This window comes from Cognatazoarcus halotolerans, assembly GCF_009800965.1.
Lineage (GTDB): Bacteria > Pseudomonadota > Gammaproteobacteria > Burkholderiales > Rhodocyclaceae > Cognatazoarcus > Cognatazoarcus halotolerans.
On sequence record NZ_WUAF01000003.1, the window covers coordinates 112,828 to 168,018 of the forward strand.

Genomic DNA, 55,191 nt, shown 5'->3' on the forward strand with positions numbered 1-55,191 from the left:
CCGGCGACTGCGTCCTGACTTCGACGGGGATCATCATCCACGTCGGCACCATGGGTGCGGCGATCAAGTACATGATCGAGAACAACTGGGAGGCGAACCCGACCATCAACCCCGGTGACATGTTCACCACCAATGACTGCGCCATCGGCAACGTGCACCCCTGCGACATCGCCACCATCGTGCCGATCTTCTGGGAAGGCAAGCTGATCGGCTGGGTCGGCGGCGTCACCCACGTGATCGACACCGGCGCGGTCACCCCGGGCTCGATGTCCACCGGCCAGACCCAGCGCTTCGGCGACGGCTACATGGTGACCTGCCGCAAGACCGGCGTGAACGACGAGCCGCTGCGCGACTGGCTGCACGAGTCGCAGCGTTCGGTGCGTACGCCCAAGTACTGGATCCTCGACGAGAAGACCCGTATCGCCGGCTGCCACATGATCCGCGAGCTGGTCGAGGACGTGATCCGTGCCGATGGCCTCGAAGCCTACGAGAAGTTCTCGCACGAAGTGATCGAGGAGGGCCGCCGTGGCCTGATGAGCCGCATCAAGGCGATGACTCTGCCGGGCAAGTACCGCAAGGTGTCCTTCGTCGATGTGCCCTACAAGCATGAGGACGTGCAGGTTTCCAACGCCTTCGCCAAGCTCGACTCGATCATGCACTCGCCCTGCGAGATGACCATCAAGCCGGACGGCAAGTGGCGCCTCGACTTCGAAGGTGCGAGCCGCTGGGGCTGGCACACCTTCAATGCCCACCAGGTGGCCTTCACCTCGGGTATCTGGGTGATGATGTGCCAGACTCTGGTGCCGACCCAGCGCATCAACGATGGCGCCTACTACGCCACCGAGTTCCATCTGCCCAAGGGCACCTGGTGCAACCCGGACGACCGCCGCACCGGCCATGCCTATGCCTGGCACTTCCTGGTCTCGGGCTGGGCCGCACTGTGGCGCGGCCTCGGCCAGTCCTACTTCAGCCGCGGCTACCTCGAGGAGGTCAATGCCGGCAACGCCAATACTTCCAACTGGCTGCAGGGTGGCGGTATCAACCAGGATGGCGAGATTCACGCGGTGAACAGTTTCGAAGCTTCCAGCTGTGGCACCGGTGCCTGTGCGGTCAAGGACGGCCTCAACCATGCCGCTGCGATCTGGAACCCCGAAGGCGACATGGGCGATATCGAGATCTGGGAAATGGCCGAGCCGCTCCTCTATCTGGGTCGCAACGTCAAGGCCAACTCTGGTGGCTACGGCAAGTACCGCGGGGGTTGCGGTTTCGAGACGCTGCGCATGGTGTGGAATGCCCAGGACTGGACGATGTTCTTCATGGGCAACGGCTTCATGAACAGCGACTGGGGCATGATGGGCGGCTATCCTTCGGCCACCGGCTATCGCTTCGAGGCGCACAAGACCGGTCTCGAGCATCGCATCGCCATCGGTGACTCCCTGCCCCTGGGCGGTGACATCGACCCGTCGGAGCCGGACTACGAGCGTCACCTCGATGCTACCGCCGTGGTCAAGCGCGACAAGCAGTGCGTCACCACCGAGGACTGCTATGACAACCACGACCTGTACCTGAACTACCTGCGTGGCGGCCCGGGCTTCGGCGATCCGATCGATCGCGAGCCCAAGGCCATCGAGAAGGACCTCAACCAGAAATTCCTGCTGCCGGAGTATGCGCAGAAGGTCTACGGCGCGGTGTTCAGCCAGGATGCCAAGGGCGTGTTCACTGTCGATGAGGCCAAGACCAAGGCTCGCCGCGCCGAAATGCGCAAGGAGCGCCTGGCCCGTGCCCTTCCGACCCGCGAGTGGATGAAGGAAGAGCGCGAACGCATCATCAACAAGCACGCATCGGTGCAGGTCCAGCACATGTTCGCCACCAGCTTCGCGCTGTCGGAGAAATTCACCAAGGAGTTCAAGGCCTTCTGGAACCTGCCCGCTGACTGGCAGTTGCTGGAAGAAGACCTTGGCGTGCCGACCTACGGTTCCAAGCACCGCATGGATCTCTCGCTGATGCCCGACGTCACGACCGTTGTCCAGGTCGAAGAGTGACCTCCATCCAAACGACTACCTGAATCAAGGAGCAAGAAATGTCTTCTACATACACGAACGAGCAGGTCGCTCACCTGGTGGATGGCTCGCTGGACTGGGAAACGACTTTTCGCATGCTGTCGATGCCCAAGGACAACAGCCGTTTCCAGCAGTACATCGACGCCCTGCAGAAAAAGGTGAGCTTCAAGGACCGCATCGTTCTGCCGCTCGGACCGCACATGCACATCGTGCAATCGGCGAAGACCAAGCAGTGGGTCATCAAGTGCGATTGTGGCCACGAGTTCTGCGATTACCGCGAGAACTGGAAGCTGCACGCGGCAATTTATGTGCGCGACACCGAAGAGGCGATGACCGAGGTCTATCCGAAGTTGATGGCGCCCGATACCCAGTGGCAGGTCTACCGCGAGTACTACTGCCCGACCTGCGGTGCGATGCACGACGTCGAGGCACCCACCCCGTGGTATCCGGTGATCCACGACTTCGAGCCCGACATCGAAGCCTTCTACAAGGAATGGGTGAATCTGCCGGTCCCCGAACGGGCTGACTGAGCACTGACGTGAGCGGGGCGCGGAATTCTCCGCGCCCCTTTTTTTATACCTCATCAAATCGATTCGGGGACTGCGAGACATGAACAAGAAATATGCCAATAGCAAAGCCGCGCTCGACGGCCTGCTCTTCGACGGCATGACTGTCGCCGCCGGAGGCTTCGGCCTTTGCGGCATTCCGGAAAACCTGATCGGCGCGTTGCTGGACGCCGGCACGCGCGAACTGACCATCGTCGGCAACAATGCGGGGGTCGACGACTTCGGCATGGGACCGCTGCTCAAGACGCGCCAGGTGAAGAAGGTGGTCGCCTCCTACGTTGGCGAAAACAAGGAGTTCGAGCGTCAGGTGCTGGCCGGCGAACTGGAGCTTGAGCTGGTACCGCAGGGTACGCTGGCAGAACGCCTGCGTGCCGGAGGCGCCGGCATTCCGGGGTTCTATACGCGAACCGCTTATGGGACCCTGCTGGCCAAGGACAAGGAGACGCGCGAATTCGAGGGCCTGAATTACGTTCTCGAGCCTGCCATCCGCGCTGACCTGTCGATCGTCAAGGCCTGGCGGGGGGATCGCGCCGGCAACCTGGTGTTTCGCAAGACTGCACGCAATTTCAATCCGATGATCGCCACCTGCGGACGCGTCACGGTTGCGGAAGTCGAAGAACTGGTGGACGTCGGCGAGCTGGATCCCGACCAGATCCATGTGCCGGGCATCTACGTCGACCGCATCATCCAGGGGGCGGATTACCAGAAGCGCATCGAGTTCCGGACCACCGCTGGCGCCGCGGCGCCCGGCAAGCATGACCCCGTCCGCGAACGCATGGCGCGCAGGGCGGCGCAGGAGTTGCGCAACGGTTACTACGTGAATCTCGGCATCGGCATCCCGACCCTTGTCGCCAACCACATACCGGACACCATCCAGGTCATCCTGCAGTCGGAAAACGGCCTGCTCGGCATCGGCCCCTTTCCGCCGGACGATCAGGTCGATGCCGACCTGATCAACGCCGGCAAGCAGACTATTACCAGCATTCCAGGCAGCAGCTTCTTCTCGAGCGCGGATTCGTTCGCGATGATCCGGGGTGGCCACGTGGATCTGTCCATCCTTGGCGGGCTGGAGGTCTCGGAACGGGGCGACCTGGCCAACTGGATGGTGCCGGGCAAGATGGTCAAGGGGCCCGGTGGCGCCATGGACCTGGTATCGGGCGTCGGGCGCGTCATCGTTCTGATGGAACACACTGCCAGGGACGGTTCGCCAAAGATCCTTCGCCACTGCAATCTTCCGCTCACCGGAAAGGGTGTGGTGGACATGATCATCACCGACCTCTGCGTTTTCGATGTCCAGGACGGGGGTGGTCTGTCTCTGATCGAACTGCACCCGGGGGTCACGCTCGACGAAGTGAGGGCGAAGACGGGCTGCCCGTTTACGGTGCCTGGCACGATGGCCTGGCGGCTTTCGCCGGACTGGCTTGCCGACGAGGATCGGGAGACCTGTTAGGGGTTTCGGCGGCGGGGGAGCGTGGAGGGAACCGGCCGCGATCACCGGCCCGAATGAAAAACGGGGCACCCGAAGGTGCCCCGTTTGCTTTCCGACTTTCCCGGAGGGTTCAGCGTACGTAAGCCGCTTCGCCGTGGGAGGTGATGTCGAGACCCTCGCGTTCCTCTTCTTCCGGCACGCGCAGCCCGATGATCATATCGGTGATCTTGTAGGCGATGAAGGCCACCACCGCAGACCACACGATGGTGATCACCACGCCTTCGGCCTGGATGACGATCTGGCTGGCGATCGAGAAGTCCTCACCGCCGGTGCCGCCCAGGGAGGGGGAGGTGAACACACCGGTGAGGATCGCACCGAGGATACCGCCAAGGCCATGCACGCCGAACACGTCGAGCGAGTCATCCACGCCGAGCATGTGCTTGAGGCCGGTCACACCCCACAGACACACCACGCCGGAGATCAGTCCGAGCACGATGGCGCCCATCGGGCCGACGCTGCCGCAGGCCGGGGTGATCGCCACCAGGCCGGCAACTGCACCGGAAGCGGCGCCGAGCATCGAGGCCTTGCCCTTGATCACCGATTCAGCCGCACACCACGACAGCACCGCGGCAGCCGTTGCGAACAGGGTGTTGATGAAGGCCAGGGTTGCGCCAGCGGTCGATTCGAGGTTGGAACCGGCGTTGAAGCCGAACCAGCCCACCCACAGCATCGAGGCTCCGACCATGGTCAGCGTCAGCGAGTGCGGTGCCATCGATTCCTTGCCGTAGCCGATACGCTTGCCGAGCACGATCGCACCCACCAGGCCCGCCACACCGGCGTTGATATGCACCACGGTACCGCCAGCGAAGTCGAGTGCACCCTTGTCGAGCAGGTAGCCGCCTGCGCCCCACACCATGTGGGCAATCGGGATGTAGCAGAAGGTGAACCAGATGACCGAGAACAGCAGCACCGCGCTGAACTTGATGCGTTCCGCGAAGGAACCGACGATCAGCGCGCAGGTGATGCCAGCGAAGGTGCACTGGAAGGCGATGAAGATGTACTCGGGCAGCTTGACCGTATCGGTGAACGTGTCTGCCAGCGAGTCGATCGTCACGCCCTTGAGGAAGAGCTTGTCGAGCCCGCCGATGATCGTGCCTTCGCCGCCGAATGCGAGGCTGTAGCCATAGACCGCCCACAGCACCGAGATCAGCGAGAACACCACCATCACCTGCATCAGCACCGACAGCATGTTCTTCGAGCGCACCAGGCCACCGTAGAACAGTGCCAGGCCGGGCAGGGCCATGAACAGCACGAGCAGGGTCGAGACCATCATCCAGGAGACGTCGCCCTTGTTCACCTCGACAGCCGGTGCAGCGGCAGGCGCTTCGGCGGCAGGCGCCGCGGCAGCGGGCGTCGCCACTTCCACGGCGACCGCTTCGGTTACGACGGCGGGTTCGCTCGCAGGCGGAGTTTCGTCCGCCCAACTGCCTCCCGACAGGCTGACCGCACAGGCAGTCAGCAAGATTGCAAACAGTTTCTTCATTTCCTTATCCCCTTTCGTCCTTTGCTCACAGCGCGTCTTCGTCGTTTTCGCCAGTGCGGATACGCACGACTTGCTGGAGGTCGAATACAAAGATCTTGCCGTCACCGATCTTCCCGGTGCGGGCCGATTTCTCGATCGCTTCCACCGCCTGCTCGAGCTGATCCTCGCGAACGGCGGCCTCGATCTTCACCTTGGGCAGGAAATCGACGACATATTCGGCGCCGCGGTAGAGTTCGGTGTGGCCCTTCTGGCGACCGAAGCCTTTCACTTCGGTCACGGTGATGCCCTGTACGCCGATCTCCGAGAGCGCTTCGCGCACTTCGTCAAGCTTGAAGGGCTTGATGACTGCAACTACGAATTTCATGGTGGTATTCCTCTCCGGGACACGGAGCCCCGGAGGGGCTCCACTGCACTGTGCTGATTAGAAGGACTTCGTGACCGAGAAGACGACGCGCTGGTCGGCGTTGTCATCGCTACCGTTGAGGTCGGTATCGATGTAGGCGAGTCCGAAGCCGAACCCTGCATACTCGGTCGATACGCCAAGCTTCCAGTCGTTGTAGGAGGTGCCGTTCTCAACCTTCTGGCGGCCCACGTGGGCGCCCAGGGTGAATGCGCCGACCGGGTAGGAGGCCGACAGGTCGTAGTACTGGCTGCCGTCGGAATCGGGAATGCCGAACAGGTCGGTGAAGGCGTGCGAGAACTTGAAGCTCAGGAATTTCCAGCTGGCACCCAGGTAGAGTTCGGTGGTGTCGGGGGTCTTGCCGCCGATCTTGCCGCCCGGATACACGTATTGCAGCACGCCGACGTCGTAGCCGAAGTCGCCCATCGCGGCCTTGTAGCCACCGTAGACGTCGACTTCGGTGCCGCCCTTGTCGAGCCAGTCGATGCTCGAGCCCCAGACGCCGGCGTACAGGCCGCTGGCGTGCGAGTAGTCGAAGCCGCCCTGGACGGCCATGTTCTCGTTGGTCTGGCTGTAGCCGCGATAAACGTAGTCGGAAACGAAGCCGACGTTGGCGCTGACGCTGTGGGGGCTGTCTTCGGCCATTGCGGGCGCGGCACCGACAAACGGCAGGGCTGCCAGTACAGAGAGGGTGATCAGGGATTTCCGCATGTTTTTCTCCTGGATGAGTGAGTTGCTGTGGCTCCTCCTAAGCGGAAATCGTGCCAGTTGGGAAAGTTTCAAAAAAACAGTGTGTTGCATAAAGGATGGCAAATGGTGCATTGCACCATGCACCGACAGATTGCGATTTCGGAGGCTTGTGCACCAAAGTGGTGCATGCACCGATCGAGTGCAGGCTGCGCTTTCCCTGACGGTGTCGCGTCATGGCCGCGTGCTAGAATCCGGCCCATCAAAAGTTCTTCCGGAGTGCATCCATGGTCGGCCCGCGTCTGTTCGATGAAATCGGCAACAAACTGTCCGAACTCGTGGCGAACAGCCCGGCCAAGGATCTCGAGCGCAACGTGAAGGCCGTGCTGTCGAGCGGTTTCAACAAGCTCGATCTGGTGACGACCGAGGATTTCGAGATACAGCGGGATCTGTTGCTGCGTACGCGTGAAAAGCTCGAGGCGCTGGAGCAGCGGGTTGCCGGTCTTGAGGCGGAACTGGCCAAACTGCGTAGTGCGGGTGCCGACGGGCTCGAAGTCGACTGATCGGTAGCGCTACGCCGCTCCCGGATGCGAGGGGCAGACGACTTCTTCCTTCCTCCGGAACGGCGCGCGGCGAATGCCTTGCCAGGGTATTTCCGATCTCCGGCTGAATCCATGCCTCATCCAGGATCCTGATTCGCGATGCACAAGCGCAGACTTTCGGTCGCTCCGATGCTGGACTGGACCGACCGTTTCTATCGGCATTTCGCCCGCCTGATCAGTCGTCATACTTGGCTCTATACCGAGATGGTGACCACGGGCGCGCTGATCCACGGCGATCGTCAGCGCTTTCTGCGTTTCGATCCGATCGAAAACCCACTTGCCTTGCAACTCGGCGGTAGTGAGCCGGTCGATCTCGCCCGTTGTGCGAGGATGGCCGAGCAATGGGGTTACGACGAGGTCAACCTGAACGTCGGTTGTCCATCCGAGCGCGTCCAGTCGGGGGCCTTCGGCGCCTGCCTGATGGCGGAGCCGGATCTCGTCGCGGATTGCCTGAAGGCGATGCAGGATGCGGTGTCCATTCCGGTCACCGTGAAGCACCGTATCGGGATCGACCAGATCGAGGGTTACGATTACCTGCGCGACTTCGTGGCAACCGTGGCAAGGCGGGCGGAATGCAGGGTCTTCATCGTCCACGCCCGAAATGCGATTCTCAAGGGGCTTTCGCCCAAGGAGAATCGCGAGATACCGCCCCTCAAGTATCCCTACGTACACCGCCTGAAGCAGGAGTTCGCCGAACTCGAGATCGTCATCAATGGCGGTTTCAGCAGATGGGTCGACATCGAGGGCCAGCTCGGACAGGTCGACGGGGTCATGATCGGCCGCGAGGCGTACCACAACCCGTGGATCCTGGCCGAGGCGGACCGGCGGGTCTTTGGCGACGATCATCCGTTACCGGAACGGGCCGACGTGATTGAGCAGCTGATGCCCTTTGTCGAGGCCGAGGTCGCCGCAGGCGTGCCGCTCAAGCACATCGCGCGCCATTTGCTCGGCCTCTACCAGGGGCTGCCGGGTGCGCGAAGCTGGCGCCGGATGTTGTCCGATCATGCTCTGCTCAAAAGCAACGATCCGGCCCTGCTGCTGCGCGCGGTGGACGAAGTCGAAAAGGCGATACGCTCTGCCGCCTGATCCATTCATGCCTTTGGGATATGCATGACAGGTTCATGAAAGATAGAATCGGCCTTTTGCCGATCGCCTACCGACCCGATGTCCCTTGCTCAAGTCCGCAGCCGTGCGCTGGATGGCATGAATGCCCCGGTGGTGATCGTGGAAGCGCATCTGGCCAATGGCCTGCCGGCATTCAGCCTGGTGGGGCTGGCCGATACCGAAGTGCGCGAAGCACGCGATCGGGTCCGCGCCGCCCTGCAGACCGCCTGCTTCGAATTTCCACAACGGCGCATCACGGTCAATCTCGCACCGGCCGATCTGCCCAAGGAAGGCGGTCGATTCGACCTGCCGATTGCGGTCGGCATTCTGGTCGCGTCGGGACAGCTTGAAGGCAAGCGCCTGGACGAATACGAGTTTGTCGGCGAACTGTCTCTGTCCGGGCAGTTGCGCCCGGTGCGCGGTGTGCTGGCGATGGCATGCCAGGCGGTGCGTGAGGCGCGCACGCTCATCGTTCCGGCGGAGAATGCCGCGGAGGCCGCACTCGTGCCGGGGCTGCGCATCCTTTGCGCATCGACCTTGCTGGAGGTGTGTGCTCACCTCAACGGGGTGACCGAAATCACCCCCTATGCGGGCGAAGCGGTGCAGCGAGCCAGGCCCTATCCCGATCTCGCCGACGTAAAGGGGCAGGCGCAGGCGCGCCGTGCGCTCGAGATCGCCGCTGCGGGCCTGCATTCGATCCTGATGTTCGGCCCGCCGGGCAGTGGCAAGTCGATGCTGGCGGCGAGGCTTCCCGGTCTCTTGCCCGCCATGGACGAGACCGGTGCGTTACAGAGCGCCGCGATTCTCTCCCTGGATGGCCAGTTCGATCCGGCGATGCTTGGCGTGCGACCTTTCTTGAGTCCGCATCACTCCTCTTCGTCCGCCGCACTGATTGGTGGCGGCACGATTCCCCGGCCTGGAGAGATATCCCGTTCGCATGAAGGCGTGCTCTTCCTCGACGAACTCCCCGAATTCGACCGGCGTGTTCTCGAAGCGCTGCGCGAGCCGCTCGAGACCGGCGAGGTCACGATTTCGCGGGCGGCTCGACGGGCGACCTTCCCGGCGCGCTTCCAGCTCGTGGCGGCAATGAATCCTTGCCCGTGCGGATTTCTCGGCGACCCGCGCGGACGCTGCCGCTGCACGCCGGAACAGGTCAGCCGCTACCGTGGCAAGCTCTCCGGCCCCCTGCTCGATCGTATCGATCTGGTCATCGAGGTGCCGGCCCTGGCAGACGGCGAGCTGTTCAGCGCCGCGCCGGGTGAGTCTTCGGAGCAGGTCAGGGCGCGGGTGGAGGAGGCCTGGCAACGCCAGCTCGCGCGCCAGGGTTCGGCCAACAGTCGCCTCGCGGCCGGAAGTCTCGAACGGCATTGCCCCGCCAGCGTGGCCGCAAGCCGCCTCATGCAATCGGCGGTCACCCGGCTTGGACTGTCGGCCCGTGCCTGCCATCGCATCCTTCGTGTGGCGCGTACGATCGCCGATCTCGCCGGTGAGGCTCGGCTCGAAGCCGAGCATGTGGCCGAGGCGATCCAGTACCGGCGCGGAATCTGAGCTGCAGGGCTGCGCGCTTCTGCGCGATCATTACGCCCGGGCGCGGCAATATGCGGTCGGCAAGCGAGGTGGCCGCGGGTTACCATGGAGAACTACTCTTCCGCGAGCCCCGTCTTGCCTCTGCCCCATTCGCTTCTGGCACTGATCCTTGCTGCGCTGGCAACCATAGGTCCGTTTTCGATTGACACCTACCTGCCGGCCTTCCACGCGATTGCTGACGATCTCGGTGCGACCCAGGTCCAGGTCCAGCAGACCCTCGCCGCCTACATGCTGCCATTTGCCTTCATGGCGTTGTGGCATGGTGCCCTGTCGGATGCGCTCGGCCGCCGGCGCGTGCTGGTGGTGGCGATGCTGCTCTACAGCGTGGCTTCGGTGACGTGCATGCTCGCGCCATCGATCGAATGGCTGTGGATCGCGCGTGCATTGCAGGGCATGACTGCCGGTGCCGGGATGGTGGTGGGCCGGGCGGTGATTCGAGATCTGCTCGACGGTGCCGAGGCTCAGCGGCTGATGTCGCAGGTGACGATGATGTTCGCGCTCGCGCCTGCAGTGGCGCCACTGGTCGGCGGGGCGATACTCGCCTTTGGTGGCTGGCGGTCCATCTTCGCGTTTCTGGCGCTGTTCGGACTGTTGCTCGGATGGGTGTCGTGGAAGATGCTTCCCGAGACCTTGCCACAGGAGCGTCGCCAGAGCCTTCACCCGGTCAAGCTCGGCAAGGCTTACATGACGGTCTTCCTGCGCCTGCCCTTCTTCCTGCTGGTGATCGCGGTCGCCTGCAATTTCAACGGCTTCTTCATCTACGTTCTGTCGGCGCCGGCTTTCCTCATCGAGCACCTCGGTCGCTCCCCACAGGCGTTCGGCTGGTTGTTCGTGCCCGGCGTGATCGGCATGATGGCGGGTTCGATGCTTTCCGGGCGGGTTGCCGGCCGCTGGAGCCAGCCCCGTGCGATCGCCACTGGTTTCGTGGTGATGGGGGCCGCGGCAACGTTCAATGTGGCGCTGAACATGGCCTTGCCGCCGGCGCTGCCCTGGTCGGTGCTGCCGATCATGATCTACAACTTCGGTATGGCGCTGGCGATGCCGAGTCTGACCATCCTTGCGCTGGATCTCTTTCCGGCACGCAGGGGGCTAGCCTCGAGTTGCCAGAGCTTCACGCAGATGGCGTTCAACGCCTTTACCGCCGCAATCACGGCACCACTGCTGTGGGCCAGCACGCTCGGCCTCGCGCTCGGCATGAGCGCCTATCTGCTGCTGGGCTTCGGGGCGTTCGTGGCGTGGCGGCGGACCGGCGGGGTGCAGGCGTCCGGCGGCTGAGGGGCGCTGCGCTCAGCATTGCTCCCAAGGCAGGCCCTCGTGACGCCAGCCGTTGATCGAATTGCGATGGTGGCTGTCGTCGAGTTCGCCCTCGAAGCCGTGGCGAATGTTGTAAACCCGGCTGAAACCTGCGGCCTCGAGCGTTTTCGCAGCCTCTTCGGAACGGTTCCCACTGCGGCAGATCAGGACCACCGGGCGGTCACCCGAATGGCCGGCAAGCTTGCGCACCTCGCCGACGAAGTGCGGATTGATTTCCCAGTCCGGGCCATCGTGCCACGAGACATGGATGGCCCCTACCGGGTGGCCGACAAAGAGAAATTCCATCTCGCTGCGACAGTCGATGAAGAGCGCGCTCGGATTGTCATGCAGGAACTGGCTGGCTTCGACGGGATTCAGGTGTTGCATGCGTGTTCTTCTCCTTTCGGTCGGGCTCTGCCGTTCGAGACAGTAATGGCAGTGGTGCGAATTTTTGCCCGGAAGCGTGGTTTGGGGAAATACTATTGCGATCCTCTTCGACCAGGATTCCCATGAAGCTCGATCGAATCCAGCGGCAGATACTCGCTGAACTCCAGAAAAACTCGCGCATCAGCAACCAGGATCTCGCCGATCGCGTCGGCCTGTCCGTTTCTCCGTGCTGGCGCAGGGTCCGCGAACTCGAAGAGGCCGGCCTGATCCAGCGCTACGTCGCGGTGCTGGACCGACGCAAGCTCGGGCTCGACGCCTGCCTGTGGTGCCAGGTGCGGCTCAAGAAGCACAGCGCGCAGATCATCGGGCAGTTCGAGACGCTGGTGCACGAGCGATCAGAGGTGGTCGAGTGCTACGAGCTGACTGGCGAACATGATTTCCTGATGAAGGTGTACCTGCCGGACATGGAGTCCTACGCCGCCTTCATGCATGGCTTCCTGCTCAAGCTCCCCGAGATCGATGTGGTGAGGACTGGCGTGACCCTGCGGGAAATCAAGAACGATACCGCGCTGCCGATCTGAAATCGGCGGAGACCGCACACCGCCGGTCGCCGCCCCGCGCCGGCTTCAGGCCGCCTCGCCGAGATAGGCGGCGCGCACTGCCGGATTGGCGAGCAGTTCCTCGCCACTGCCGGTGATGCTGATCTTGCCGGAGTCCATGACGTAGCCGCGCTGCGCGAATTCGAGCGCCAGATTGGCGTTCTGCTCGACCAGCAGGATGGTGACGCCTTCGTCCTTGACGGTCTGTACGACCTCGAAGATCTTCTCCACGACCAGTGGTGCGAGTCCCATCGACGGTTCGTCGAGCAGCAGCAGCCGGGGTCGGGACAGCAACGCCCGACCGATCGCGACCATCTGCTGCTCGCCGCCGGAAAGGGTGCCGGCGACCTGCTGCAGTCGCTCCTTGACGCGTGGCAGCATGGTATAGACCTTCTCGAGGTCCTCCTCGATCGCGGCTGAGTCGTTGCGGATGTAGGCCCCCATCCGCAGGTTCTCCTCGACGGTCAGGCGGGTGAAGATGCCGCGACCTTCGGGGACCAGTGCGATGCCTCTGCGCAGCCGTTTATGGGCCGGCATCGTCGATATGGCCTCGCCATCGTAGATCAGCTCGCCGCCGGCGAGACCGAGCGTGCCGGCCAGTGCATTGAGGGTGGTGGTCTTGCCGGCGCCGTTGGCACCGATCAGGCAGACCAGTTCGCCCCTGTAGAGCTCGAGGTCGATGCCCTTGACCGCCTGGATGCCGCCGTAGGCGATCTTTACATCCTTTAGCTGCAGGATGGGTGTCACCGGATTGGAGTTACTCATGCTTGCCACCCCCCAGGTAGGCGTTGATCACCGCCTCGTTCTTCTGCACCACGGCCGGTACGTCCTCGGCGATCTTCTTGCCGAAATCGAGCACCGACAGGCGGTCGCACAGGCCCATCACCAGCTTCACGTCATGCTCGATCAGCAATACGGTGACGCCGTCGCGGCGGATCTGCTCGATCAGCACCTTGAGTTGCGAGGTTTCGGTGGCGTTCATGCCGGCCGCCGGCTCGTCCAGTGCCAGCAACTGGGGTTCGGTCGCAAGCGCACGGGCGATCTCGAGGCGGCGCTGGTCGCCGTACGAGAGGTTTTTGCAGATGGTGTCGGCAAAGCGTTCGATGCCGACATACTTGAGCAGCTCGTAGGCACGCTCGGTAGTCAGCCGTTCTTCCTCGCGGGTGTGCTTGTTCTGGGTGAGGATGCCCCAGATGTTCGCCTTGGTGCGGATGTGATGGCCGGCCATGACGTTCTCGAGCGCGCTCATCTGCGAAAACAGGCGGATGTTCTGGAAGGTGCGCGCGATGCCCGCTTCGACGACCAGGTGAGGCTTGCCCACCGGCAGCTCGATGCCGTTGAAGACGAATTCGCCATCGTCGGGGATATAAGCGCCGGTGAGCACGTTGAAGAAGGTGGTCTTGCCGGCGCCGTTCGGGCCGATCAGGCCGTATACCTCGCCCTTGTTGATGGTCAGCGACACCTCCGACAGGGCGGTCAGGCCACCGAAGCGCTTGCCGACGTTGCGTGCCTCGAGGAGCTTGATCATGTGCGCACTCCCTTGCCCAGCAGTTCGGGCCGCGAGTAGCGCGCATGGGCCGGTATGAGGCCGCCCGGACGCAGCAGCATCATCAGGATCATCGCCAGCGACAGCAGCAGCATGCGCAGTACCTCGGGATCGAGGAGGACGTGGCCGAACAGGGTTTCCTGCAGGGGGACCGCGATATTGCGCAGGATTTCCGGAAGTGCGGTCAGCGCGAGCGCACCGACCACCGCGCCGGCAATGTTGCCCATGCCGCCGAACACCACCATGGTAAGCACCGCAATCGACTCCATCAGCGAGAAGGACTCGGGGGATACGAAGCCCTGGAAAGAGCCGAACAGTCCGCCCGCCACGCCGCCGAAGGTGGCGCCCAGCGAAAAGGCCAGCAACTTGAGGTTGCGGGTGTTGATGCCGATTGCCTTGGCCGCCAGTTCGTCGTCACGCATTGCCGCCCAGGCTCGGCCGATGCGGGAGATCTGCATACGCTGGATGAACATGATCGAGCCGGCTACGCAGAGCAGGAAAAAGTAGTAGTAGAGGTAGAGCGAGTGGATCTGGACGTCGCCGATGGTGAGGTTGCGCGCGAGGTCCCAGCCGAAGAGATTCATCGAGTCGAGAGCGTTGATCCCCTGGGGGCCGTTGGTGATGTTGACCGGATAGTTCAGGTTGTTCATGAAGATGCGCACGATTTCGCCGAAGCCCAGCGTGACGATGGCGAGGTAGTCTCCGCGCAGTCGCAGGACCGGGAAGCCGAGAATGATCCCCGCCATGGCAGCGAAACCGGCGCCGAGCGGCAGGATCGCCCAGAAGGGCCAGTGCACGCCGAAATGGGGTGATGCGAGGAAGGCCCAGGTGTACGCGCCCACCGCGTAGAAGGCGATGTAGCCGAGATCGAGAAGCCCGGCAAAGCCGACCACGAGGTTGAGGCCCAGCGCGAGCATCATGTAGAGCAGCGCGAAGTCGAGAATGCGCACCCAGGTGCGGCCGAACATCATGGCAATGATCGGCGCCACCAGGGCGATGATGATCACCACCCAGCGCGCGGCCTTGAGGTTGCGCTTGCCCAGGTAGGGAACGGCTTCTGCAAGTTGATCCATGGTCTGTCTCTCCCTCAGGCCCGATCCGAGACCCGCTCACCGAGCAGCCCGGTAGGCCGGAAGATGAGCACGATGCCGAGGATGACGAAGGCGAAGATGTCCTGGTAGGACGAATTCAGGAAGCCGAAGGTCAGGTGTTCGATATAGCCCGCACCGACTGCTTCGACGAGGCCGAGTACGATGCCGCCAAGCATCGCTCCGCCGAGGTTGCCGATGCCGCCCAGCACTGCCGCGGTAAAGGCCTTGAGGCCAGGCATGAAACCCATCGCGTAGTGGGCGATGCCGTAGTTGCTCGCGAACAGTACGCCCGCCACGGCCGCCAGTGCGGCGCCGAGCACGAAGGTCAGGGAAATGATCTTGTTCACATCCACCCCCATGAGGCTGGCCACACGGTGGTTCTCGGCGGTCGCGCGCATTGCGCGGCCGAGTTTGGTGCGCGTCACCAGCAACACCAGGCCGACCATGATGATGGCCGAAGCGACGATCGTGGTGATCTGGATCGGGTTGATATAGACCCCCTCGATGGGTTGCATCGGGGTGGTGGAGATCAGCTGGGGGAAGGTGTGGTAGTTCCGTCCCCAGACGATCATCGCCAGCGTCTGCAGCAGGAAGGAGACGCCGATCGCGGTGATCAGCGGCGCGAGGCGCGGCGCATTCCTGAGTTTCCGGTAGGCGAGGCGTTCCATGAGGAAGGCCACGATCATGCAGACCACCATGGCTGCCAGCAGACCGATGCCGAGCAGCAGGAGGGGGGGCATGTCAGGCGAGACGCCCATCAGGGTGGTGATCACCGTCAGCGCGGTCAGGGCGCCGACCATCAGCACCTCGCCATGGGCGAAGTTGATCAGCCCGAGGATGCCGTACACCATCGTGTACCCGAGCGCCACCAGCGCATAGACGCTGCCGACGACCAGACCGTTCAGAAGCTGTTGGAGCAAGGTATCCATCAGAAGTCTTCTTTTGAAAGTTGTGAGGAACCGGCCAGTCCAGCACCGATGGACCCGCTTCGCCCTCGTGGGTTGTCGCGGGAATTGCCGTGAAATGCGAATGCCATGAGTGCGTGACCATCAAGCGAGAAGGGCCGCGACCCTGTGAGTCGCGGCCCTTCCCAAGGCCGGGGTCCTGTCGGTATGTGCAAGACCGGAACCGGTTTACAGTGCCACCCAGCTTCCGTCCTTGTACTGATAGACGGTAACCGCACCTTCCTTGATGTCGCCCTTGGCATCGAATGCGATCGTGCCGGTCACGCCCGGGAAGCTTTCCGACTTGAGTGCGGGGAGATACTTGGACGGTTCGGGCGAGCCGGCCTTTTCCATGGCGTGGATGATCGCCATCGCTGCGTCATAGGCGTAGGGCGAGTAGATCTGCACGTCGGCCCCGAAGCGCTTCTTGAAGCGGTCGCGGAAGTCTTTGCCGCCTGGCATCTTGTCGAGCGGGATGCCGGCCATGGTGCAATACACCGAGCCCGAGATCGAATCGCCGGCAAGCTTGATCATCTCCGGGCTGCAGCCGCCATCGCCGGTGATGTACTTGGCGCTGATGCCGAGCTGCTTGATCTGCTTGACCATCGGGCCGGCCTGCGCGTCCATTCCGCCGAACATGATCACGTCGGGGTTGGCGGCCTTGATCTTGGTCAGAATGGCCATGAAGTCGGTGGCCTTGTCGGTGGTGAACTCGCGGGCCACGATCTGAGCGCCGGCTGCCTTGGCGGCTTTCTCGGTTTCGTCGGCGAGGCCCTGACCATAGGCGGTGCGATCATCGATGATCGCGATCTTCTTGCCGCCAAGGGTCTTCGCGGCAAAGTTGCCGACCACCGAGCCTTGCTGCACGTCGTTTGCGATGGTCCGGAAGACCGCCTTGTAACCCTGCTGGGTCAGCTTGGGGTTGGTCGCCGACGGCGAAATCATCGGGATGCCGGCCTGGTCGTAGATGCGCGATGCCGGAATCGTGGTGCCGGAGTTGAGGTGGCCGACGATACCCTTCACGTCAGCGTCAACAAGGCGTTGAGCAACCGTGGTGCCGGTACGCGGATCGGCCTGGTCATCCTCTCCCATGAGCTCGAACTTGACCTTCTTGCCGCCGAGCATGATGCCCTTTGCGTTCGCATCTTCCACTGCCAGGCGGGCACCGTTCTCGTTGTCCTTGCCGAGGTGGGAGATCGACCCGGTCAGCGGTGCGACGCTGCCCAGCTTCACGACCATATCGGCAGCGCTTGCAGCGCCGATGCCCATGCCCATGATGGCGATGGCGACGAGGGTTTTTTTCATGAATGATCCTCCAGCGTACTCGTGAGAAAGACTGCATTAACCCGGCCGGTCGGACGGGTTTTCCGTGTTGTCATCGACCCGGACCGAAGCGATCCGGCGACGGGTGCTGCGTATCGACCATCCCGCGGTCGGGCGCGGCCGAGGCTGGCTCGCTTTGTCCCTTCGTCATGCGTATCGCCGACAGAGTGGGCGAATGTTACGAAGGACTGCAAGAACAAAGTGTGCTCATTCTGCAAAAAATATGTGCCAAGGCGGTGGATTTGTCCACGGAATCGCGGATTTAGCGCGATGCGTCGAATTGTGCGACGCGGCATCTTTGGCGGGCTGTCGGCTGCTTTCGGGCTCTGATCGTTGGGTTTGAAGTCGACATGGCCAAGCATTTCAGAAGGGTGGAAGGCGGTTCCGGTATTCGGGTTGGCTGGTGCAATGCACAATCCGTGCCGATTGTGGATAACCCCTATTCCTCGTCCGAAGAACTCCGCCTGTGGCCGGATTCAACCCCCGCCACGAAAAACGGGGCCCTTGCGGGGCCCCGTGACAGTGCATTCGCGCAGTGGACGCACTGCCGTCGTGCGCGACACAGGCGACCTCCTCAGTTGAGTGGCTTCCAGGCACCGTTCTGGAACTGGTAGAGGGTGACGCCGGCTTCCTTGACGTCGCCGTTCTTGTCGAACACGATGTGTCCGGTCACGCCCTTGTAATCGAGTTTCTGGAGCGCGGGCAGGTATTTGGCGGGGTCTGCCGAATTCGCGTTCTTCATCGCCTCGATCAGCGCCATCGCGGCGTCGTAGCTGTACGGCGCGTAGAGCTGCACGTCAGTCTTGAAGCGTTCCTTGAAACGTGCCTTGAACTGGGCGCCGCCCGGCATCTTCTCCATCGGAATGCCCGCCTGGGTGCAATACACATCGCTCGACAGCGCCGCGCTCGAAAGACTCAGCATGCCGCTGGTGCATACGCCATCGCCGCCGAGGAACTTGCCTGTGTAGCCCAGTTGCTTGAGCTGGCGCAGCATCGGTGCAGCCTGGGCGTCCATGCCGCCGTAGAACACCGCGTCGGGGGTCTTGGACTTGATCTTGGTGAGAATCGCCATGAAGTCGGTGGCCTTGTCGCTGGTGAACTCGCGGCCGACGACCTGCACGCCGAGCCGCTTGAGATTGTCGACGAAGGCATCGGCCAGACCTTGACCGTAGGCGGTGCGGTCGTCGATCACCGCGACCTTGGTCGCCTTCAGGTTCTCGGTGACGTACTTGGCCATCGCCGCCCCCTGTTGCAGGTCGTTGGCGATCACCCGGAAAGTGACCTTGTAGCCCTGCTGGGTCAGTTTGGGGTTGGTCGAGGACGGCGTGATCACCGGGATGCCGGCCCGGTCGTAGATGCGCGAGGCCGGAATCGATGCACCGGAGGTGACATGCCCGACGACACCCGCGACGCCTTCGTCGGCCAGCCGCTGGGCGGCCGTGGTGGCTTGGCGCGGATCGGCCTGATCATCCTCGCCGACGAGTTCGAACTTCGCCTTCTGTCCGCCGATCATGATGCCTTTCGCGTTGGCATCCTCGATTGCCAGGCGGGCCCCGTTCTCGCCATCCTTTCCGATGTGGGCGATTGGCCCGGTGAGCGGACCTGCGTGGCCGATCTTGATCGTCACGTCTGCATTGGCCGTGCTTGCGCAGAGCGCGAGGGCGGCAAGGGTCAGAACGGTTTTTTTCATGATTTTTCCTCAGCTAGTGCGAACGGCATGCAACAATCGGCCGGCTGCCCTGCGCCGTCGCAAAGTGGCGCCAGCCCTGCGGGCGGGCGGCCGGATCAGCATTCTAGCTGAATGCGGCCGACCCGGACCTGCCGCCCTGACAAGCCTCGGAGCGTATTTATGAGTCGATTGATGCGTCTGTTGTGTGCCCTCGCGTCGCTGCTTGGCATTGCCGGCTGCGATGTGATGAACATGCAGGAAATCAAGCCCGGTGTGACCACCGGTTACGAGGTGCGCGACCGCATGGGCGCGCCCAATACCGAATGGCAGAATGCCGACGGCACCGTCACCTGGGAATACAGTCGCCAGCCCGAAGGGGTGGAATGCTTCATGATCACCATCGGCAGCGACAATGTCGTGAAGGCGATGGAGCAGGTCATCACGCCTGCCAACATGGCCCGCATCCAGCCTGGCTGGACCAAGGAGCAGGTCCGCCGGCTGCTCGGCAAACAGCGCTCGGTCGAAACCTTCCGTCTCAAGAACGAGGAGGTGTGGGACTGGCGGATTCCCACCGAGCAGGATCTGGCGACCTATTTCAACGTTCACTTCGACATGAACGGTGTCGTCGTGCGTACCAGCAAGAGCACCAGGGCGGGTCCCTGAGCGAGCGCGCAGCGGTGAGCCTGGATCTGCCCGAGTTGCCCGGGGAGCGTGTCGAATACCGGTATGTCAGCGGCCTGCCGGGGGTCGAGCTCTTTTCCGCGGATCTCTCCCGGCATGCCTTCGGGCCGCATACCCATGACGCGTTCGCGATCGGCACCGTGGTGAGCGGCGCCCAGCGCTTCCATTACCGCGGCAGCAATCACGTGGCCGACCGTTCGGCGCTGATGTTCATGAATCCGGACGAACTGCATACCGGCAGCGCCGCGAGCGCGGAGCGCTGGTGTTACCGCTTTCTCCATATCGAACCCGCGACCCTGCGCGAGCTGCTCGGCGAGCGGCCGGCCAGCCCATGGTTCGCGGAGGCGATGGTTCACGCGCCGCAGGACGCGGAAGCCATGCGTCGGGTGATCGATCGTCTGTGGCAGCAGCCCGACGCGCTCGCCGCGGCCGGCGAGCTGTCGGCGTTGCTGGACGCGGTCTGTCGCCGCCACGCCCGCGAACTGCCGGCGATCGAAGCCGGCTTCGATCGCCGCCGCTTCCAGCCGGTGCTCGATCATCTCGAAGCCCACCTCGACCAGCCGCAGTCGCTCGATGTGCTCGCCGCGCTGGTCGGCTTGTCGCGCTTTCATTTCGTGAGAGCGTTCAGCCGGACCTTTCATGTGCCGCCGCATCGCTATCTGCAGGCGCGGCGCCTGGCGCGTGCCCGCCAGATGCTGCGGGCGGGCCGGCAGGCCGCCGACGTGGCGGCTGCGGTCGGACTGTGCGATCAGAGTCATCTCAACCGCTGGTTCCTTCGTCTCTACGGCACCACGCCGGGTCGTTATCAACAGCAAGTTCGTCCAAGCCGGGTTGCCGTTAAGGCGCTAGTCTGATCGCGCACGCTCCCGCCTGATGGGGGCCACGGAGGAAATGATGGACGAGCGCGACGCGCAAATGCGGCATTACGCCGACAAACTCGCCTGGGAGATCGACGCCTGGGACCTCAAGCTTGCGCTGGACGGCGCCGAGCCGGTGACCGTGATCGACGCGCGTTCGCCGGCAGCGTATGCCGCCGGCCATATCCCGGGTGCGCTGAATCTGCCGCACCGCCTGATGGACGCCGCGAGCACTGCCGGTCTCGATCGCGCGCGGCTCTACGTCAGCTATTGCGACGGCATCGGCTGCAACGCCTCGACCAAGGGGGCGCTGAACCTGCTGCGTCTCGGGTTTCGCGTCAAGGAGCTGATCGGTGGCCTGGATTGGTGGCGGCGGGACGGCTATCCGGTCACCGTCGATTCACCGGCGGGCGCCGACGATTGCGGCTGTGGATAGGCCTGCGCTGCTGGTCGGCGTGGCCAGCGCACTCGGCGCCGGGCTCGCCTGGGGGCTGGTCTTCGTTGCACCGCTGATCCTGCCCGACTATCCGCCGGCTCTGCTGGCCTGCGGGCGCTACATCGCCTTCGGCATGATCGCGCTGATCCCCGCCTGGCTCGATCGTCGGCGCATGGCTCGGCTGACGCGTGCCGACTGGCTGGAAGCGATGAAGCTCGGTCTGGTCGGCAACCTGCTCTATTACACTTGCCTGGCAAGTGCGATCCAGCTTGCCGGCGCACCAGTGCCGACGATGATCATCGGCACGCTGCCGCTGGTGATCGCGGTGTTCGCCAACCTTGGCGCCGAACGGGTTTCGTGGCGGCGCCTGGCCGTGCCGATGGGCGTGCTGGCGGGCGGACTGTTGCTGGTCAATCATCACGAGATGCGCCAGCTCGAAGGTGCGCATCCGCCGGCGGGCTACGGTCTGGGAATCCTCGCGGCAGTTGCGGCGCTCGCCTGCTGGACATGGTATCCGCTGCGCAACGCGGCCTGGCTGAAAGCGCACGCCGCGATCGCGCCGGGCAGTTGGGCAACGGCCCAGGGTCTCGCCAGCCTGCCGCCTGCAATCGGCGGCTATCTGGCGTGGGGGATGATCTCGGGTCGGGATGGTGGATTCGAGTGGCCGCTGGGGCCGCGACCGCTCATCTTCGTCATGGTCATGCTGCTCATCGGGCTGCTCGCATCGTGGCTCGGGACCTTGTTGTGGAATCGGGCCAGCCGCCTGTTGCCCGCTGCACTGGTCGGTCAGTTGATCGTCTTCGAAACCCTCGCGGCGCTCGTCTATGCCTTTGCGCTGCGTGGCGCCCTGCCGGATCCGGCGACTGCGCTCGGAATCGCGCTATTGATTGCGGGCGTGCTGCTCGGCGTGAATCTTTTTCGTCGTCGACCGCTCTCAGCCGGGTCGATCATCGTCGCGGAGCCGCCATCTTGAAACGAGTACATCTTCTGTTGCTTTCCATCGTGCTGGCGGGCTGCGCGAGCCTGCGCAGCCCGGTCGCGCTGGAGCCAGGCGTATCGGGGCTCGCCGAGGTACGCGCCGCGTTCGGTCAGCCCTACCGCAGCTATGCCGAACCCGATGGCGGCAAGACGCTCGAATTCTCGAGCCAGCCGAACGGCATTACCTGCCACATGGTGCGGCTCGATGCCGCGGGACGTTTTGTCAGCGTCCGCGATGCCCTGTCCGAGGCGGGACTGGCACGCGTCAAGCCGGGCATGAGCCGAGAGCAGGTCTCGCGCCTGCTCGGCAATCACCGTTCGGTCGAATTCTTCCGGCTCAGTGGCGAAGAGGTGTGGGACTGGAACGTGGACAATCGCAACGGTCCCGGTGTGGCGACGCGATTCAACGTGCACTTCAAGGACGGGAGGGTGGTGCGCACCAGCACCACCTACGTGTTCCCGGCCGACGGCGTGTTCGGAGGTTACGGGCTGTAGTGGCGCTGGAGCGGAGCGGCATTTACCTGCGTCGTCGCGGCAGACCCTGAAGGGCGCGCAACTCGTCGAGCTCCTCGAGCAGGTCGGCCATCAGCGCGGCGAGCTCCGGCACCGCGTCGAAGCTGCGTTCGAGCTGACGCATGCGCCGGGCGCGGAGCAGGCCCGTGCCGGTGATGCGCCACACCCCGGCGACGCTCTCGGCGTGCGGGAAAAGGCCCTCCTCGATATGGCCGATCAGCCATTCGGGTTCGACCGCGCAGGCCGCGGCAACCTGTTCCAGGGTCAGCCAGCTCTCCTCGATCAGGCTGCCGGTCAGAATGTCTTTGTCGTGCATCGTTCAGGCCCCCAGCGCTTCGCGCGGATCGAATGCAAGTTCGCGTGCCATGGTCTCGTACAGTTCCCGTGCCTTCGGCGTGTCGGCCGGCGGCATCACCACCTGGATGTCGATCAGCAGATCGCCCGGCGCGCTGCCGGGAATGCCCTTGCCGCGCACCCGCAGCTGGCGGCCGCTCTGGCTGCCCTCGGGGATACGCACCTTGAGGCTGCTGTCCGGCAGGCGCACCGGCACCACCGCGCCGAGTGCCGCCTCCCAGGGCGTGACCGGCAGGGTGAGGTGAAGGTCGCGGCCGTCCACGCGGAAACGTCCATGCGGCTTGAAATGGATCTCCAGCAGCAGGTCGCCGGCCGGCCCGCCGCCGATGCCCGGGCTGCCCTGGCCGGCCAGCCGGATGAACTGGCCTTCGCGCACACCCTTCGGAATCTTGACGTTCAGCGTGCGTGATTCGAGCTCGATGCGGCCGTCGGCGCCCAGTTTCGGTACCCGCAGGCCGACCTGTCGGGTGGCGCCGTGGAAGGCGTCCTCGAGGTCGAGCATGACCTTGGCGTGGTGGTCCTCGCCGTGCGAGCGGAAACCGCCGCCGGCCTGGTGGAAATGATGTCCGCCACCACCGTTCATGCGACCGAACAGCTCGGCGAAGAAGTCGCTGAAATCGGCCGCCTCGCCGGCTGACGGGCCGGCGCCCGAAAACTCGAAGCCGCTGTCCCAGCCCGGTGGCGGACGGAAGTCCTGGCCGGGTTGGTAGCCGCTGCCGAGCTGGTCGTAGGCGGCGCGCTTCTCGGTGTCGGAGAGCACCGCGTAGGCCTCGTTGATCTCCTTCATGCGCTCGTCCGCGTCGGGCTCCTTGGAGACGTCCGGATGGTATTTGCGTGCGAGCTTGCGGTAGGCCTTGCGGATCTCGTCGGCCGTCGCATCGCGGGCGACACCGATGACCTTGTAGTAATCCCGGAATTCCATGAGCAGTCCTTCGGATGGGCTTCGACTTCGTTATAGATGAGGACGCGGGCCCTGCAGATCAAGGTCTTGAAATGTGCGGGGCAGTGCCTACATCTGTACCTGTCGGCGCCGCTGCGGTGCCATTTCACAAGCGCATGGAGGAAGACATGCTTTATCGATCAGTGTTTCCCGGTGACCTGCTGGCGCAGCTCGAGCGGCTGCAACGTGGCATGCGTGCGGCGCCCGAACTCTCGCCCAGCATTCGCGGTCTGGCGCGCGGCGGCTTCCCGGCCATCAACGTGTCCGCCGGCCCGCAGTCGACCGAAATCCACGTCTTTGCACCCGGCATGAATCCCGCCGACATCGAGCTCCATCTCGAGAAGGGCGTGCTGACCATCCAGGGCGAGCGCAAGGCCGAGGCCCCGGCCGGCGACGAGAAGGCCGCGGTACATATCGACGAGCGTTTCTCGGGGCGTTTCCGCCGGGTGCTGACCCTGCCCGAGGACGCCGATCCGGATGGCGTGGTGGCACGCTATCGTGACGGCGTGCTGCACATCAGCGTCAGTCGCAAGCAGGCGTCGCAGCCGCGTCGCATCGACATCCAGTAAGCGGAGGACATGAGCATGAGCACGAACAATGGCAATGCCGCGCGGCCGGACGAGGCCGTCCGTCAGGATGAAGTCCTGATGCCGGCGGTGGATGTTTTCGAGGACGAAGGCGGGATCACCCTCTACGCCGATCTGCCGGGTGTCCCGCGGGATCGGCTGAGCCTGCACGTGGAAAGCGACACGCTCACCATCGAAGGGCAGATGAGCCCGGAACTGGCCGGTGGCGGCGAGGCCACGCATGTCGAGGTGGCGGTGCCGCGCTACCGGCGGGCCTTCACCTTGTCGCGCGAGTTGGACGTGGACAAGGTGGCCGCGGCTTTCGAGCACGGCGTGTTGAGACTGCGCATTCCCAAGGCTTCGCATGCGCGGCCGCGCAGGATCGAGGTCCAGGTGGGGTGACGACGGCGGGGGCAGGCCGGCGGCGCTCCGGCCCGCCTCGGCAAGAGGAGCAAGGCAATGAAACTCGATGAAATCAAGGATCGCGTCGGCGCGCTGTGGGAGTCGGTCTCGGAAGGCTGGAATCACCTGATCCAGTCGGCGGCCGGTGCCCTGACGCGCTTCCGCCCGGAGCAGGACAGCGGCGTGCCGGCCGCAAGCGAGGTGGACGACGGTTTCTACCTGCCGTCGCGCGGCTGGGCAGTGCTCGGCGGCGATGTGTTCGAGGATGACAGCCGGCTGGTGGTGCGGCTCGAGCTGCCGGGCATGGACAAGCAGGACCTCCAGGTCGAGGTGCTCGACGACGCACTCGTGGTGAGCGGCGAGAAACGCTTTGCGCGAGAGTCGACCGAGGGGCGCTGGCGGGTCATGCAGTGTGCCTACGGCAGCTTCCGGCGTGTCGTGCCGCTGGTGGTGGCGGTCAGGCCTGACGAGGCGCGGGCAAGTTATCGCAACGGTGTGCTGCGGGTCGAGATGCCCAAGGCCGAGCAGGGTGCGCCGCGCTCGCTGAAGATTCCGGTGGATTGAGCCCGGGAAGGGCGGGTTGGCAGGCCGCCCCGCTATAATGGCGGCCTCGCCCATCCGCCCCTGCCGCCATGCAACATTTTCTCGCCGACGATGGCGAAGCCATCCATTACAAGGCTTCGGGCGAGGGGCCGCCGCTGGTGCTGCTGCACGGCTGGACCTCCACACATCGCGACTGGAATCCGTTTCTCGCAAATTTCGAGGCCCGCCACCGGGTGTTCCGCTGGGATGCCCGCGGGCACGGTGGACATCGACTGCGCACCAACACCCTGCCGAGCGTGGCGCGCATGGCGGGCGACCTGCAGCAACTGCTGGAGCAGCACGGGCTCTCCGACGCGGTGGTGGTCGGTCATTCGATGGGGGCGCTGACGCTGTGGCAATACATCCGCGATTTCGGCTGTGAACGCCTCGCGCGCGTGGTGTTCATCGACCAGTCACCCAAGCTGGTGACCGATGCTCAGTGGCCCAATGGTATCTATGGCGACTTCAATCAGGCGCGCAACGAGCGCTTCATCGCCAGCCTCCGGCAGGACTTTGCGGAGACCGTGCTGAGGCTGGTGGCCGACGGCATGAATGCGCCGGCCCGCGAGCGCTACCTTGCCAACGACTCCGGCACGCAGACCATCCGCAGGCGACTCCAGGCGCTCGAGTCAGGGCCACTGATCGACTGCTGGGCCAGCCTTGCCGAGGCCGATTACCGCGACGTTCTGTCGCGCATCGACATTCCCGCGCTGCTCGTCTACGGCGGCGCGAGCAATTTCTATCACACCCGTACCGCACGCTATGTGCGCGACAGCATCCCCAACGCCTTGCTGCATATCTACGATGGCGTCGATCATGCGCCGCACCTGTGGGAGCGCGAGCGCTTCGTCAAGGACGTGCTGGCCTTCGTCGATGCCGTCTGAGCGTGCGCGGCGCCGCCGCTACCGCCCGGTTTCCACCACGCAGCGCCAGGCCGCCAGTTTTTCCTCGAAGCGCATGCCCGCGTGAGCGGGGCTGGTGGAGGGCAGGCGCAGCCTCCGGATGGACTGCTGCGCCGGCGGAAGCGTCGGCAGGATGTGGCGCAGAAAGGTCTTTTCGGCGAGCGCGCCGTTGAAGTGGATCGCGGTGATCGTCGGGCGTGACTGCAGGAAACCGGCAATGTCGTTGGCGACGATCGAATCCTGTTCGATGCTGGCGTCGAGGCTGCCGGGGCGCCGGCAACTCGCCAGCACATCCCACAAGGCGATGCCGCTGCCAGTCAGTGCGGCGCAGCGCTCGACATAGGGCGCGCGCGCGTCGAATCCGAGCAGGGCCGCGAAGATTCGCCAGAAGGCGTTTTGCGGATGCGCGTAGTACTGCTGCTCGGTCAGCGAGCGGACGCCCGGGATGCTGCCGAGCACCAGGCACTTCGCGTCTGCACCGGCGAGCGGTGGAAAGCTCTGGATCAGGGACACGGGACGATTGATGGAAGGGAAGCGGGCCGCGCGGGTCGGCCCGATTATCGTCCGATCGAACGCCCCGTGCAGCAGGCGAAGCGGGCGATCACTCGATCAGGTTGCCCGGCGTCGCCGGCAGACGGGGCATCGTCTGGGTCGGGAACTCACCCGTCAGGGCTTCCAGGAAGGCTGCGATGTCGGTGGCCGTGGCATCGTCGAGCTGCTTGTTCAGCTGCGTGCTGGCCATGACCTTCACCGCTTCGGGAATGGTCTTCACCGAGCCGTTGTGGAAATAGGGCGCGGTATAGATCAGGTTGCGCAGGGTCGGCACCCGCCACATGTGTCGGTCCGACTCGATCGCAGTGCTGGCGTAGCGACCCTGGTCGACATCGAGCTTGTATTGCGCGACATACGGGGTATCGGTAAAGGTCGGGAACCTGGCGAGGAAGGGCTGGCCGGCCGGCATGGCAGGGCCGTCGAAGGCCGCGCCGCTGTGACAGGCGGTGCAACCCGTGGCGGCGAATGCGTTCATGCCGCGCACCTGGCGGGCCGACAAGGCCTTGTGGTCGCCTTTCACGTAACGGTCGTAGGGGCTGTTCGGCGTGACCAGGGTCCGCTCGTAGGCCGCGATGGCCCTGGCCATGTTGTCGACCGTGATGGTGTCGCCCTGTCCGAAGGCCTTCGCGAACAGGGGCGCGTAGCCCGGAATCGCCTTGAGCCGGCCGACTGCCGAGGCGAGATCGGGCATGCCCATTTCCACCGGGTTGGTCACCGGGCCCTTGGCCTGGTCCTCGAGCGTGGCCGCACGGCCATCCCAGAACTGCGCCGAATGGTAGGCGGCGTTCCACACCGTGGGGGCGTTGCGTCCACCTGCCTGGCCATGCACCCCCATCGACACCGGGCGGTGATCGTCGCCGCCTTCCATCACGCTGTGGCACGAGGCGCAGGACACGGTGCCGGTGGATGAGAGGCGCGGATCGTTGAAGAGGATCTTCCCGAGCTCGATCTTGGCTGGCGTTTGTGGATTGTCGGCAGGGATCGGCGGCTGCCCGGGCAGCGCCTGCCAATCGGCCGCACGGGCCATGCCGACGATGGCCGAAAAGGCCATCACGAAAAGGGTGGGGGCGTGTTTCATCTGATGCATCTCCAGCGCGATATCGAATGGAACATGCCCGGTTTTGCCGGGCACGGAGCGTTGGGACGGTCTGTCGTGAGTGACCCGCTCGGGATAATGCTGAGAGGATTTCATTAAGGCCTGCTTAAGAGGTCGTCGTACCCCTCGCGGCGCGGTGCCGGGCGCATCTCGTGAATCCCGCTAAAGCTTCTTCGCGCGTTGCCGTAGTCCGCAAAATGAAGAAAAGGAAACTGCTCCCGCTCGGTATCAAGAAGCGCACGACCACCGAGTTGCCCGCGTTGATTGCGCTCGAGGCAATCGGCAAGCCGTGGTTCTGCGAAACGCATCTGACTGACCTGATGGCCGTCTCGATGGTCTGTCAGGTGGCGGCGGAGCCCGGCTCCGAGATCCACGCGGCCGGTTGCGAACTGTTCGAGCTGCTGGGTCACGAACAACTCGACATCGCGCGGATCGAGCCATTGGTGGTGCTCACCAACGACTGGGTCCAGCGCCAGCCCAACGGCCGTATCCAGGACGCGATCGAGCGCCTGATGAGCCAGAAACCGGCAGCGGCGCCTACGTCCTGAGCCGATTGCGGTGCGTGGTAGGCCCGCCATGCCGATGCGTTCCGGTTAAGCGGCGGTTAAGCATGTCGCTGCAAAGTGCACGCCATGCCATCCGGCTTCAACCACAAGGAACGCAGAAATGAAGATCCGTACCGTAGTCGCTTCGCTCGCCCTCGCCACCATCAGCATGGCGGCCGTCGCCGGCCCCGAATGCACCAAGGCGCCGTCCGACCAGTGGATGAGCGAGGCCGCGATGAAGGAAAAGATCGCCGCCGACGGCTACACCATCGCCAAGTTCAAGAAGACCTCGGGCAACTGCTACGAGATCTACGGTCACGACAAGCTCGGCAAGAAGGTCGAGATCTACTTCAACCCGGTCGACGGCAGCATCGTCAAGCAGAAGCGCGAAGGCTGAGCGCCTTGCCGCCCCCTCCGCCCGGCGGCGGGGGCTGGCGCGACAGGAGGAACACGCGATGCGGACGCAAGCCAAGCCGGTCAAGGTCTGGGACCTTCCGGTACGTCTCTTCCACTGGAGCCTGGTGGCCTGCTTTGCGGGCGCATGGCTCAGTTCCGACGATGCCGAAGCGCTGCATCAATGGCTCGGTTACGGCGCGCTCGGGCTGATCGCCTTTCGCCTGGTGTGGGGCTTCGTCGGCTCCCACCACGCCCGTTTTGCCAACTTCGTGCCCCGTCCGGGAACGCTGGCGGCCTATGTGCTGTTGATGCTGCGCCGGCGCGAGCCCCGTTACCTTGGCCACAATCCGGCCGCTGCAGTGATGATCCTGTTCCTGATCGCGATGGTCGCGGTGATCGGCACCACCGGCTGGCTCATGACCACCGATTGGGGCTGGGGCAGCGATCCGCTCGAAACGATTCACGAGGGCGCCGCCGAACTGGCGCTTGCCGCCGTTGGTGTGCACATATGCGCGGCCATCTACGAGAGCCTGCGTCATCGCGAGAACCTGGTCGTGGCGATGATCACCGGAATCAAGTGGCGATAGCGGCCCCGCGCCTGCGGCGGGTCTGGCCCGCCGGCTGCTGCAGGCCTTGCCCGATCGGGACGCTCCCGCCGCTGCGTCTCGACACCCTGCCGAAAACCCCTTAAAATCCGCCGCTTGCTGAGGAGCGCTGCGACCCGTTCGGGCTGTGACCCCGGGCCAGGCTCAGCAACGAACAACGGCGCTCGCAAACCTTCAGCCGGGTTTGCCGCGCCGTTTTGCATGTGTGGCCAGTCCGGTGAGTGTCCAGAAATACCGAGGATCGATCCATGCAAGCCGACCGCAGTGCCGAAATCAGCGACCTTCTCGCCCGCCGCATCCTGATCCTGGATGGTGCGATGGGCACCATGATCCAGCAGGAGAAGCTCGGCGAGGCCGATTACCGCGGCACCCGCTTCACCGATCATCCGCGCGACCTCAAGGGCAACAACGATCTGCTAGTGCTGACCCGGCCCGAAGTGATCGGCGGCATCCACCGCGCCTACCTCGAGGCTGGTGCCGACATCATCGAGACCAACACCTTCAACGCCACGCGCGTCTCCCAGGCCGAATACGGCCTCGAGTCGCTGGCCTACGAGCTGAACGTGGCCGGCGCGGCGCTGGTGCGCGGCCTGTGCGACGAATTCACCGCGCGCAATCCCGACAAACCGCGCTATTGCGCCGGTGTGCTCGGCCCCACGTCGCGCACCCTGTCGATCTCGCCCGATGTGAACGACCCGGGCTTTCGCAACACCAGCTTCGATGCACTGGTCGATGATTACTACGACTCCGCGCGTGGCCTCATGGAGGGTGGGGCCGATCTGCTGCTGATCGAGACCATCTTCGACACGCTCAACGCCAAGGCCGCGGTGTTCGCGGTCGAGAAGCTCTTCGCCGACCTCGGTCGCCGGCTGCCGATCATGATCTCCGGCACCATCACCGACGCCTCCGGCCGCACCCTGTCGGGCCAGACCGCCGAGGCCTTCTGGAATTCGCTGGCGCATGCGAAGCCGCTCAGCTTCGGCCTCAACTGTGCGCTCGGTGCCAAAGAGCTGCGCCAGTACGTGGAAGAGCTTTCGCGGGTGTGCGACTGCTTCGTCTCCGCCCACCCCAACGCCGGCTTGCCCAACCCGCTCTCGCCCACCGGCTATGACGAGACCCCGGAAGCGCTGGCCGGCGAGATCACCGACTGGGCCGCGAGCGGCATGCTCAACATCGTCGGTGGCTGCTGCGGCACCACCCCGGCCCATATCGCCGCGATCGCCGCGGCGGTGGGGGGTGTGGCGCCGCGGGTGCGCCCGGAGATCGAAAAGAAGCTGCGCCTGTCCGGCCTCGAGCCCTTCAACGTGGGCGCGGATTCGCTCTTCGTGAACGTCGGCGAGCGCACCAACGTGACCGGCTCGAAGGCCTTCGCGCGGATGATCCTCGAAGGGCGCTTCGACGACGCGCTCTCGGTGGCTCGCCAGCAGGTCGAGAACGGCGCGCAGGTGATCGACATCAACATGGACGAGGCGATGCTCGACTCCATGGCGGCGATGGAGAAATTCCTCAAGCTGATCGCCTCCGAGCCGGACATCTCGAAAGTGCCGATCATGCTCGACTCCTCCAAGTGGAGCGTCATCGAGGCTGGCCTGAAATGCATCCAGGGCAAGGGCGTGGTGAACTCCATCTCGATGAAGGAGGGCGAGGCGGAGTTCCTGCGTCAGGCGCGGCTGTGCCGCCAGTACGGCGCGGCGGTGATCGTCATGGCCTTCGACGAGAAGGGCCAGGCCGACACCTATGCGCGCAAGACCGAGATCTGCCAGCGCGCCTACGTGCTGCTCACCGGGATCGGTTTCCCGCCCGAAGACATCATCTTCGACCCCAACATCTTCGCCATCGCTACCGGCATCGAGGAGCACGACAACTACGCGGTCGATTTCATCGAGGCGGTGAAGTGGATCCATGCGAACCTGCCGTACGCCAAGACCTCCGGCGGGGTTTCCAACGTGAGCTTCAGCTTCCGCGGCAACGACCCGGTGCGCGAGGCCATCCACACGGTATTCCTCTACCACGCGATCAAGGCCGGTATGAGCATGGGCATCGTCAACGCCGGCATGCTCGGCGTGTATGACGATCTCGATCCGGTGCTGCGCGAGAAGGCCGAGGACGTGGTGCTCAACCGCCATCCGGGTGCCGGCGAGGCGCTGGTCGAGTTTGCGGTGACGGTCAAGGAAGGCAAGGCGAAGAACAGCGGCCCGGACCTGTCATGGCGCGAGCGCTCGGTGGAAGAGCGGCTCAAGCATGCGCTGGTCAAGGGCATCACCGACTTCGTGGTGGCCGACACCGAGGAAGTGCGTGCGAAACTCGCCGCCGAAGGCAAGCCGCCGCTGTCCGTGATCGAAGGTCCGCTGATGGCCGGCATGGACGTGGTCGGCGACCTCTTCGGCGCCGGCAAGATGTTCCTGCCGCAGGTGGTCAAGTCCGCACGTGTGATGAAGCAGGCGGTGGCCCACCTGATTCCCTTCATCGAGGCCGAGAAGCTGCGCACCGGCGCCACCAGCAAGGGCCGCATCGTGATGGCCACGGTGAAGGGCGACGTGCACGACATCGGCAAAAACATCGTCGGCGTGGTGCTCGGCTGCAACGGCTACGAGGTGATCGATCTTGGCGTGATGGTGCCGGCCGAGAAGATCCTGCATGCCGCAAAGGAACACGGTGCCCAGGCGATCGGCCTGTCCGGCCTGATCACCCCCTCGCTCGAGGAGATGAGTCACGTCGCCGCCGAGATGAAGCGCCAGGGCTTCGACCTGCCGCTCCTGATCGGCGGCGCCACCACCAGCCGTGCCCACACCGCGATCAAGATCGCGCCGCATTACGACCAGCCGGTGGTCTATGTGCCGGACGCCTCGCGGGCGGTCGGCGTGGTCACCGCGCTGCTCTCGGAAGGCGGTGCCGAGGAGTTCAGGCTGCAACTGGCGGCCGACTACGAGAAGCTGCGCAGCCAGCACGCCAACAAGAAGGGCGTGCAGCTGGTCGGTCTCGAGGCCGCGCGCGCCAACGCCTTCCGTACCGACTGGACCGCCGAAGCGGTGGCCGCGTGCAGCAATTCGCACCAGGCCGGCTTCCAGCCCTACAATCCGCCGGAGCCGAACACACTGGGGGTGATGGCGCTGGATGTCGATCTCAACGATCTGCGTGACTACATCGACTGGGGCCCGTTCTTCCAGACCTGGGACCTGGCCGGCAGCTTCCCGAAGATTCTCGAAGACGAGGTGGTGGGCGAGACCGCGCGCAGCGTCTTCGCCGACGCCAAGGAGATGCTCGAGGACCTCATCGCCCAGGAATGGCTGCAGGCCAAGGCGGTGTTCGGGCTCTTCCCGGCCAACAGCGTCGGCGACGACATCGAGTTCTACGACGACGAAGCGCGCGATGAGCCGATCATGACCTGGTTCGGGTTGCGTCAGCAGCACGAGCGTCCCGCCGGCAAGCCGCACTGGTGCCTGGCGGATTTCGTGGCGCCGAAGGATGCTGGCGTGCGCGACTGGTGCGGCGCCTTCGCGGTGACCGCCGGGCTCGGCATCGAGATCAAGCTGGCGGAGTTCGAGGCTGCCCATGACGATTACCACGCGATCATGCTCAAGTCGCTCGCCGACCGCCTCGCCGAAGCGACCGCCGAATGGTTGCACGAGCGGGTCCGCAAGGAGTTCTGGGGCTACGCGGCGGACGAGGCGCTCGACAACGAGGCGCTGATCAAGGAGCGCTACCGCGGTATCCGTCCCGCGCCAGGCTACCCGTCCTGCCCGGATCACACCGTCAAGGCCGCCCTGTTCCAGCTGCTGGATGCCCCGACCAATGCCGGCATGGGCATCACCGAGTCCTTCGCCATGACGCCGGCGGCATCGGTATCGGGCTTCTACTTCGCCCATCCCGAAAGCCACTACTTCGCGATACCGAAGATCGGTCGTGATCAGCTCGAAGACTGGGCGCGGCGCACCGGGCTGCCGATCGCATCCGCCGAGCGCTGGCTGGCGCCGCTGCTGTAGGCGTGCGGCGGACCGACATCATGGATCAACCGTCGCACGCCGCTGACGACGAGCCCATGAAGCCGGTTGCGCCGGACGATGCGATCGAGCGAGCCTGCCGTCATCAGCTGGTGCAGCTGCTGTACCGGGGTGCCCCGCGTGCCCATCGGCTGATCGTCGGTATTGCGCTGCTGATCGCCGGGGGCAATCTCTATTCCGGCGTGGTTCCCATGCCGGTCGGAATGACCTGGCTGGTCGCCACGCTCGGCGTCACTGCCTGGCGGCAGCACACGCTGATCCGCTTCCGAGCGGCGCAGCCGTCGGCGGATGAAGCGCGGGCGTGGTTCCGGCGTTTCGTGCCCGGGTCGATCGCGACCGCCTGCGGCTGGGGGCTGACATCGCTGGTGTTCATGCCCGCCGCGCCGCTCGAGATGCGGATCTTCACCGGCATCATCATCGTCGGCACGGTGGCCGGCGCGGTGCCCATCCTGGGCGGCGCAACCTCGCTGTTCGGCGCCTATGCGGCGCTGTCGATCGTGCCGGTCGCGCTGGTCTTCATCGTCGACCCGAGCGGCCCGCTCGATCCCTTTCTGGGCGTGGCCTGCCTGCTGTTCCTGGGCGGCATGTACGGCGCCGCGCGGCAGTTCGGCGTGGTGCTCAACGGGTCGATCCGCCTCAACCTGGAGAAGGAGCAACTCGTCGGCGAACTACGCCAGGCACGCGATCACGCGGAGTCCGCGAACCGCGCCAAGAGCGAGTTCCTCGCCAACATGAGCCACGAGATCCGTACGCCGATGAATGCGATCATCGGCTACAGCGAGCTGGCGCGGCTCGACGCCGACGCGCACAGCGAGCTGCATGGCTATCTCGCGACGATCCATTCTTCGGCGCACGGATTGCTGCGCATCCTCAACGACGTCCTCGATCTCTCCAAGATCGAAGCCGGCAAGATATCGATCGACAGCAACCCGTTCGGCCTCGCCGACATGTTGGCGCAGACCATCGCGCTGCTGTCCCTCCAGGCCCGCGAAAAGGGGCTCGCACTGAGGCTCGAGACGGCGGCGGACCTGCCCGAAACCGTGATCGGAGACCAGACTCGAGTCCGGCAGATCCTCATCAATCTGGTCGGCAACGCGATCAAGTTTACCGAGCGCGGCGAGGTCAGGCTGGCGGCAAGCGTGGTCGCGCGAAGGGATGACCGGGTCGAACTGTCGTTCAGTGTGCACGACACCGGGATCGGCATCGCACAGGCGCAGCTCGGCACCATCTTCGAGGCCTTTGCGCAAGCCGATGCGAGCGTTTCGCGTCGCTACGGCGGCACCGGGCTGGGCCTCTCGATCAGTCAGCGGCTGGCCGCCCTGATGAACGGCCAGCTGAGCGTATCGAGCGTGCCGGGAGAAGGCAGCACCTTCGTCTTCCGCGTGCCTCTGCGCACCGGCTGAGTCCGGCCACACGCAGCAGCGCGGGCGCCTAACGCGACCTGGCGCCGGCGTCCCGTCCGTCCCCGGCCTGTTCGGCCAGCCGGCGCGCGAGCGCCACCAGCACCGGCGCATCGTGGAGGCCGTCGATGAAGCGGGCGGGAATGGCATCGAGTCCGACCTGGGCGCCGGCCAGCGCCCCCGCAAGAATCGCTCGCGCCTGGTTCTGGCCACCGCCGTTGACCGCGTGCAGCACCGCGGATTCGAAATCGTCGGCAAAACGCGCCGCGAGGTAATAGGCTGCCGGCAGCTGGTGATAGATCGCGCACGGCATGCCATACACGATCGAGACCTTCCAGGCCGGCTCGATGCGAATGTCGGGGTCGATCGCCGCGCTCGCCATGTAGGAAGGCGAGAGCAGCGCGTCAGGCGAGGCAAAGCGGCCGGCGCGGGACGGCTCGGCCTCTCCGGCACGGGGCGCCTGCAGCTTGCCGGTGGTCACCGCATGAAACGGCAGTTCGCCGGATTTGACGAGTGCCATGAGTCTGTCGGAAAGCGCCCCGTCGAGCTTGTGGCCCTGCACCAGTTGGCCAAGCACCGCGCAGAAGGCGACGCTCATCGACACCACGGTGTCGTCGTTCTGGGTGAGCAGGGTGTTGCCGGCGCACGCGCTCGCCAGCCGGCCGGGGTCGCCGGCGTAGCGTACCGCGATGGCGAGCGCCCGCTCGATCGCCTCGGTGGTGTCGGCATGGCCGCCGATGCTGCCCCACGGCAGGCCCTGCTCGACGCGCTTGTGCCACGCGTCGCGAATCGACTGGCTGGTGTAGCCGCCGGGGCCGTTGATTGGTGTGCCGTCGATCTGTGCAAAGAGCGTCTCGTCCATGCGCCGGCAGAAGTCGGTCTCGTCGTAGCCGCCGCACTCGACCAGCGAACGCAGGGTCAGGGCGAGGATGTAGCCCGCCTGCGACGCTTGTCCGGCCTTGAGGCCGGCATGGTAGCGGCCTGGTCGGGGATCGGTGTAGCCGTCGATCCACTCGCCGTAGTCGCGCCGCAACTCGTCGAGATCGTAGTACCAGTGCGGGCCCAGCGCGAGCGCGTCACCGATGAAGGCGCCCATGATGGCGCCGGCGGCACGATCCTGAAAGGGGGTCACGTCCGACATGCTGTTGCCTCCGTAAAGTTCCGGAATCGCAGGATGGCGCTTGCGCCGCGCCGCGCGTGCCGGGACCCGGGTCCCGGTGGTTTCACTCGAACAGCGCGCCGACGCTCGCGCCGCTGTGGATACGCTCGATGGCCGCGGCCAGCAAGGGCGCAACGGTAAGAACAGTCAGTTTTTCGAAGTGTTTCTCTGACGGCACATTGACCGTGTTGGTGACCACGATCGACTCGATCTCGGCGGCGCGCAGCCGCTCGATGGCCGGTCCGCACAGCACGCCGTGCACCGCGCCGGCATGCACCGTACGGGCGCCCGCGCGCTTGAGCGTCTCGATGGTCGACACCAGCGTGCCGCCGGTGGAGATCTCGTCCTCGAAGATCACCACGTCGCGGCCCGCCACCTGGCCGACGACCTCGCCCTGCTTGACCTGGGTATCGCTGACCCGGCGCTTGTCGATGATCGCCATGGGGATGCCGAGGCGCTCAGAAAAGCGTCCGACCCGCTTGGCGCCACCCGCGTCGGTGGCCACCGCCACCATGTTGCCGAGATCGTGGTTGTCGCGGAAATAGTCGGCGATCGTCGGGATCGCGGTGAGGTGGTCGACCGGTACGCTGAAGAAGCCATGCACCTGGTCGGCGTGCAGGTCCATGGTCAGCACCCGGTCGGCGCCGGCGGTCTTCAGCATGTCGGCGATCAGGCGGCCGGTGATCGAGATCCGCGGCGCATCCTTCTTGTCCGAGCGCGCATAGGAATAGTAGGGAATCACCGCGGTCACGCGCCGTGCCGAGGCACTGCGCAGCGCATCGAGGGTGATGAACAGCTCCATGATGTGGTCGCTCACCGGTTCGGTGAAGGACTGGATCACGTACACGTCGCGTTCGCGCACGTTCTCCTGGATCTGCACATGCAGGTTGTCGTTCGAAAAGCGTGAAATCTCGAGCGGGCTGAGCCGCAAACCGAGCTTGTGGCAGATCTCGGCGGCGAGCGCCCTGTTCGAATTGCAGGCAAAGATCTGGAGGGCGTCGTTCATTTCGGGCAGCGCGCGACGAGGCGTCGCGAAGAGAGCAGGCGGAGTTCGGGATTGTATGCCCTGGCGCCAGCCTTGGGGCAGCTCGTCCGTGACCGATTTTGTGCCAACAGGCAAATCAAGCCAGCGCACGATCCAGCGATGCCTGCGCCTGGCGTCCGAAGCAGCCCTGCCGGGCGTCGGCGTTACGGCACTTACCTGCGACCGGCCGAATGTGGTGCGCCCCGGTTGGGGCTGCTAGCCGTTCAAGCCTCGACCGGTGTCCCGAGCCGCTTTTGCACGCAGCGCCTCATACAGCCCCGCCGGCCCCAGCAGGATGCACTTCAGCCCTTCCCGAATCCGTTCGGAGGCAAGGGCCTGGGTGCTCATGCTCTGGTGGGCGTCGAGGGCGTCCATGATGGCGTTCATCAGGGCGCTGTCCAGGTCGGGGGAGTTGCCGAACTGCTGCTTGCCGTTGGCGGCGGCCTGCTGGACCAGGGTGTCGTTTTCGAGCAGCTTGCCCTTCAGTGAGCCATTTACATACACGAGCTGGTCGTTGTCTGAGACGTCGCCCTCAAACAGGCCGTTCACCTGCCTGATGATTTCGGCTAGCAGGGCCTTCTCCTTGTCGTGAACCGTACCGCTGCCGGTCTCATCCATCGGCATCAGCTTTACCGCGTCGCCCTTGTTCAGATCGAGCGACTGCCTGCCTCTGTCCTTCAGCACGTGGTGGGTGAGCACGACCCTGGAAAGGTCGACGGTGTCGCGTTCCCGGCCGAATTCGAGCAGCGGGATGAGGCGCTTGTAGAAGATGAAGCGCTTTTCGATGTCGGTGTTGCCGTAGTCGAAAATCTGCGACAGAAAGGAATAAAGACGTGCAAAGGTGCCCATGTCGCCCTTGAACAGTACGAGTGCGTCCATCCCGTCCTTGGCCGCCTTCGCGCCTTGCTCATCCTCGTTCGCAAGCGCATTCGTGCGCTCGGCCTGGAGCGCCTTGTAGCGCTTGAGCAGACGGTCTGCCACCGGGGCGATGGCGGCACTCAGCTGTTGCTGGGTGCCGTTCGGGTCCATTTCGACCCTGGCCACACGGTCGACTTCAAAGCCGTCGTAAAGGCCCGCCGCGTCCAGCTTGGCGCGCAGGTCGAAGACCAGGTGAGGATCGGTCGTCGATTCGAGCTGCGCCGTGTCGTAGTAGGTCTTGAACGCTGCCAGGATCTCCTCGGGTTCGTTTACGAAGTCGAGGATGTAGGTAGTGTCCTTGCCGGGATAGGCGCGGTTCAGGCGAGACAGGGTCTGCACGGCCTGGATGCCGGCGAGGCGCTTGTCCACATACATGCCGCACAGCAAGGGCTGGTCGAAGCCGGTCTGGAACTTGTTGGCCACGAGGAGCAGCTGGTATTCGGGGCCCTTGAAGGCCTCGCGAATGTCGCCTTTCAGGCCGGGGTTGAGCAGCCTGCTGTGCTCGCTGACGGGTTCGGGGAACGAATCCGGGTCGTCGATCTCGCCCGAGAAGGCCACCAGCACGCCCAGCCGGTACCGCCGCCTTGCGATGTAGCCGGTAATGGCTTTTTGCCAGCGCACTGCTTCCTTGCGACTGCTGACGACCACCATGGCCTTGGCTTTGCCATCGAGCAGCGGCTGAACGTTTTCCCGGAAGTGCTCGACAACGAGCTGGACCCGCTGCGCGATGTTGTACTCATGCAGGCGCACCCACTGCATGATGCCTTTGAGGGCTTCCGACTTTTCGACCTGAGTCTCGTCGTACTCCTTGCCGTCATTGGCCAGTTTGAACGCGAGCTTGTAGCTGGTGTAGTTCTTCAGTACATCGAGGATGAATTCCTCCTCGATGGCCTGGCGCATGGAATACACATGGAACGGCTCGGGGAGTCCGTCAGCATTCTTCCGCCCGAAAAGCTCCAGGGTTTTCTGCTTCGGTGTGGCCGTGAAGGCGACGTAGGTCAGCCCTCTGTCCTGGCTTGCCTTGGCGGACATCTGTGCCGCAAGCAGCGCCTCGGTATCGATTTCGCCGCCGTCTTTCAGCTCGGCCAGTTCCTCTGCCGAGAGCACCTGCTTGAGCCTGGCCGCGGCCTCACCGGTCTGGGAGCTGTGAGCTTCGTCCGCAATCACCGCAAATCGCTTGCCCTCAGTCGCAGCGAGCTCCTGCACTGCCTGGAGTGCGAACGGAAAGGTCTGGATGGTGCAGACGATGATTTTCTTGCCGTCTTTAAGTGCCTGAGAGAGTTGGGCACTCTTGCTGCCATGTTCGTCGCTGATGGTCGCGACCACGCCGGTCGTGCGCTGGAAGTCGAAGATCGCTTCCTGCAATTGAGCGTCCAGCACCGTGCGGTCTGAGACGACCAGCACGCTATCAAAGAGCTTCTGGTTGGCGGCGTCGTGCAGGTCAGCCAGGAAGTGCGCACTCCAGGCAATCGAGTTGGTCTTGCCTGAGCCCGCTGAATGCTGGATGAGGTAGCGCTCACCGGCGCCGTTCGCCAGCACATCCGCAATCAGCTTCCGCGTCGCGTCGAGCTGGTGATACCGGGGGAAGATGACGCTGGTGAGCTGCTTCTTGTCGTTGCGCTTGCCGATGAGATAACGCCCCAGAATCTCGAGCCAGCTATCGCGCTGCCACACCTCTTCCCACAAATAAGACGTCGCAAATCGATCCGGGTTCGGCGGATTACCGGCGCCACCTTCATTGCCTTTGTTGAAGGGCAAGAAGCGCGTTGCCTTGCCTGCCAGCAAGGTGGTCATCATCACTTCGGACTGGCTGACCGCGAAATGGACAAGCGCGCCACCCGGGAAGCTGAGCAGTGGTTCGACCTTGCCCCCCTTGGGTGCCGGCTCTCGGTCGAAGCGGTACTGGTCCACCGCATCGCCGACACTCTGCGTGAAATTCGACTTCAGCTCGGCCGTCGCTACCGCAATGCCATTGACGAACAGCACCAGGTCCAGTGCGTCCTGGGCATTGTTCAGCGAGTGACGCACCTGCCGAACCACGCGAACGCGGTTGGCTGCGTAGGCTTTCTGAATGGTCTGGTTGAGGCCGAAGGCGGGTTTGAACTGCGCGAGAGACAAGGGCTTCTTTAAGCCGACCATCTCGACTCCGCGCCGGAGCACTTCGAGCGTGCCTTGTTCGTTCAGGCACTTGCGCACACGTTCGGCCACCACCTTGCCCACGGTGGCACCATGAGTCCTGGCAAGCTTCTCCCAGCTGTCCGACTGCGTTTCTTCCACCCAGGCGAGCAGGTCGGGCAGGTACAGCGCATTCTCGCGGTCATACCGGGCCGCATCACCGTCGGCGTAGCGCCAGCCATGGGCCGCCAGGTGGGCACAGATTTCCGTTTCGAAGTGACGCTCCTGATGCAGGCTCATCAACACATCTCCCTCAGGCGCGCCAGTACCACGTCGGCACGCTCCGGCTCCGCAATCAGGCCGGGCAAGACATTCATGAAATCGGGCTGGGCCAGCAGGCCGGCAATAGTGCGTGCCACAAACGCCCTCAATGCCGCAGGCGCACCCGCCATCTCCCCGGCGAGCGACTCACGGCCATCGACGACGTTGAGCACATCCTCCAGGTCGTGGCTGCTCAGAAAGTCGCCTTTGCCGCGACTGGCAAAGGCTTCCAGCTTGGTGGCCACGAAGGCCACGGCGCTGAGCCGGCGGATATGCACCCCCGCGGCGATCTCCACTGATTCCGCGCTGTGAACCGCGTAGGCATACCAGGGATTGGTGAAACCGAGCACCGCGTCATCCACCGGCATGAGGTCGAAGGGCAGGCCGGACTCGCGATGCACCCAGCGGCAGATCACCTCGCTGCTCATGTCGCGTCCGAAGCCCAGCGCCGGCAGCTTGCCTTCCAGGTGCTGAAAGGCGGCGCGGCCGGCCTCGACGATGGCGTCCACATCCGTGGTCGCCCGTACGCCCTCGGCCAGCGGGTCGGTCAGCAGCAAGCCCGCCACGGAACCGCCCACGAACACCAGCTGCGCGCGCAGCTCGCCCAGCGCCCCGGCGATGCGCCGCAGCTGCGGCAGGTTCGGGTCATTGGGGTTCATGGCCCTCGTCCCCCAGCGCCTTTGTCAGCAGCTCGGCCGCCAGGGCGCGCTCACGCGCCCGCCCCATGCGCAGCGCGTCGAGCAGGGCCAGCAGGCGATGCAGGGCCGGGTCGGCGAGCGCCGCCTCCGGCGCGCTGCGATAGAGGGGGGAGAGGGTCGGCCCTTTGGCGCTGCCCCCGGCATGCGCCCACACCGGGGCCTCGCCGGGGGCGGCATTGAGCGCACTGGCCAGCGGCTGGGCACCAAACGCGGTCGGCACCCCGCGCTTGACCGGGCCGCTGATGGCCGGCCACACATAGCGCGCCCCGTGCAGCATGAATTCCAGCAGGGCCGGGCGCACCGGCTGCCAGCCGTCGCGCCCCTGCGACACCGCCAGCCCGGCCGCCAACGCGCGCTTCACGCAGGCATGGGTTTCGGACGCGCTCATGCCCAGCGCCGCCCCCAGGGCGGCATAGGTCCAACGCTGCGGCGGATGCGCCACGACCTTCAGCAACACCAGCAGATCCTGCGGCTTGAGTTCCATCGGCGGCTCTATTCGCGATTCGCGAATAGCGAATATGCTCGTAATTCATGCATTCCGCAAGCGGCTGGAAGCGGCCCTGTTATGCCAGCGCGCGTACGTCGATCTGGCCGGTGACGGCGGCGGAGATGAGGGCGGTGCGGCGTTCTTTTAGGAGTTCAATGGCGCGAGTAGCTTCCGAGTTCAGCGCATCAAGGTGTGATGTTTCCTCGACAATAAATTCTAGAATTTCTTGTTGCTCGTCTAAAGGCGGAAGAGGAATTCCTAGTTCACCTATCGAGACCATGTTGAGCCCTTCCATGGTCGTTCCTTGGGCGGCTAGCGAAAAGTACTTCTGACTGGTCGGGTTGTTAATGAAGACCTGCAAGTACTTTGGAGCAATAAGCGCCTCTTTCACTCGGTAAAGAACCAGCCGTGGGTTGATGATGCCCGGTTCTGCGTCCGCAGGGACCAATGCGGCCCGGCCTATTGTCCCCATGACGCTAATCAAGACGTCGTTCGGCCGCACCAAATAGCGTGTCATCTCAGAGAACTTGTCCTGCGAGATGTAGTAGTCACCGATGGAAAAGTCGTTCGGGATGACCTGTTGCTGTCCATAAACTCGATAACCTGACGCAACATACATCGACTTAGTCAGTGACGAACCATACGGTCCGGCAATGCCCTCGCGGATAAGGTGTTTCATGCGAGTGACGGTCCAATGCGCCGGTACCTCTCCCAACCACGCCACCCCGGAATCCTTCATCGGCGCATCCGGATTCAGCCCCTTGGTGACCGCATGGGAAATGGTGGCTTGGCGCTTTTCGGCCAGAAGGGTGAGGAGCTTTTCCTGTTCGGCGATGAGGGCGTCGATTTTCGCGGTTTCGCGGTCTAGGAAGGAGGCGATGGCGGATTGTTCTTCACGGGGAGGAAACGGGAATCGAAAGTTCTTGAACTCATCGGTTGGGAATCGCCAGCGACCGAATTCCGACGACCCTTGGCCGAACGCGTAGAAAATTTTCTGTTGATACCCGTTTTGCAGCAAGTATAGAAAATACCTTGGCTCGCAGTCCCTCTCGTCCCTAATTGCAAACACTCGATAATCAGGGCTCGTCACGCCAGCGTACGGCGAGATGTCAACGTAGCCGGTCAGCAAGTCCATGTGATTCATTGCAAAATCACCAGGCTCAACAAGCTGGTATTTCGAATAATCCATCGAGAGTTGTCCGTCGTTGCTCTCGATGTCCTTAATCTTGACGCCTCGCTGCGTGATTGACAGAACTTGATGCCCTACCTCTCCCGCGATTCGTTTTCGAATCTCGAAGATGTTCTTGAGGCGTCGCACGCTCCAATGCCGTGGCACAACTCCAAGCCACGGCGCCCCAGAGTCTTTACATTCCGAATAAGTCGGCAAACTCATTCCGCGAGCCCCTCAAGCATCTTTGTGATGTTTGCGGCGACGGTCTTCAAGTCCTCGTCAATCTCATGCAAGCTGCGCGGCGGTTCAAACACATAGAAGTGCCGGTTAAACGGAATTTCGTAGCCCACCTTCGACTTGTCGTGGTCAATCCAGGCGTCTTCAGCGTGGGGTAGCACCTCGCGTGCGAAGTAGACTTCGATGTCCTCTGCGAGAGGGACGTTCTCGGTGTCACGCAACGCACTGTCTGGTTGCGGCTTACCTTTCTGCTTGCCCTTGGTGCCGACGACAACCTTGCCGTCTTCGTCGCGCTGTGGGCGCTCCACCGTGATGGTGGTGTAGCCGAACTCCTCGTTCCGGAAGACCCGCGAGATGGGCACGACCTTGACCTTTCCGCCTTCCGGGGCCTCGGGTGGTTGCTCACCGGCCAGCAAGAGCGTGCGCTCGACCTCTTTGCCATCCGCGTCGAACACGGTAGCCAGCTCGGTTTCAGCGAAGTCACCAAACATGCGGGTGATGTCCGCGATGTGCTGGTCCGAGAGTTCCTTACGCTTGCTACCCAGACTTTTGCGCATCTTTTGCCAGAAGCCGCTGGCGTCGATGAGCTGCACCCAACCCTTGCGGTCGTCGGGCTTCTTGTTCGACAGAATCCAGATGTAAGTGGAGATGCCCGTGTTGTAGAACATGTCGGTCGGCAGACCGATGATGGCCTCAACCAGGTCGTTCTCGAGCACGTAGCGACGGATTTCGGATTCGCCGCTGCCGGCGCCACCGGTGAAGAGCGGCGAGCCGTTCAGAACGATGCCGATGCGGCTGCCGCCATCGACCGCCGGGCGCATCTTGCTGACCAGATGGAGCAGGAACAGCATGGAGCCATCGGAGACGCGCGGCAGGCCCGGGCCAAAGCGACCATCGAAACCTTTCTCCGCATGCTCCTTGCGCACTTCCTTCTCGACCTTCTTCCACTCCACGCCAAAAGGCGGGTTGGAGAGCATGTAGTCGAACTTGCGCGATGAGTGACCATCGTCCGAGAGCGTGTTACCCACCAGGATGTTGCCGACGTCCTGCCCCTTGATGAGCATGTCCGCCTTGCAGATGGCGTAGGACTCGTCGTTGAGCTCCTGGCCAAAAAGGGTGAGCCGTGCCTTGGGGTTGTGCTCGCGCAGGTAGTCATCCGCCACCGAAAGCATGCCGCCCGTACCCGCCGTGGGGTCGTAGAGGGTGCGCACGACCGCGTTGCCGGCGGTGAGCACGTCGTCGTCCTCGATGAAGAGCAGGCTGACCATCAGCCGGATGACTTCGCGCGGGGTGAAGTGCTCACCGGCGGTTTCGTTGGAGATTTCGGCGAACTTGCGGATGAGCTCTTCGAACACCAGACCCATCTGGGTGTTGTCGACCTTTTCCGGATGCAGGTCGATGTTCGCGAACTTTTCCGTCACCAGATAGAGCAGGCCCGCCTTGGCCAGGCGCTCGACCTGTGTATGGAATTCAAAGCGCTCGAAGATGTCCCGCGCCGCCGGGGAGAAGCCCTGGATGTACTCGTACAGGTTCTCTCGGATGTGGTCCTGGTCGCCAAGCAGCTTCACCAGGTCGAGCGGCGAGGTGTTGTAGAAGCTCTGGCCCGCCTTGCGCAGCAGGAACGGGTCCGGGTTGAGATTCTTCGCCGTCTTGTCGACGAACTCGGCCAGCACTTCGGCCTTGGTGGCCTCCAGCACGCAGTCCAGTCGCCGCAACACGGTGAAAGGCAGGATGACACGACCGTATTCGGATTGCTTGTAGTCGCCACGGAGGAGGTCGGCGACGGACCAGATGAAGGATGAGAGGGCCTGGTGGTTCATTTGTGCGTGTTGTTCGTGCGAGCCCGCGCCCAGGGGAGCAAAGCGTATCAGGATGTATCCGCGCGACATGTTAGCGGAAGTGGGGTGCCCGGGAAGGCCCTCGCCGTCGCCCGAAGCAGTCGGTCCGCCGCGTCGTAAGGCAGTCACGCAGCAAAGGGGTGAAATGATCAATAGAATGCTTGCTAGAAAGCAATTTGGCGTCTAATATCCGCCCCCATGACCCGCAAATGCCGAACCCGCTGCGAGCACATGCTCCGCCAGACCGCCGAGAGTTTTCCGGAGATCGATTCGCCGGGAATGCGCTTCATCGCGCGCCTTTTCCGCCTGCGCGACGTGATCTTCGAGAACGCCCAGCGCGAGATGGCGGGCTTTGACCTGAGTCCCGCGGAGTACAGCGTGCTCGCCACGCTGCGCAAGACACCGGCGCCGCACCGGCTCAAGCCCTCGGACATCTACAAGGGCATGCTGCTCACCTCCGGCGGGCTGACCAAGGTCCTCAAGACGCTCGAGGAGCGCGGCTACGTGCTGCGCGAGGACGATGAGGACGACCGCCGCGGTTCGCTGGTCCGCCTCACGCCTGCCGGTATCGCACTCGCGGAACAGGCGATGAAGACCGTGATCGGCAGCGATGTGGCGATGCTCAACCGGGTGGCCGATGCCGCCCAGCTCGATGCGCTCGCAGAAGCGCTGAAACCCTTTACAGAGACACTCGACCGATGAATCCTCCAATCCACACCGAGCGCCGGCGGGCCGCGCAATGAGCCCGCTCCAGACCTCGCGCACGCCCATGGGCTTTACCGAATTCGTGGGCTTCATTGCTGCCTGCATGGCGCTCAACGCGCTGGCCATCGACGTGATGTTGCCGGCGCTGCCGATGCTCAATGCGGACTTCGGGCTCGCCAACCCGAACCACGCGCAGATGGTGATCGCGATCTATCTGCTCGGCATGGGCGCATCACAGCTCTTCTATGGACCGCTGTCGGACCGCTACGGCCGTCGGCCGGTGCTGATCGGCGGTCTGATGGTTTTCGTGCTGGCCGGCCTGCTTTCGGCGGTGACCGACAGCTTCGGCACGCTGCTCGCCGCCCGTCTGCTGCAGGGCGTCGGCGCGGGTGCGCCGCGGGTGGTCGCCGTCTCGCTGGCGCGCGACACCTATTCCGGGCCGCAGATGGGGCGGGTGATGTCGCTCGCCATGATGGTTTTCATGGCGGTCCCGATCCTCGCGCCGTCGCTCGGTCAGCTGATCCTGCTGGTGCTGCCGTGGCGCTGGACTTTCGGGGCGCTGGTGCTGGCCAGCAGCGCGGTGCTGGCGTGGACGCTGCTGCGGTTGCAGGAGTCGCTGCCGCTCGAGCGCCGGCGGGCGATCTCCGCCGATGCGATTCTCGAAGGCTACCGCATCACCGTGACCACCCGCAGCGCGGTCGGCTACATGGCCGCCCTGGGCCTGGTGATGGGGGCCCACATGGGTTTCATCACTTCCGCCCAGCAGATCTTCGTCGATGTCTTCGACGCGGGCCGTAGTTTCACCCTGCTGTTCGCATTGATCGCGCTGGCGATGTCGGTGGCGGCCTTCACCAACTCGCGCCTGGTGCACCGTGTCGGCATGCGCAGGCTCAGCCTCGTCGGCCTGTCCGTGCTGGTCGGCCTGAACGTGATCCATCTCGGACTCGCGCTGGCGGGCCTGGTCAGTCTGCCGGTGTTCCTGCTGTTGCAGGCCGGCAGCATGTTCGTGTTCGGATTCCTTGCCTCGAATCTCAACACCCTGGCAATGGAGCCGCTTGGCCATGTGGCCGGCACCGCTTCGTCGATCATCGGTTTCGTCAGCACTGCCTGCGGTGCGCTCATCGGCTTCGGCGTAGGTCAACTGTTCGACGGTAGCGTCATGCCGCTGGCAGCAGCGTACGTGGTGCTGGGCCTGCTCGCGCTGACCGTCGTGAACTTCACGGGACGCCCGGTGGCAACCCCCGCCTGAGTGCGGCGCGGGGGTGGCGGGCCGGTGAAGGCCCGCCGGTTGTCGGGGATACCCACCCGTGATAGCGTCCGGCATTGACTCGCGGAACCCCAAGATGTCCCTGTTCAGGCGCCTGCTGCGATTGATCACCGGTGAGCCGACGCCGACCCCGGCCGCGGTGGCGCCGCCGGCCGCGCCGCGGCCCGAGCCGGCGGCGGTTGCGGCAGATCCGGGGACGGTCGGCCCGGCCGGCGAGGGTTCGATCCTTGCACGCAGTGAAATCCTTGGCCGCGATCGGCAGTTGCTCGGTCATGCCTTCACCTTGCACGCTGCCGCGGCGGGGAATGTGCGGGCGCGCACCGAGCGCACGCGTGGCTTTCTCGACGAAGTCCTGATCGACACCCTGCTCGACAAGGCGGCCGGCCTGCTTGCCAGTCGAACCGTCCATGTTCCGGTCTGGAGCCATTCCATCCTCTGTCCGGCGGCGGCGCGCCTGGTCGGCACGAAGGCGGTTCTGGTGCTGCGGGCGGAAGCGCCCGATGCTGCGCCGTCAGCGGAGATCCTCGCGCGGGCGCAGGCGCTGCAGGCGGATGGCCTGCCGATCGCGCTGGAGGCGCACCTCGGCACCGCGTGGTTCACGGCGCTGGCGCCCCTTGCCGGAACGGTCGTGGTGGATTCGGCCAGCCATTCCCCGACCGAGCTGCGCAGTCTCGCCGGCAGGCTGAAGGGCGAAAGCCCCGGCATGCAGTGGCTGGGCTGGAACGTGGCGACCGAGGAGGACTTCGACTATCTCCTGCGGCTCGGCTGCCACGGCTTCCACGGCGGTTTCGTCACCCATCGCGAGGACTGGAGCGGGAACCGCCTTGCGCCCCATTCGCTGCGCGTGGCACGGCTCATCAACCAATTGCGCGACGATACCGGTACCCGCGAGATCGCCGAAGTTCTCAAGCACGACGTGGCGCTCACCTACCGGCTGCTGCGTTATGTCAACGCGGTCGCATGGGGCATCAACAATCCGATCACGTCGATCGAGCATGCCCTGGTGGTGCTCGGCAATTACCCGCTGCGGCGCTGGCTCGTGCTGTTGCTGTTCGGCGGCGCGCGAAACAGCGCGGGGGCCAGCACGCTGATGGACCTCGCGCTGACGCGCGCGCGCCTGATGGAGCTGCTCGGCAGGGATCGGGTGAGCCGCGAGGAATGCGAGCAACTCTTCATGCTGGGCCTGTTTTCGCTGATCGACATCATTGCGCAGGTACCCCTCGAGCGCGCGCTGGGGCCGCTCAAGCTGCAGCCGGCGGTTGCCGATGCGCTGCTGTCGGGCAGCGGGCCGCTGGCCGACTATCTGTTGCTGGCGCAGGCGGTGGAGCGCGGCGACGAGGCCGCGCTGGCGGAAGCCGGCGAACGCCTGGGGGTTGGCCCGGACGAACTCAACCGCCTGCAGATCGAGGCCCTGTTGTGGGTGCAGGCCGGCTCCGCGGCGGAAACGTCTGGGCCCTGACGCGCCCCGCGGGTTCCTGGTCGTCAGCCCGGTGCGTTCGCACCGCCGGGCGACCCGTAGCGCAGTACCCCTTCGACCGATGCAGTCCAGTCGTTTTCATCTTCAGCCGTGAGTGATTCGAGCTGGCCGGCTGCCGCCGCCGGATCGTCGACCCATTCGCGCAGCAGCGGCGAACCGTTGATCAGGTCGATGGCGAGTCGGTCGTGCTCGTATTCGTACGGAAAATCGCGCCACAGCGGGTAGTCCGGATACAGCCGGCGGATCGCCTTGAAGGCGGCGGCCATGAGGCGCCATGGCCGGAAGGCGGCATGGTCGTAGTGGGTCGGGTCTTCGACGTGAATCTGCACACCGTGGCACAGCTTGCCGGCGTGCTTGTGGAAGGTCGGCTCGAACCAGCATTCGCGCAGCACGCAGCCGTTCAGCCAGTCGGGGGCGAGGGCATGCATTTCGGCGATGACGGCGCGGGCATCGATGTCGGGCGCGCCGAAGAGTTCGAGCGGGCGGGTGGTGCCGCGGCCTTCCGAGAGCGTCGTGCCCTCGAGCATGACCGTGCCGGCATAGGCGCGCGCCATGGAAAGATTGGGGGCGTTGGGGCTCGGGTTCACCCAGCTGCGCTCGCCCAGCGGCCAGCCATGACCCGGCGCGGCGTCGGCTTGCCAGCCTGCCATCTCGACCACCGCCAGATCGACGTCGAGCGCGAGCTCGCGCCGGAACCAGCCGGCCATCTCCCCCATGGTGAGGCCGTGGCGCATCGGCATCGGGCCTGCGCCGACGAAGCTCTCCCAGCCCGCGCGCAGGCTCAGGCCCTCGACCGGCCGGCCCGCCGGATTCGGCCGGTCGAGGATCCACACCGTCTTGCCGTGTCTGGCCGCCGCTTCGAGCATGTAGCGCAGGGTGGTGATGAAGGTGTAGATGCGGCAGCCCAGATCCTGCAGATCGATCAGCAATACGTCGAAGCTGTCCATCATTGCATCGGTGGGCCGTCGCACCGCGCCGTAGAGGCTGAATACCGGTATGCCGAGCCGTGGATCGACGAAGTCGGGCGATTCGACCATGTTGTCCTGCTTGTCGCCGCGCAGCCCGTGCTGGGGGCCGAATGCGGCCGACAGGGTGATGTCGGGCAGCGCCGCGAGCGCGTCCAGCGAATGGACGAGTGCGCGCGTGACCGAGGCCGGGTGGGCCAGCAGCGCGACGCGCCTGCCGGCTAGCGGGCGGCGCATCGCGGGGTCTTCGAGAAGGCGTTCGACGCCGAATTTCATGGTTGCTCCTGATGGTGTCGCGGGTCGCTCAGTTCGAGCGTGAAGCTCCCGCGATGATGGAAGTCCGGCCTGTCTGCGGCATGGTGAAGCGCCCGGTAGGACATGCTGCCATCCGCCGACTCGAGGACCGCGCACAGGCCGACCAACCGCGGCCCGGGCGATACCGATGCCGGCAGCAAGGCCGCGGGCAGCGTTGCCTGCAACTCGAGGCGGTCGTCATGTCGGATCGTTTCGATCGTCGGCGGCGCCGCAATCACGAAGGCAGGATCGCGTTCGCGGTAGGCGAGGAAGTCGTATACCGCCCATTCGCCCGACGGCGAAAAGTTGAATTCCCGATAGCCGGGCGCATCGCGATCCGCGGCGATGAAGACCTCGAAACAGGTGTGGCGCCACAGCCCGTCGGCAAATGCCGCGGCCGCTGGCGCGGGCAGCGCGATGCCGGCCAGGGCGCCGGTAAGCGCATAGACGAGGCAGAGGTCGCCATTGTCGCGGTACGCCACCCGTACTCCCAGCGTGTTCGCCGGGGTGCGCTGCTCGGTTGGGTGGGGTCGAAGTGGGAGGTCCTGCATCGGGGTGTCGTCGGATCGGGCCGGGGCGCGTAGTTTAGCTGCGTTGCGGGCCGACGGCGGATTGCGCGGGCGCTGCACCAGACCTTGCAGCGCCGCCGGGGCCGGCACTGTCGTGCCCGGATTCGGGGTGGCCAGCGCTGCCGAATTGGTATTCAATGGCAACGGTGCGCACCCGCGCCCGCCGGATCATCCGGGGCGATGCGCCTCGTGTCGCGATCAAAGGAGACCTCTTGGCCAAGCCAAATTACCAGTTCGAGAAACGCCAGCGGGATCTGGCGAAGAAGCGCAAGCAGGAAGAAAAACGCTTGCACAAACTTGCCCAGAAGGCCGCTGGTGCGGGCCGCGACGAAGCGTCCAGCGAGCAGGAGGATACCTCGGCCGATGGGGCCGAGGCGGCGTCGGCGGATGAGCAGCCCGGGGATTCGCAGCGCTGAGCCGGGCCTTTCCCCGGAACGATCCGCGCCGGGCAAGGCAGCGGGCCATGTCGCCGCTATAATCGGCGGCTGTTCCGCCCTCCGGAGACCGCGCCTTGTCAGATCGACTCGCCGTATTGCCGCAATATCTGCTGCCCAAGCAGGCGCTGACCGTGCTTGCCGGCAAGCTTGCCGGTCTGCAAGGAGGCGGGCTGACGACCGCCGTAATCCGCTGGTTCGTGGCGCGCTACGGGGTCGACATGGCCGAAGCCGCCAATTCGGACGTGACCGCCTACGCGAGTTTCAACGAATTCTTCACCCGTCCGCTCAGGACCGGTGCACGCCCGCTGGCCGAGGCTGCATTCCTGTGCCCGGTCGATGGTGCGATCAGCCAGTTCGGCGCGATCGAGCGCGACCAGATCTACCAGGCCAAGGGGCATCGCTATTCCACCACCGCGCTGGTCGGCGGCGATGCGGCGCTCGCCGCGCGTTTCGAGAACGGCAGTTTTGCCACGCTGTATCTCAGCCCGCGTGATTACCACCGCATCCACATGCCCTGCGCGGGACGGCTCGCACGTATGATCTACGTGCCCGGCGAGCTGTTCTCGGTCAATCCGGTGACTGCGCGGGGGGTCCCCGGCCTGTTCGCGCGAAACGAACGGGTGGTCTGCGTCTTCGAGTCCGCATCGGGGCCGTTCGTGCTGGTGCTGGTGGGGGCGACCATCGTCGGCAGCATGGCGACGGTCTGGCATGGCGTGGTCAATCCGCCACGACCGGGCAGGATCGTCGATTCGCGCTACGACGAGGAGCGGATCGAGCTTGCTCGCGGCGAAGAGATGGGGCGTTTCCTGCTGGGGTCGACCGTGGTGATGCTGTTTCCGCAGGGCGCGCTGGATTTCAATCCGGCCTGGGTGCCCGGCGGGGCGATCCGCATGGGCGAGGCAATGGGCGAGGCGGCCGCACTCAGCCCGGTCTGAGCCTGAGGATCTTCAGCGCGCCATACAGCACGACCGCGCCGATCGCCGCGCCGATGATGAAATCCGGCCATTCCGAGCCGCTCCACAGGACCAGCGCCCCGGCAACGATCACTCCGATGTTGGCAAGCACGTCACTGGCCGAGAAGATGTAGCTCGCCCGCATGTGGGCGCCGCCGTCGCGGTGCCGGCCGATCAGCAGCAGGCAGGCAAGGTTGGCCGCCAGGGCGATCACCGAAACACCCATCATCGCCATGCCGACTGGCTCCGCACCATGCACCACGCGCCAGCCCACCTGCACGAAAAGACCCGCCGCGAGTAGCGCCTGCAGCCAGCCGGCGAGCCTGGCGGCGCGGAATTCGGCGGCGGTGCCGCGGCCCACGGCCCACAGGGCCGCACCATAGACGGCCGCGTCGGCGAACATGTCGAGGCCGTCGGCGAGCAGACCGGAAGACTGAGCCCACCAGCCCGCCAGGCCTTCGACGACGAACATCAGGGCGTTGATCGCGAGCAACTGCAGCAGCGTCCGGCCCTGGGCGTCAGTGGCCGGGCTGTCGCCCATCGGTGGTGGCACGGCCGCCTCGCTGCTCAGCAGCCGCGCGCCGAAGCCGAGCGGCGCGAGCAGTGCCAGCACGGCCTCGGCGGTGCCCGCGTGCCATACGGCGAGACGCCGGCCCGGCAGGTCGAACTCGAGCTGATTCGCGCATCCGGCAAGGCACATGCGGATCAGCCGCTCCTCGCTGGGGCAGTCCATGCCGGGGATCTCGAAGCGGGAGCAGGCCAGCGTGCCGCCGGCAGAGGGTTCCGCGTCCCGGTCATGTTCAGCGGTCGTTGCACCGCAGCCACAGTGCGATGTGCAGGGGGCGGATGGGGCGGGGATGTCGCTGTCGGTGCGGGTCATGGCGGCATTCTGTCGTCGCCCCCGGTGCAAATCAACTCGCGCGATCGGCGCGGGCCCTTGAGTCTGCCGGCCGGGGCGGCCAGAATCGGCATCACCGACCTTCGCCGCAGCCGCGCACCAAATGAATGCTCCGATCCGTTACGTAGAGCCCGTTTTCCGCCCGCCCAGCGAGGCGCAGTCGCTGATCCTGCCGGTCACCGATGGCTGCTCCTGGAACAAATGCACCTTCTGCGAGATGTACACCGCGCCGCAGAAGGCGTTTCGTGCCCGCAGCGAGGAAGAGGTGCTGGAGAGCATCCGCCGGACCGCCGCGCAGTACGGTGACCGTTTCCGGCGGGTCTTCCTGGCCGACGGTGATGCGCTCGTGCTGCCGACCCGGCGTCTTCTCGCGATTCTCGCCGCGATCCGCGAACACCTGCCCTCGGTACGCCGCATATCGAGCTACTGCCTGGCGCGCAACCTGGCGAGAAAGTCGCTCGAGGAAGTCCGCAGCCTGCGCGAAGCCGGTCTCGCACTGGTCTACCTCGGGGCAGAGTCGGGCGACGATCTCGTACTCGAACGGGTCGCGAAAGGTGAAACCTTCGAATCCACCCGTGCTGCACTCGACAAGCTTGGCGAGGCGGGCATCGGCCGGTCGGTCATGATCCTCAACGGGCTCGGCGGCCGGGTGCATTCCGAGCGTCACGCCGACAACTCGGCGCGTCTCATGAACGCGACCCAGCCCGAATACCTGTCCACCCTGGTGGTCAGCTTTCCCGGCGGGGAGGCGCGTTTCAGGGCCGCTTATGGTGAGTGGGAACCGCTCGGGCAACGGGAGCTGTTTGCCGAGATGGCGCGCTTCATCGCCGCACTCGAACTGCGGCGGACCGTGTTCCGCTCGGATCACGCCTCGAACTGGCTGGCGCTCAAGGGCACGCTTGGCGCCGACAAGCAGAGACTTCTCGACCAGTTGCACGCCGCCATCGCCGATCCGGCCGCGGCGCCGCTGCGACCGGCATGGGCCCGCGGTCTCTAGCTCGGCTCGGCGAGACCGAGCAGGCTGGTCACCTGGGTGGTCAGGGCCGCCGGCTTGAAGGGCTTGCGGACGTAGCCATTGATGCCGAGCTTGATCAGCCGGCCGAGGACGCCCATGTCACTCTCCGCGGTCAGCAGGATCAGGGGGGTCAGATCGCCGCTTTCGCGCAGGGCGCGCAGGAAGGCTTCGCCGTTCATGGCGGGCATGTTCATGTCGCAGATGATGAGGTCGGCGCGGGAACCGTTGTGCATTTCGAGTCCCTTCGTACCGTCCGACGCTTCCCGGAAGTCGATCGGCAGACTCCGCAGCGCGGCCTTGACAAAACTTCGGATCACGGACACATCGTCGATCACGAGGACGTTCTTTCGGGTCATCATCAATGCGTTGGCAGGTAGATCGAAAGTATTACGACCGAAAGGCGGGAAACTGAATGCTGATCCAGACTCGATTGACATTTCGCACGGCGGGTCGCGGCAGCCGCGAGATTACCGGCGAAGTGGCCGCCCAGGTGCGCGCTGCGGGCATCGGTTGCGGCATTGCGCAGATCTTCGTGCAGCACACGAGTTGCTCCCTGCTGCTTACCGAGAATGCCGATCCGGACGTCCGCCGCGATCTCGAGACGCTCTTCGGCCGCATTGCCCCGGACGGCGATCCGGCCTATCTGCACGACGCGGAAGGGCCCGACGACATGGCCGCCCATGCCCGTACCCTGATCGCAGGGGCCAGCCTGACCGTGCCGGTGGCCGGCGCGAGGCTGCTGCTCGGCACCTGGCAGGGCATCTACCTGTGGGAGCACCGCACCGAAGCGCATGATCGCAACGTGGTGATCACCGTGATGGGCGAATCCGCCTGAGGCCGGCGGGGTAAGCTTTCGGTGCCGACGCGGGTCTACCCTTGCACACACCGGAGGTGAATCATGAATCGTCGTCACTGGATCGCCGGCATGGCCGGGCTTGCCGCCCTTGCCGGATTGCCCCTGTCGCGCGCGGCGGACGCGGCTTTCCCGCTTCAAAAGAGCCGCAAGGCCTGGGCGGCGCTGCTGCCGCCGGCCAGCTACCGGGTGCTCTTCGAGGAAGCCACCGAAGCGCCGGGCTCGAGTCCGCTCAACGACGAGAAGCGCGCGGGTACCTTCGTCTGTGCCGCGTGCTTCCTGCCGCTGTTCAGCAGTGCCAGCAAATACGACAGCGGCACCGGTTGGCCGAGCTTCTGGCAGCCGCTGCCCGACGCGGTGGGCACCAAGACCGATTTCAGGCTGATCCTGCCGCGTACCGAGTATCACTGCGCGCGCTGCGGCGGGCATCAGGGGCACGTCTTCGATGACGGCCCCCGACCGACCGGCAAGCGCTACTGCAACAACGGGGTGGCGCTCAATTTCGTGCCCGAGGGTGAGCCGCTGCCGGCACTGCGCAGTTGAGCGGGTGCCGGCCATGCGGCTTCAGGCCGCCTTGGCGGACTCGCTCTGAAAGTGGTGCAGGTCCATCTGTGGGAAGGGAATCGAGATGCCGTTCTCGTCAAAGGCGATCTTGATGTGTTCCTTGAGGTCGCACATGGTTGCGAAATAGTCGGCAGTCGCGACCCACGGGCGCACATGCAGATCCACGCTGCTGGCCCCCAGCTCGGCAACCGCGATGACCGGCGCGGGATCCTTCAGCAGCCGCGGCTCGGCCTGGAGCACGGATTCGATCACTGCCTTGGCCTTGCGGATGTCGTCGCCGTAGCCGATGCCGAAGACCAGATCGATGCGCCGCGTCGGGCGCGCCGAGTAGTTGGTGATCACGTCGGCGTAGATGGCACCGTTGGGAATCACGATCTCGCGGTTGTCGGGCGTGCGGAAGGTGGAGCTGAAGATGTTGATCTTCTCGACCACGCCCTGGGTTCCTGCCGCTTCGACGAAGTCCCCGGCGCGGAACGGGCGGAAGACGATGAGCATCACCCCGGCCGCGAAGTTCTTGAGCGAATCCTGCAGTGCCAGGCCGATCGCCAGGCCGGCGGCACCGATCAGCGCGACCAGCGAGGTGGTGTCCA

Annotated in this window: 56 protein-coding genes and 1 riboswitch (2 of these 57 cut by a window edge); of the genes, 30 read left to right on the plus strand and 26 right to left on the minus strand. The window is 64.7% G+C overall.

Going from position 1 to position 55,191, the window contains the following annotated elements; translation table 11 throughout:
• The 3 genes from GQB03_RS05455 to GQB03_RS23615 all read left to right on the plus strand — a co-directional run.
• Positions 1–2,042, plus strand: partial view of a hydantoinase B/oxoprolinase family protein gene (locus GQB03_RS05455; RefSeq protein WP_159685741.1) — the 3' portion only. Its footprint begins 283 nt before the window's first position; the window shows 2,042 of its 2,325 coding nt (coding positions 284–2,325); the start codon falls outside the window, past its left edge; the stop codon is at positions 2,040–2,042.
• 38 nt (positions 2,043–2,080) lie between these two features.
• The gene (locus GQB03_RS05460; protein WP_159685744.1) at positions 2,081–2,590 is read left to right on the plus strand and encodes an acetone carboxylase subunit gamma; all 510 of its coding nucleotides are present in this window, start codon (positions 2,081–2,083) and stop codon (positions 2,588–2,590) included.
• A gap of 79 nt (positions 2,591–2,669) precedes the next feature.
• Positions 2,670–4,076, plus strand: coding sequence for a 3-oxoacid CoA-transferase (locus GQB03_RS23615; RefSeq protein WP_159685747.1), 1,407 nt, complete (start codon positions 2,670–2,672; stop codon positions 4,074–4,076).
• Positions 4,077–4,185: 109 nt separating this feature from the next.
• Here GQB03_RS23615 and GQB03_RS05470 read toward each other — a convergent pair whose 3' ends face one another.
• The 3 genes from GQB03_RS05470 to GQB03_RS05480 are packed head-to-tail and all read right to left on the minus strand — an operon-like array spanning position 4,186 to position 6,709.
• Positions 4,186–5,598 carry an ammonium transporter gene (locus tag GQB03_RS05470; protein ID WP_327516411.1) on the minus strand — a complete coding sequence of 471 codons (1,413 nt, stop codon included), beginning with the start codon at positions 5,596–5,598 and terminating at the stop codon, positions 4,186–4,188.
• A gap of 25 nt (positions 5,599–5,623) precedes the next feature.
• Positions 5,624–5,962, minus strand: coding sequence for a P-II family nitrogen regulator (gene glnK, locus GQB03_RS05475; RefSeq protein WP_159685750.1), 339 nt, complete (start codon positions 5,960–5,962; stop codon positions 5,624–5,626).
• A 57-nt stretch (positions 5,963–6,019) separates the two neighbouring features.
• Positions 6,020–6,709, minus strand: coding sequence for a TorF family putative porin (locus tag GQB03_RS05480; protein WP_159685752.1), 690 nt, complete (start codon positions 6,707–6,709; stop codon positions 6,020–6,022).
• Between the two features lie 263 nt (positions 6,710–6,972).
• Here GQB03_RS05480 and GQB03_RS05485 point away from each other — a divergent pair, with 263 nt between their 5' ends.
• From GQB03_RS05485 to GQB03_RS05500, 4 genes are all read left to right on the plus strand, one after another.
• Entirely contained in the window at positions 6,973–7,248 is a 276-nt protein-coding gene (locus GQB03_RS05485) for an accessory factor UbiK family protein (RefSeq protein WP_159685755.1), read from the plus strand.
• A gap of 138 nt (positions 7,249–7,386) precedes the next feature.
• Positions 7,387–8,373 carry a tRNA dihydrouridine(20/20a) synthase DusA gene (gene dusA, locus GQB03_RS05490; protein ID WP_159685757.1) on the plus strand — a complete coding sequence of 329 codons (987 nt, stop codon included), beginning with the start codon at positions 7,387–7,389 and terminating at the stop codon, positions 8,371–8,373.
• Positions 8,374–8,451: 78 nt separating this feature from the next.
• On the plus strand, positions 8,452–9,939 hold the full coding sequence (locus GQB03_RS05495) for a YifB family Mg chelatase-like AAA ATPase (RefSeq protein WP_159685760.1): 1,488 nt from the start codon (positions 8,452–8,454) through the stop codon (positions 9,937–9,939).
• 114 nt (positions 9,940–10,053) lie between these two features.
• Positions 10,054–11,253, plus strand: a complete 1,200-nt coding sequence (locus tag GQB03_RS05500) for a multidrug effflux MFS transporter (protein WP_407644532.1) — start codon at positions 10,054–10,056, stop codon at positions 11,251–11,253.
• A 12-nt stretch (positions 11,254–11,265) separates the two neighbouring features.
• On the opposite strand, the gene GQB03_RS05505 is transcribed toward GQB03_RS05500, so the two are convergent.
• Positions 11,266–11,658, minus strand: coding sequence for a rhodanese-like domain-containing protein (locus tag GQB03_RS05505; protein WP_159685766.1), 393 nt, complete (start codon positions 11,656–11,658; stop codon positions 11,266–11,268).
• A gap of 122 nt (positions 11,659–11,780) precedes the next feature.
• Here GQB03_RS05505 and GQB03_RS05510 point away from each other — a divergent pair, with 122 nt between their 5' ends.
• Entirely contained in the window at positions 11,781–12,239 is a 459-nt protein-coding gene (locus GQB03_RS05510; RefSeq protein ID WP_159685769.1) for an Lrp/AsnC family transcriptional regulator, read from the plus strand.
• 45 nt (positions 12,240–12,284) lie between these two features.
• Here the strand turns inward: GQB03_RS05510 and GQB03_RS05515 are convergent, their stop codons facing one another.
• The 6 genes from GQB03_RS05515 to GQB03_RS05540 all read right to left on the minus strand — a co-directional run bounded on the left by GQB03_RS05515 (position 12,285) and on the right by GQB03_RS05540 (position 18,851).
• The gene (locus GQB03_RS05515; protein ID WP_159685772.1) at positions 12,285–13,022 is read right to left on the minus strand and encodes an ABC transporter ATP-binding protein; all 738 of its coding nucleotides are present in this window, start codon (positions 13,020–13,022) and stop codon (positions 12,285–12,287) included.
• Positions 13,015–13,785 (minus strand): ABC transporter ATP-binding protein, encoded by a 771-nt coding sequence (locus tag GQB03_RS05520; protein WP_159685775.1) that lies wholly within the window; start codon positions 13,783–13,785, stop codon positions 13,015–13,017. Before GQB03_RS05520 ends, GQB03_RS05515 begins: the two co-directional genes overlap by 8 nt.
• Complete coding sequence (locus tag GQB03_RS05525) at positions 13,782–14,876, minus strand: ABC transporter permease subunit (RefSeq protein WP_159685778.1); 1,095 nt, start codon at positions 14,874–14,876, stop codon at positions 13,782–13,784. Before GQB03_RS05525 ends, GQB03_RS05520 begins: the two co-directional genes overlap by 4 nt.
• 14 nt (positions 14,877–14,890) lie before the next feature.
• The gene (locus tag GQB03_RS05530) at positions 14,891–15,823 is read right to left on the minus strand and encodes a branched-chain amino acid ABC transporter permease (RefSeq protein WP_159685781.1); all 933 of its coding nucleotides are present in this window, start codon (positions 15,821–15,823) and stop codon (positions 14,891–14,893) included.
• Positions 15,824–16,027: 204 nt separating this feature from the next.
• Positions 16,028–17,143, minus strand: a complete 1,116-nt coding sequence (locus tag GQB03_RS05535; protein WP_159685784.1) for a branched-chain amino acid ABC transporter substrate-binding protein — start codon at positions 17,141–17,143, stop codon at positions 16,028–16,030.
• A gap of 592 nt (positions 17,144–17,735) precedes the next feature.
• Positions 17,736–18,851 carry a branched-chain amino acid ABC transporter substrate-binding protein gene (locus GQB03_RS05540; RefSeq protein WP_159685787.1) on the minus strand — a complete coding sequence of 372 codons (1,116 nt, stop codon included), beginning with the start codon at positions 18,849–18,851 and terminating at the stop codon, positions 17,736–17,738.
• A 159-nt stretch (positions 18,852–19,010) separates the two neighbouring features.
• Between GQB03_RS05540 and bamE the strand changes: the two genes are divergently transcribed.
• From bamE to GQB03_RS23150, 5 genes are read left to right on the plus strand one after another with little or no spacing between them, the layout of a single operon-like run.
• Complete coding sequence (gene bamE, locus GQB03_RS05545; RefSeq protein WP_159685790.1) at positions 19,011–19,493, plus strand: outer membrane protein assembly factor BamE domain-containing protein; 483 nt, start codon at positions 19,011–19,013, stop codon at positions 19,491–19,493.
• Positions 19,494–19,507: 14 nt separating this feature from the next.
• Positions 19,508–20,365, plus strand: a complete 858-nt coding sequence (locus GQB03_RS05550) for an AraC family transcriptional regulator (protein ID WP_159685793.1) — start codon at positions 19,508–19,510, stop codon at positions 20,363–20,365.
• A 40-nt stretch (positions 20,366–20,405) separates the two neighbouring features.
• Positions 20,406–20,804, plus strand: coding sequence for a rhodanese-like domain-containing protein (locus tag GQB03_RS05555; protein WP_200832119.1), 399 nt, complete (start codon positions 20,406–20,408; stop codon positions 20,802–20,804).
• A complete protein-coding gene (locus GQB03_RS05560; protein WP_407644533.1) occupies positions 20,797–21,777 on the plus strand; it encodes a DMT family transporter in 981 nt (326 codons plus the stop codon). Before GQB03_RS05555 ends, GQB03_RS05560 begins: the two co-directional genes overlap by 8 nt.
• Positions 21,774–22,277, plus strand: coding sequence for an outer membrane protein assembly factor BamE (locus GQB03_RS23150; RefSeq protein ID WP_235026960.1), 504 nt, complete (start codon positions 21,774–21,776; stop codon positions 22,275–22,277). The genes GQB03_RS05560 and GQB03_RS23150 overlap by 4 nt, the downstream gene beginning before the upstream one ends.
• A gap of 22 nt (positions 22,278–22,299) precedes the next feature.
• On the opposite strand, the gene GQB03_RS05570 is transcribed toward GQB03_RS23150, so the two are convergent.
• Complete coding sequence (locus GQB03_RS05570; protein ID WP_159685799.1) at positions 22,300–22,611, minus strand: MerR family transcriptional regulator; 312 nt, start codon at positions 22,609–22,611, stop codon at positions 22,300–22,302.
• Positions 22,612–22,614: 3 nt separating this feature from the next.
• Positions 22,615–23,571: a DnaJ C-terminal domain-containing protein gene (locus tag GQB03_RS05575; RefSeq protein ID WP_159685802.1), complete on the minus strand. Its 957-nt coding sequence runs from the start codon at positions 23,569–23,571 to the stop codon at positions 22,615–22,617.
• 146 nt (positions 23,572–23,717) lie between these two features.
• Between GQB03_RS05575 and GQB03_RS05580 the strand changes: the two genes are divergently transcribed.
• The 4 genes from GQB03_RS05580 to GQB03_RS05595 all read left to right on the plus strand — a co-directional run bounded on the left by GQB03_RS05580 (position 23,718) and on the right by GQB03_RS05595 (position 26,023).
• Positions 23,718–24,158, plus strand: coding sequence for an Hsp20/alpha crystallin family protein (locus tag GQB03_RS05580; protein WP_159685805.1), 441 nt, complete (start codon positions 23,718–23,720; stop codon positions 24,156–24,158).
• A gap of 15 nt (positions 24,159–24,173) precedes the next feature.
• On the plus strand, positions 24,174–24,557 hold the full coding sequence (locus tag GQB03_RS05585; RefSeq protein WP_159685808.1) for an Hsp20/alpha crystallin family protein: 384 nt from the start codon (positions 24,174–24,176) through the stop codon (positions 24,555–24,557).
• 57 nt (positions 24,558–24,614) lie between these two features.
• Positions 24,615–25,121 carry an Hsp20/alpha crystallin family protein gene (locus tag GQB03_RS05590; protein ID WP_159685811.1) on the plus strand — a complete coding sequence of 169 codons (507 nt, stop codon included), beginning with the start codon at positions 24,615–24,617 and terminating at the stop codon, positions 25,119–25,121.
• Between the two features lie 68 nt (positions 25,122–25,189).
• Positions 25,190–26,023, plus strand: coding sequence for an alpha/beta fold hydrolase (locus tag GQB03_RS05595; RefSeq protein ID WP_159685814.1), 834 nt, complete (start codon positions 25,190–25,192; stop codon positions 26,021–26,023).
• 18 nt (positions 26,024–26,041) lie between these two features.
• Here the strand turns inward: GQB03_RS05595 and GQB03_RS05600 are convergent, their stop codons facing one another.
• Both GQB03_RS05600 and GQB03_RS05605 read right to left on the minus strand, forming a co-directional pair.
• A complete protein-coding gene (locus GQB03_RS05600; protein ID WP_159685817.1) occupies positions 26,042–26,554 on the minus strand; it encodes a DNA-deoxyinosine glycosylase in 513 nt (170 codons plus the stop codon).
• 88 nt (positions 26,555–26,642) lie between these two features.
• On the minus strand, positions 26,643–27,671 hold the full coding sequence (locus tag GQB03_RS05605) for a cytochrome-c peroxidase (RefSeq protein ID WP_200832120.1): 1,029 nt from the start codon (positions 27,669–27,671) through the stop codon (positions 26,643–26,645).
• A 215-nt stretch (positions 27,672–27,886) separates the two neighbouring features.
• On the opposite strand from GQB03_RS05605, the gene GQB03_RS05610 reads away from it, so the two are divergent.
• From GQB03_RS05610 to GQB03_RS05630, 5 genes are all read left to right on the plus strand, one after another.
• Positions 27,887–28,237, plus strand: a complete 351-nt coding sequence (locus GQB03_RS05610) for a hypothetical protein (protein ID WP_159685820.1) — start codon at positions 27,887–27,889, stop codon at positions 28,235–28,237.
• A gap of 118 nt (positions 28,238–28,355) precedes the next feature.
• Positions 28,356–28,631 (plus strand): PepSY domain-containing protein, encoded by a 276-nt coding sequence (locus GQB03_RS05615; RefSeq protein ID WP_159685823.1) that lies wholly within the window; start codon positions 28,356–28,358, stop codon positions 28,629–28,631.
• A 58-nt stretch (positions 28,632–28,689) separates the two neighbouring features.
• Complete coding sequence (locus tag GQB03_RS05620; RefSeq protein WP_159685826.1) at positions 28,690–29,217, plus strand: cytochrome b/b6 domain-containing protein; 528 nt, start codon at positions 28,690–28,692, stop codon at positions 29,215–29,217.
• Between the two features lie 113 nt (positions 29,218–29,330).
• A riboswitch (S-adenosyl-L-homocysteine riboswitch) is annotated at positions 29,331–29,408 on the plus strand.
• A 75-nt stretch (positions 29,409–29,483) separates the two neighbouring features.
• Entirely contained in the window at positions 29,484–33,218 is a 3,735-nt protein-coding gene (gene metH / locus GQB03_RS05625; protein ID WP_159685829.1) for a methionine synthase, read from the plus strand.
• A 20-nt stretch (positions 33,219–33,238) separates the two neighbouring features.
• Positions 33,239–34,639 (plus strand): ATP-binding protein, encoded by a 1,401-nt coding sequence (locus tag GQB03_RS05630; protein ID WP_159685832.1) that lies wholly within the window; start codon positions 33,239–33,241, stop codon positions 34,637–34,639.
• 28 nt (positions 34,640–34,667) lie between these two features.
• Here GQB03_RS05630 and GQB03_RS05635 read toward each other — a convergent pair whose 3' ends face one another.
• The 7 genes from GQB03_RS05635 to GQB03_RS05665 all read right to left on the minus strand — a co-directional run bounded on the left by GQB03_RS05635 (position 34,668) and on the right by GQB03_RS05665 (position 44,586).
• Positions 34,668–35,777: an ADP-ribosylglycohydrolase family protein gene (locus tag GQB03_RS05635; RefSeq protein WP_159685835.1), complete on the minus strand. Its 1,110-nt coding sequence runs from the start codon at positions 35,775–35,777 to the stop codon at positions 34,668–34,670.
• 82 nt (positions 35,778–35,859) lie between these two features.
• Positions 35,860–36,801, minus strand: coding sequence for a ribose-phosphate diphosphokinase (locus GQB03_RS05640; protein ID WP_159685838.1), 942 nt, complete (start codon positions 36,799–36,801; stop codon positions 35,860–35,862).
• Between the two features lie 234 nt (positions 36,802–37,035).
• Positions 37,036–40,152: a type I restriction endonuclease subunit R gene (locus tag GQB03_RS05645; RefSeq protein ID WP_200832121.1), complete on the minus strand. Its 3,117-nt coding sequence runs from the start codon at positions 40,150–40,152 to the stop codon at positions 37,036–37,038.
• On the minus strand, positions 40,152–40,832 hold the full coding sequence (locus GQB03_RS05650; protein WP_159685844.1) for a hypothetical protein: 681 nt from the start codon (positions 40,830–40,832) through the stop codon (positions 40,152–40,154). Before GQB03_RS05650 ends, GQB03_RS05645 begins: the two co-directional genes overlap by 1 nt.
• Positions 40,819–41,355 carry a MarR family transcriptional regulator gene (locus tag GQB03_RS05655; RefSeq protein ID WP_159685847.1) on the minus strand — a complete coding sequence of 179 codons (537 nt, stop codon included), beginning with the start codon at positions 41,353–41,355 and terminating at the stop codon, positions 40,819–40,821. The genes GQB03_RS05650 and GQB03_RS05655 overlap by 14 nt, the downstream gene beginning before the upstream one ends.
• A 79-nt stretch (positions 41,356–41,434) precedes the next feature.
• On the minus strand, positions 41,435–42,751 hold the full coding sequence (locus GQB03_RS05660) for a restriction endonuclease subunit S (protein ID WP_159685850.1): 1,317 nt from the start codon (positions 42,749–42,751) through the stop codon (positions 41,435–41,437).
• Positions 42,748–44,586, minus strand: a complete 1,839-nt coding sequence (locus GQB03_RS05665; protein ID WP_159685853.1) for a type I restriction-modification system subunit M — start codon at positions 44,584–44,586, stop codon at positions 42,748–42,750. The genes GQB03_RS05660 and GQB03_RS05665 overlap by 4 nt, the downstream gene beginning before the upstream one ends.
• A gap of 249 nt (positions 44,587–44,835) precedes the next feature.
• Here GQB03_RS05665 and GQB03_RS05670 point away from each other — a divergent pair, with 249 nt between their 5' ends.
• From GQB03_RS05670 to GQB03_RS05680, 3 genes are all read left to right on the plus strand, one after another.
• Positions 44,836–45,306, plus strand: a complete 471-nt coding sequence (locus GQB03_RS05670) for a MarR family winged helix-turn-helix transcriptional regulator (protein WP_159685856.1) — start codon at positions 44,836–44,838, stop codon at positions 45,304–45,306.
• Positions 45,307–45,343: 37 nt separating this feature from the next.
• Positions 45,344–46,558 (plus strand): multidrug effflux MFS transporter, encoded by a 1,215-nt coding sequence (locus tag GQB03_RS05675; protein ID WP_235026961.1) that lies wholly within the window; start codon positions 45,344–45,346, stop codon positions 46,556–46,558.
• A 94-nt stretch (positions 46,559–46,652) separates the two neighbouring features.
• On the plus strand, positions 46,653–48,035 hold the full coding sequence (locus GQB03_RS05680) for an EAL and HDOD domain-containing protein (protein ID WP_159685859.1): 1,383 nt from the start codon (positions 46,653–46,655) through the stop codon (positions 48,033–48,035).
• A 23-nt stretch (positions 48,036–48,058) separates the two neighbouring features.
• Here GQB03_RS05680 and GQB03_RS05685 read toward each other — a convergent pair whose 3' ends face one another.
• Both GQB03_RS05685 and GQB03_RS05690 read right to left on the minus strand, forming a co-directional pair.
• Positions 48,059–49,294 carry an exo-beta-N-acetylmuramidase NamZ family protein gene (locus tag GQB03_RS05685; protein ID WP_159685860.1) on the minus strand — a complete coding sequence of 412 codons (1,236 nt, stop codon included), beginning with the start codon at positions 49,292–49,294 and terminating at the stop codon, positions 48,059–48,061.
• Entirely contained in the window at positions 49,291–50,019 is a 729-nt protein-coding gene (locus GQB03_RS05690) for a DOMON-like domain-containing protein (protein ID WP_159685862.1), read from the minus strand. Before GQB03_RS05690 ends, GQB03_RS05685 begins: the two co-directional genes overlap by 4 nt.
• Between GQB03_RS05690 and GQB03_RS05695 the strand changes: the two genes are divergently transcribed.
• Positions 50,019–50,297 carry a hypothetical protein gene (locus tag GQB03_RS05695; RefSeq protein ID WP_200832123.1) on the plus strand — a complete coding sequence of 93 codons (279 nt, stop codon included), beginning with the start codon at positions 50,019–50,021 and terminating at the stop codon, positions 50,295–50,297. The two genes, GQB03_RS05690 and GQB03_RS05695, sit on opposite strands and share 1 nt — an antisense overlap.
• A gap of 95 nt (positions 50,298–50,392) precedes the next feature.
• Complete coding sequence (gene asd / locus GQB03_RS05700) at positions 50,393–51,253, plus strand: archaetidylserine decarboxylase (protein ID WP_159685864.1); 861 nt, start codon at positions 50,393–50,395, stop codon at positions 51,251–51,253.
• On the opposite strand, the gene GQB03_RS05705 is transcribed toward asd, so the two are convergent.
• Positions 51,240–52,151, minus strand: coding sequence for a cation transporter (locus GQB03_RS05705; RefSeq protein ID WP_159685867.1), 912 nt, complete (start codon positions 52,149–52,151; stop codon positions 51,240–51,242). The two genes, asd and GQB03_RS05705, sit on opposite strands and share 14 nt — an antisense overlap.
• Before the next feature lie 121 nt (positions 52,152–52,272).
• On the opposite strand from GQB03_RS05705, the gene GQB03_RS05710 reads away from it, so the two are divergent.
• Complete coding sequence (locus GQB03_RS05710; RefSeq protein ID WP_159685869.1) at positions 52,273–53,166, plus strand: radical SAM protein; 894 nt, start codon at positions 52,273–52,275, stop codon at positions 53,164–53,166.
• Here the strand turns inward: GQB03_RS05710 and GQB03_RS05715 are convergent.
• A complete protein-coding gene (locus GQB03_RS05715; protein ID WP_159685872.1) occupies positions 53,163–53,540 on the minus strand; it encodes a response regulator in 378 nt (125 codons plus the stop codon). The genes GQB03_RS05710 and GQB03_RS05715 overlap by 4 nt on opposite strands.
• 56 nt (positions 53,541–53,596) lie before the next feature.
• Between GQB03_RS05715 and GQB03_RS05720 the strand changes: the two genes are divergently transcribed.
• Positions 53,597–54,019 (plus strand): secondary thiamine-phosphate synthase enzyme YjbQ, encoded by a 423-nt coding sequence (locus GQB03_RS05720; protein ID WP_159685874.1) that lies wholly within the window; start codon positions 53,597–53,599, stop codon positions 54,017–54,019.
• A gap of 63 nt (positions 54,020–54,082) precedes the next feature.
• A complete protein-coding gene (gene msrB / locus GQB03_RS05725; protein ID WP_159685877.1) occupies positions 54,083–54,580 on the plus strand; it encodes a peptide-methionine (R)-S-oxide reductase MsrB in 498 nt (165 codons plus the stop codon).
• Between the two features lie 21 nt (positions 54,581–54,601).
• Here the strand turns inward: msrB and GQB03_RS05730 are convergent, their stop codons facing one another.
• Positions 54,602–55,191, minus strand: partial view of a mechanosensitive ion channel family protein gene (locus tag GQB03_RS05730; RefSeq protein WP_159685880.1) — the 3' portion only. Its footprint extends 244 nt past the window's final position; the window shows 590 of its 834 coding nt (coding positions 245–834); its start codon lies off the right edge, out of view; the stop codon is at positions 54,602–54,604.

Excerpts from the sequence above, each read along its gene's own strand:
- GQB03_RS05555 (WP_200832119.1), top strand. The coding sequence starts at position 20,406 with ATGGACGAGCGCGACGCGCAAATGCGGCATTACGCCGACAAACTCGCC.
- GQB03_RS05460 (WP_159685744.1), top strand. The coding sequence starts at position 2,081 with ATGTCTTCTACATACACGAACGAGCAGGTCGCTCACCTGGTGGATGGC.
- GQB03_RS05640 (WP_159685838.1), bottom strand. The coding sequence starts at position 36,801 with ATGAACGACGCCCTCCAGATCTTTGCCTGCAATTCGAACAGGGCGCTC.
- GQB03_RS05530 (WP_159685781.1), bottom strand. The coding sequence starts at position 15,823 with ATGGATACCTTGCTCCAACAGCTTCTGAACGGTCTGGTCGTCGGCAGC.
- msrB (WP_159685877.1), top strand. The coding sequence starts at position 54,083 with ATGAATCGTCGTCACTGGATCGCCGGCATGGCCGGGCTTGCCGCCCTT.
- GQB03_RS05470 (WP_327516411.1), bottom strand. The coding sequence starts at position 5,598 with ATGAAGAAACTGTTTGCAATCTTGCTGACTGCCTGTGCGGTCAGCCTG.
- GQB03_RS05590 (WP_159685811.1), top strand. The coding sequence starts at position 24,615 with ATGAAACTCGATGAAATCAAGGATCGCGTCGGCGCGCTGTGGGAGTCG.
- GQB03_RS05480 (WP_159685752.1), bottom strand. The coding sequence starts at position 6,709 with ATGCGGAAATCCCTGATCACCCTCTCTGTACTGGCAGCCCTGCCGTTT.
- GQB03_RS05680 (WP_159685859.1), top strand. The coding sequence starts at position 46,653 with ATGTCCCTGTTCAGGCGCCTGCTGCGATTGATCACCGGTGAGCCGACG.
- GQB03_RS05660 (WP_159685850.1), bottom strand. The coding sequence starts at position 42,751 with ATGAGTTTGCCGACTTATTCGGAATGTAAAGACTCTGGGGCGCCGTGG.
- glnK (WP_159685750.1), bottom strand. The coding sequence starts at position 5,962 with ATGAAATTCGTAGTTGCAGTCATCAAGCCCTTCAAGCTTGACGAAGTG.
- GQB03_RS05610 (WP_159685820.1), top strand. The coding sequence starts at position 27,887 with ATGAAGAAAAGGAAACTGCTCCCGCTCGGTATCAAGAAGCGCACGACC.
- GQB03_RS05715 (WP_159685872.1), bottom strand. The coding sequence starts at position 53,540 with ATGACCCGAAAGAACGTCCTCGTGATCGACGATGTGTCCGTGATCCGA.
- GQB03_RS05685 (WP_159685860.1), bottom strand. The coding sequence starts at position 49,294 with ATGAAATTCGGCGTCGAACGCCTTCTCGAAGACCCCGCGATGCGCCGC.
- GQB03_RS05615 (WP_159685823.1), top strand. The coding sequence starts at position 28,356 with ATGAAGATCCGTACCGTAGTCGCTTCGCTCGCCCTCGCCACCATCAGC.
- GQB03_RS05620 (WP_159685826.1), top strand. The coding sequence starts at position 28,690 with ATGCGGACGCAAGCCAAGCCGGTCAAGGTCTGGGACCTTCCGGTACGT.
- GQB03_RS05520 (WP_159685775.1), bottom strand. The coding sequence starts at position 13,785 with ATGATCAAGCTCCTCGAGGCACGCAACGTCGGCAAGCGCTTCGGTGGC.
- GQB03_RS05485 (WP_159685755.1), top strand. The coding sequence starts at position 6,973 with ATGGTCGGCCCGCGTCTGTTCGATGAAATCGGCAACAAACTGTCCGAA.
- GQB03_RS05585 (WP_159685808.1), top strand. The coding sequence starts at position 24,174 with ATGAGCACGAACAATGGCAATGCCGCGCGGCCGGACGAGGCCGTCCGT.
- GQB03_RS05580 (WP_159685805.1), top strand. The coding sequence starts at position 23,718 with ATGCTTTATCGATCAGTGTTTCCCGGTGACCTGCTGGCGCAGCTCGAG.
- GQB03_RS23615 (WP_159685747.1), top strand. The coding sequence starts at position 2,670 with ATGAACAAGAAATATGCCAATAGCAAAGCCGCGCTCGACGGCCTGCTC.
- GQB03_RS05695 (WP_200832123.1), top strand. The coding sequence starts at position 50,019 with ATGGCAACGGTGCGCACCCGCGCCCGCCGGATCATCCGGGGCGATGCG.
- GQB03_RS05575 (WP_159685802.1), bottom strand. The coding sequence starts at position 23,571 with ATGGAATTCCGGGATTACTACAAGGTCATCGGTGTCGCCCGCGATGCG.
- GQB03_RS05635 (WP_159685835.1), bottom strand. The coding sequence starts at position 35,777 with ATGTCGGACGTGACCCCCTTTCAGGATCGTGCCGCCGGCGCCATCATG.
- GQB03_RS05525 (WP_159685778.1), bottom strand. The coding sequence starts at position 14,876 with ATGGATCAACTTGCAGAAGCCGTTCCCTACCTGGGCAAGCGCAACCTC.
- GQB03_RS05495 (WP_159685760.1), top strand. The coding sequence starts at position 8,452 with ATGTCCCTTGCTCAAGTCCGCAGCCGTGCGCTGGATGGCATGAATGCC.
- GQB03_RS05595 (WP_159685814.1), top strand. The coding sequence starts at position 25,190 with ATGCAACATTTTCTCGCCGACGATGGCGAAGCCATCCATTACAAGGCT.
- GQB03_RS05650 (WP_159685844.1), bottom strand. The coding sequence starts at position 40,832 with ATGAACCCCAATGACCCGAACCTGCCGCAGCTGCGGCGCATCGCCGGG.
- GQB03_RS05720 (WP_159685874.1), top strand. The coding sequence starts at position 53,597 with ATGCTGATCCAGACTCGATTGACATTTCGCACGGCGGGTCGCGGCAGC.
- dusA (WP_159685757.1), top strand. The coding sequence starts at position 7,387 with ATGCACAAGCGCAGACTTTCGGTCGCTCCGATGCTGGACTGGACCGAC.
- GQB03_RS05710 (WP_159685869.1), top strand. The coding sequence starts at position 52,273 with ATGAATGCTCCGATCCGTTACGTAGAGCCCGTTTTCCGCCCGCCCAGC.
- GQB03_RS05510 (WP_159685769.1), top strand. The coding sequence starts at position 11,781 with ATGAAGCTCGATCGAATCCAGCGGCAGATACTCGCTGAACTCCAGAAA.
- GQB03_RS05505 (WP_159685766.1), bottom strand. The coding sequence starts at position 11,658 with ATGCAACACCTGAATCCCGTCGAAGCCAGCCAGTTCCTGCATGACAAT.
- GQB03_RS05570 (WP_159685799.1), bottom strand. The coding sequence starts at position 22,611 with ATGCACGACAAAGACATTCTGACCGGCAGCCTGATCGAGGAGAGCTGG.
- GQB03_RS05605 (WP_200832120.1), bottom strand. The coding sequence starts at position 27,671 with ATGAAACACGCCCCCACCCTTTTCGTGATGGCCTTTTCGGCCATCGTC.
- GQB03_RS05645 (WP_200832121.1), bottom strand. The coding sequence starts at position 40,152 with ATGAGCCTGCATCAGGAGCGTCACTTCGAAACGGAAATCTGTGCCCAC.
- GQB03_RS05670 (WP_159685856.1), top strand. The coding sequence starts at position 44,836 with ATGCTCCGCCAGACCGCCGAGAGTTTTCCGGAGATCGATTCGCCGGGA.
- GQB03_RS05665 (WP_159685853.1), bottom strand. The coding sequence starts at position 44,586 with ATGAACCACCAGGCCCTCTCATCCTTCATCTGGTCCGTCGCCGACCTC.
- GQB03_RS05515 (WP_159685772.1), bottom strand. The coding sequence starts at position 13,022 with ATGAGTAACTCCAATCCGGTGACACCCATCCTGCAGCTAAAGGATGTA.
- metH (WP_159685829.1), top strand. The coding sequence starts at position 29,484 with ATGCAAGCCGACCGCAGTGCCGAAATCAGCGACCTTCTCGCCCGCCGC.
- GQB03_RS05705 (WP_159685867.1), bottom strand. The coding sequence starts at position 52,151 with ATGACCCGCACCGACAGCGACATCCCCGCCCCATCCGCCCCCTGCACA.
- bamE (WP_159685790.1), top strand. The coding sequence starts at position 19,011 with ATGAGTCGATTGATGCGTCTGTTGTGTGCCCTCGCGTCGCTGCTTGGC.
- GQB03_RS05630 (WP_159685832.1), top strand. The coding sequence starts at position 33,239 with ATGGATCAACCGTCGCACGCCGCTGACGACGAGCCCATGAAGCCGGTT.
- GQB03_RS05675 (WP_235026961.1), top strand. The coding sequence starts at position 45,344 with ATGAGCCCGCTCCAGACCTCGCGCACGCCCATGGGCTTTACCGAATTC.
- GQB03_RS05655 (WP_159685847.1), bottom strand. The coding sequence starts at position 41,355 with ATGGAACTCAAGCCGCAGGATCTGCTGGTGTTGCTGAAGGTCGTGGCG.
- GQB03_RS05535 (WP_159685784.1), bottom strand. The coding sequence starts at position 17,143 with ATGAAAAAAACCCTCGTCGCCATCGCCATCATGGGCATGGGCATCGGC.
- GQB03_RS05540 (WP_159685787.1), bottom strand. The coding sequence starts at position 18,851 with ATGAAAAAAACCGTTCTGACCCTTGCCGCCCTCGCGCTCTGCGCAAGC.